This window comes from Bifidobacterium thermacidophilum subsp. thermacidophilum DSM 15837, assembly GCF_000426425.1.
Lineage (GTDB): Bacteria > Actinomycetota > Actinomycetes > Actinomycetales > Bifidobacteriaceae > Bifidobacterium > Bifidobacterium thermacidophilum.
The window spans coordinates 173,014-229,759 of record NZ_AUFI01000006.1; the positions used below are offsets into that span (position 1 = coordinate 173,014).

The 56,746-nt window shown below is 60.7% G+C and carries 58 protein-coding genes and 5 tRNA genes (1 of these 63 cut by a window edge); 57 read left to right on the plus strand and 6 right to left on the minus strand.

Going from position 1 to position 56,746, the window contains the following annotated elements:
* The 10 genes from K315_RS0101095 to dapC all read left to right on the plus strand — a co-directional run.
* Positions 1-1,641: the end of a transglutaminase TgpA family protein gene (locus K315_RS0101095; protein ID WP_029575815.1), read on the plus strand. The gene continues 1,773 nt to the left of window position 1, outside the view; the window shows 1,641 of its 3,414 coding nt (coding positions 1,774-3,414); the start codon falls outside the window, past its left edge; its stop codon occupies positions 1,639-1,641.
* Between the two features lie 100 nt (positions 1,642-1,741).
* Positions 1,742-2,821, plus strand: coding sequence for a histidinol-phosphate transaminase (locus tag K315_RS0101100; protein WP_029575816.1), 1,080 nt, complete (start codon positions 1,742-1,744; stop codon positions 2,819-2,821).
* A gap of 249 nt (positions 2,822-3,070) precedes the next feature.
* Positions 3,071-3,152, plus strand: a tRNA-Tyr gene (locus K315_RS0101105).
* A gap of 1 nt (position 3,153) precedes the next feature.
* Positions 3,154-3,225 (plus strand) — tRNA-Thr (locus K315_RS0101110).
* A gap of 5 nt (positions 3,226-3,230) precedes the next feature.
* Positions 3,231-3,304 (plus strand) — tRNA-Met (locus tag K315_RS0101115).
* 51 nt (positions 3,305-3,355) lie between these two features.
* Positions 3,356-3,526, plus strand: a complete 171-nt coding sequence (gene rpmG / locus K315_RS0101120; RefSeq protein ID WP_003814458.1) for a 50S ribosomal protein L33 — start codon at positions 3,356-3,358, stop codon at positions 3,524-3,526.
* Between the two features lie 604 nt (positions 3,527-4,130).
* Complete coding sequence (locus tag K315_RS0101125; RefSeq protein WP_029575817.1) at positions 4,131-5,330, plus strand: UDP-N-acetylmuramate dehydrogenase; 1,200 nt, start codon at positions 4,131-4,133, stop codon at positions 5,328-5,330.
* A 231-nt stretch (positions 5,331-5,561) separates the two neighbouring features.
* The gene (locus tag K315_RS0101130; RefSeq protein WP_029575818.1) at positions 5,562-7,181 is read left to right on the plus strand and encodes an amino acid permease; all 1,620 of its coding nucleotides are present in this window, start codon (positions 5,562-5,564) and stop codon (positions 7,179-7,181) included.
* Between the two features lie 10 nt (positions 7,182-7,191).
* The gene (gene fdxA / locus K315_RS0101135) at positions 7,192-7,518 is read left to right on the plus strand and encodes a ferredoxin (protein ID WP_029575819.1); all 327 of its coding nucleotides are present in this window, start codon (positions 7,192-7,194) and stop codon (positions 7,516-7,518) included.
* Positions 7,519-7,676: 158 nt separating this feature from the next.
* Positions 7,677-8,855 (plus strand): succinyldiaminopimelate transaminase, encoded by a 1,179-nt coding sequence (gene dapC, locus K315_RS0101140; protein ID WP_029575820.1) that lies wholly within the window; start codon positions 7,677-7,679, stop codon positions 8,853-8,855.
* Positions 8,856-8,997: 142 nt separating this feature from the next.
* On the opposite strand, the gene dinB is transcribed toward dapC, so the two are convergent.
* Positions 8,998-10,350, minus strand: a complete 1,353-nt coding sequence (dinB, locus tag K315_RS0101145; protein ID WP_029575821.1) for a DNA polymerase IV — start codon at positions 10,348-10,350, stop codon at positions 8,998-9,000.
* A gap of 119 nt (positions 10,351-10,469) precedes the next feature.
* On the opposite strand from dinB, the gene K315_RS0101150 reads away from it, so the two are divergent.
* The 7 genes from K315_RS0101150 to rpsI all read left to right on the plus strand — a co-directional run bounded on the left by K315_RS0101150 (position 10,470) and on the right by rpsI (position 18,094).
* Positions 10,470-10,557 (plus strand) — tRNA-Ser (locus K315_RS0101150).
* A gap of 1,774 nt (positions 10,558-12,331) precedes the next feature.
* Positions 12,332-12,490, plus strand: a complete 159-nt coding sequence (locus K315_RS10325) for a hypothetical protein (protein WP_155804610.1) — start codon at positions 12,332-12,334, stop codon at positions 12,488-12,490.
* Between the two features lie 568 nt (positions 12,491-13,058).
* Positions 13,059-13,700 carry an IMPACT family protein gene (locus K315_RS0101160; RefSeq protein ID WP_029575822.1) on the plus strand — a complete coding sequence of 214 codons (642 nt, stop codon included), beginning with the start codon at positions 13,059-13,061 and terminating at the stop codon, positions 13,698-13,700.
* Between the two features lie 158 nt (positions 13,701-13,858).
* Entirely contained in the window at positions 13,859-14,638 is a 780-nt protein-coding gene (locus K315_RS0101165; protein WP_420796734.1) for an AbrB family transcriptional regulator, read from the plus strand.
* A gap of 73 nt (positions 14,639-14,711) precedes the next feature.
* On the plus strand, positions 14,712-16,877 hold the full coding sequence (gene malQ, locus K315_RS0101170) for a 4-alpha-glucanotransferase (protein ID WP_029575824.1): 2,166 nt from the start codon (positions 14,712-14,714) through the stop codon (positions 16,875-16,877).
* Between the two features lie 254 nt (positions 16,878-17,131).
* The gene (rplM, locus tag K315_RS0101175; RefSeq protein WP_029575825.1) at positions 17,132-17,581 is read left to right on the plus strand and encodes a 50S ribosomal protein L13; all 450 of its coding nucleotides are present in this window, start codon (positions 17,132-17,134) and stop codon (positions 17,579-17,581) included.
* 21 nt (positions 17,582-17,602) lie between these two features.
* On the plus strand, positions 17,603-18,094 hold the full coding sequence (rpsI, locus tag K315_RS0101180; RefSeq protein WP_015450977.1) for a 30S ribosomal protein S9: 492 nt from the start codon (positions 17,603-17,605) through the stop codon (positions 18,092-18,094).
* A 579-nt stretch (positions 18,095-18,673) separates the two neighbouring features.
* On the opposite strand, the gene glgX is transcribed toward rpsI, so the two are convergent.
* Positions 18,674-21,310: a glycogen debranching protein GlgX gene (gene glgX, locus K315_RS0101185; RefSeq protein ID WP_029575826.1), complete on the minus strand. Its 2,637-nt coding sequence runs from the start codon at positions 21,308-21,310 to the stop codon at positions 18,674-18,676.
* A 283-nt stretch (positions 21,311-21,593) separates the two neighbouring features.
* Here glgX and adhE point away from each other — a divergent pair, with 283 nt between their 5' ends.
* Together adhE and K315_RS09835 are read left to right on the plus strand one after the other, a co-directional pair.
* On the plus strand, positions 21,594-24,326 hold the full coding sequence (adhE, locus tag K315_RS0101190) for a bifunctional acetaldehyde-CoA/alcohol dehydrogenase (protein ID WP_029575827.1): 2,733 nt from the start codon (positions 21,594-21,596) through the stop codon (positions 24,324-24,326).
* 370 nt (positions 24,327-24,696) lie between these two features.
* Positions 24,697-25,242: a TetR/AcrR family transcriptional regulator gene (locus tag K315_RS09835; RefSeq protein ID WP_162142807.1), complete on the plus strand. Its 546-nt coding sequence runs from the start codon at positions 24,697-24,699 to the stop codon at positions 25,240-25,242.
* 15 nt (positions 25,243-25,257) lie between these two features.
* Here K315_RS09835 and K315_RS0101200 read toward each other — a convergent pair whose 3' ends face one another.
* Positions 25,258-26,316: an alpha/beta hydrolase gene (locus tag K315_RS0101200; RefSeq protein WP_029575829.1), complete on the minus strand. Its 1,059-nt coding sequence runs from the start codon at positions 26,314-26,316 to the stop codon at positions 25,258-25,260.
* A gap of 441 nt (positions 26,317-26,757) precedes the next feature.
* Here K315_RS0101200 and rpsJ point away from each other — a divergent pair, with 441 nt between their 5' ends.
* The 31 genes from rpsJ to K315_RS0101350 all read left to right on the plus strand — a co-directional run bounded on the left by rpsJ (position 26,758) and on the right by K315_RS0101350 (position 43,295).
* Complete coding sequence (gene rpsJ, locus K315_RS0101205) at positions 26,758-27,066, plus strand: 30S ribosomal protein S10 (protein WP_003827292.1); 309 nt, start codon at positions 26,758-26,760, stop codon at positions 27,064-27,066.
* Between the two features lie 17 nt (positions 27,067-27,083).
* A complete protein-coding gene (rplC, locus tag K315_RS0101210; protein ID WP_029575830.1) occupies positions 27,084-27,734 on the plus strand; it encodes a 50S ribosomal protein L3 in 651 nt (216 codons plus the stop codon).
* Between the two features lie 4 nt (positions 27,735-27,738).
* On the plus strand, positions 27,739-28,404 hold the full coding sequence (gene rplD, locus K315_RS0101215; RefSeq protein ID WP_029575831.1) for a 50S ribosomal protein L4: 666 nt from the start codon (positions 27,739-27,741) through the stop codon (positions 28,402-28,404).
* A gap of 5 nt (positions 28,405-28,409) precedes the next feature.
* Positions 28,410-28,706, plus strand: a complete 297-nt coding sequence (gene rplW / locus K315_RS0101220) for a 50S ribosomal protein L23 (protein ID WP_029575832.1) — start codon at positions 28,410-28,412, stop codon at positions 28,704-28,706.
* 35 nt (positions 28,707-28,741) lie between these two features.
* Entirely contained in the window at positions 28,742-29,572 is an 831-nt protein-coding gene (gene rplB, locus K315_RS0101225) for a 50S ribosomal protein L2 (protein WP_015450969.1), read from the plus strand.
* Positions 29,573-29,587: 15 nt separating this feature from the next.
* Complete coding sequence (gene rpsS, locus K315_RS0101230) at positions 29,588-29,866, plus strand: 30S ribosomal protein S19 (RefSeq protein ID WP_015450968.1); 279 nt, start codon at positions 29,588-29,590, stop codon at positions 29,864-29,866.
* A 16-nt stretch (positions 29,867-29,882) separates the two neighbouring features.
* Positions 29,883-30,242 (plus strand): 50S ribosomal protein L22, encoded by a 360-nt coding sequence (gene rplV, locus K315_RS0101235; protein WP_015450967.1) that lies wholly within the window; start codon positions 29,883-29,885, stop codon positions 30,240-30,242.
* Positions 30,243-30,244: 2 nt separating this feature from the next.
* A complete protein-coding gene (gene rpsC / locus K315_RS0101240) occupies positions 30,245-31,063 on the plus strand; it encodes a 30S ribosomal protein S3 (RefSeq protein ID WP_015450966.1) in 819 nt (272 codons plus the stop codon).
* Between the two features lie 6 nt (positions 31,064-31,069).
* Positions 31,070-31,489, plus strand: a complete 420-nt coding sequence (gene rplP, locus K315_RS0101245) for a 50S ribosomal protein L16 (protein ID WP_015450965.1) — start codon at positions 31,070-31,072, stop codon at positions 31,487-31,489.
* Positions 31,489-31,746 (plus strand): 50S ribosomal protein L29, encoded by a 258-nt coding sequence (gene rpmC, locus K315_RS0101250; protein WP_029575833.1) that lies wholly within the window; start codon positions 31,489-31,491, stop codon positions 31,744-31,746. The genes rplP and rpmC overlap by 1 nt, the downstream gene beginning before the upstream one ends.
* A gap of 2 nt (positions 31,747-31,748) precedes the next feature.
* On the plus strand, positions 31,749-32,015 hold the full coding sequence (gene rpsQ, locus K315_RS0101255) for a 30S ribosomal protein S17 (protein WP_015450963.1): 267 nt from the start codon (positions 31,749-31,751) through the stop codon (positions 32,013-32,015).
* A gap of 70 nt (positions 32,016-32,085) precedes the next feature.
* Positions 32,086-32,454, plus strand: a complete 369-nt coding sequence (rplN, locus tag K315_RS0101260; RefSeq protein WP_015450962.1) for a 50S ribosomal protein L14 — start codon at positions 32,086-32,088, stop codon at positions 32,452-32,454.
* Entirely contained in the window at positions 32,455-32,790 is a 336-nt protein-coding gene (rplX, locus tag K315_RS0101265) for a 50S ribosomal protein L24 (RefSeq protein ID WP_015450961.1), read from the plus strand.
* The gene (rplE, locus tag K315_RS0101270) at positions 32,787-33,359 is read left to right on the plus strand and encodes a 50S ribosomal protein L5 (RefSeq protein WP_015450960.1); all 573 of its coding nucleotides are present in this window, start codon (positions 32,787-32,789) and stop codon (positions 33,357-33,359) included. Before rplX ends, rplE begins: the two co-directional genes overlap by 4 nt.
* Before the next feature lies 1 nt (position 33,360).
* Entirely contained in the window at positions 33,361-33,546 is a 186-nt protein-coding gene (locus K315_RS0101275; RefSeq protein WP_003808046.1) for a type Z 30S ribosomal protein S14, read from the plus strand.
* A gap of 88 nt (positions 33,547-33,634) precedes the next feature.
* The gene (gene rpsH / locus K315_RS0101280) at positions 33,635-34,033 is read left to right on the plus strand and encodes a 30S ribosomal protein S8 (RefSeq protein ID WP_015450959.1); all 399 of its coding nucleotides are present in this window, start codon (positions 33,635-33,637) and stop codon (positions 34,031-34,033) included.
* Positions 34,034-34,050: 17 nt separating this feature from the next.
* Complete coding sequence (rplF, locus tag K315_RS0101285) at positions 34,051-34,590, plus strand: 50S ribosomal protein L6 (protein WP_029575834.1); 540 nt, start codon at positions 34,051-34,053, stop codon at positions 34,588-34,590.
* A 1-nt stretch (position 34,591) separates the two neighbouring features.
* A complete protein-coding gene (gene rplR / locus K315_RS0101290; RefSeq protein ID WP_029575835.1) occupies positions 34,592-34,963 on the plus strand; it encodes a 50S ribosomal protein L18 in 372 nt (123 codons plus the stop codon).
* Positions 34,960-35,688, plus strand: a complete 729-nt coding sequence (rpsE, locus tag K315_RS0101295; RefSeq protein WP_044085688.1) for a 30S ribosomal protein S5 — start codon at positions 34,960-34,962, stop codon at positions 35,686-35,688. The genes rplR and rpsE overlap by 4 nt, the downstream gene beginning before the upstream one ends.
* Entirely contained in the window at positions 35,688-35,870 is a 183-nt protein-coding gene (gene rpmD, locus K315_RS0101300; protein ID WP_015450955.1) for a 50S ribosomal protein L30, read from the plus strand. Before rpsE ends, rpmD begins: the two co-directional genes overlap by 1 nt.
* Before the next feature lie 2 nt (positions 35,871-35,872).
* Positions 35,873-36,331, plus strand: a complete 459-nt coding sequence (gene rplO, locus K315_RS0101305; protein WP_015450954.1) for a 50S ribosomal protein L15 — start codon at positions 35,873-35,875, stop codon at positions 36,329-36,331.
* Positions 36,332-36,560: 229 nt separating this feature from the next.
* A complete protein-coding gene (gene secY / locus K315_RS0101310) occupies positions 36,561-37,898 on the plus strand; it encodes a preprotein translocase subunit SecY (RefSeq protein WP_029575838.1) in 1,338 nt (445 codons plus the stop codon).
* Between the two features lie 200 nt (positions 37,899-38,098).
* The gene (locus tag K315_RS0101315; RefSeq protein WP_029575839.1) at positions 38,099-38,659 is read left to right on the plus strand and encodes an adenylate kinase; all 561 of its coding nucleotides are present in this window, start codon (positions 38,099-38,101) and stop codon (positions 38,657-38,659) included.
* A 156-nt stretch (positions 38,660-38,815) separates the two neighbouring features.
* Positions 38,816-39,034 carry a translation initiation factor IF-1 gene (gene infA, locus K315_RS0101320; RefSeq protein ID WP_015450951.1) on the plus strand — a complete coding sequence of 73 codons (219 nt, stop codon included), beginning with the start codon at positions 38,816-38,818 and terminating at the stop codon, positions 39,032-39,034.
* 20 nt (positions 39,035-39,054) lie between these two features.
* Positions 39,055-39,168 carry a 50S ribosomal protein L36 gene (rpmJ, locus tag K315_RS10105; protein WP_003814578.1) on the plus strand — a complete coding sequence of 38 codons (114 nt, stop codon included), beginning with the start codon at positions 39,055-39,057 and terminating at the stop codon, positions 39,166-39,168.
* A gap of 125 nt (positions 39,169-39,293) precedes the next feature.
* Positions 39,294-39,671 (plus strand): 30S ribosomal protein S13, encoded by a 378-nt coding sequence (rpsM, locus tag K315_RS0101325; protein WP_015450950.1) that lies wholly within the window; start codon positions 39,294-39,296, stop codon positions 39,669-39,671.
* Between the two features lie 77 nt (positions 39,672-39,748).
* Positions 39,749-40,147, plus strand: coding sequence for a 30S ribosomal protein S11 (rpsK, locus tag K315_RS0101330; protein ID WP_015450949.1), 399 nt, complete (start codon positions 39,749-39,751; stop codon positions 40,145-40,147).
* 79 nt (positions 40,148-40,226) lie between these two features.
* Positions 40,227-41,225, plus strand: coding sequence for a DNA-directed RNA polymerase subunit alpha (locus tag K315_RS0101335; RefSeq protein ID WP_015450948.1), 999 nt, complete (start codon positions 40,227-40,229; stop codon positions 41,223-41,225).
* A 77-nt stretch (positions 41,226-41,302) separates the two neighbouring features.
* Complete coding sequence (rplQ, locus tag K315_RS0101340) at positions 41,303-41,950, plus strand: 50S ribosomal protein L17 (RefSeq protein WP_015450947.1); 648 nt, start codon at positions 41,303-41,305, stop codon at positions 41,948-41,950.
* A gap of 195 nt (positions 41,951-42,145) precedes the next feature.
* On the plus strand, positions 42,146-43,045 hold the full coding sequence (gene truA, locus K315_RS0101345; RefSeq protein ID WP_029575840.1) for a tRNA pseudouridine(38-40) synthase TruA: 900 nt from the start codon (positions 42,146-42,148) through the stop codon (positions 43,043-43,045).
* 164 nt (positions 43,046-43,209) lie between these two features.
* Positions 43,210-43,295 (plus strand) — tRNA-Ser (locus K315_RS0101350).
* 956 nt (positions 43,296-44,251) lie between these two features.
* Here the strand turns inward: K315_RS0101350 and K315_RS0101355 are convergent.
* The gene (locus K315_RS0101355) at positions 44,252-45,067 is read right to left on the minus strand and encodes a hypothetical protein (protein WP_152571381.1); all 816 of its coding nucleotides are present in this window, start codon (positions 45,065-45,067) and stop codon (positions 44,252-44,254) included.
* Positions 45,068-45,226: 159 nt separating this feature from the next.
* On the opposite strand from K315_RS0101355, the gene nusA reads away from it, so the two are divergent.
* The 5 genes from nusA (at position 45,227) to K315_RS0101380 (ending at position 52,515) form a co-directional block, all read left to right on the plus strand.
* Positions 45,227-46,291, plus strand: a complete 1,065-nt coding sequence (gene nusA / locus K315_RS0101360; protein ID WP_029575842.1) for a transcription termination factor NusA — start codon at positions 45,227-45,229, stop codon at positions 46,289-46,291.
* Positions 46,292-46,484: 193 nt separating this feature from the next.
* A complete protein-coding gene (infB, locus tag K315_RS0101365) occupies positions 46,485-49,283 on the plus strand; it encodes a translation initiation factor IF-2 (RefSeq protein ID WP_029575843.1) in 2,799 nt (932 codons plus the stop codon).
* A gap of 236 nt (positions 49,284-49,519) precedes the next feature.
* Positions 49,520-50,095, plus strand: a complete 576-nt coding sequence (rbfA, locus tag K315_RS0101370) for a 30S ribosome-binding factor RbfA (RefSeq protein WP_029575844.1) — start codon at positions 49,520-49,522, stop codon at positions 50,093-50,095.
* Positions 50,088-51,092, plus strand: a complete 1,005-nt coding sequence (gene truB, locus K315_RS0101375; protein ID WP_029575845.1) for a tRNA pseudouridine(55) synthase TruB — start codon at positions 50,088-50,090, stop codon at positions 51,090-51,092. The genes rbfA and truB overlap by 8 nt, the downstream gene beginning before the upstream one ends.
* A 109-nt stretch (positions 51,093-51,201) precedes the next feature.
* Complete coding sequence (locus K315_RS0101380) at positions 51,202-52,515, plus strand: riboflavin kinase (RefSeq protein WP_029575846.1); 1,314 nt, start codon at positions 51,202-51,204, stop codon at positions 52,513-52,515.
* Positions 52,516-52,612: 97 nt separating this feature from the next.
* Here the strand turns inward: K315_RS0101380 and radA are convergent, their stop codons facing one another.
* A complete protein-coding gene (gene radA, locus K315_RS0101385; protein WP_029575847.1) occupies positions 52,613-54,037 on the minus strand; it encodes a DNA repair protein RadA in 1,425 nt (474 codons plus the stop codon).
* A gap of 102 nt (positions 54,038-54,139) precedes the next feature.
* Here radA and K315_RS0101390 point away from each other — a divergent pair, with 102 nt between their 5' ends.
* The gene (locus tag K315_RS0101390; RefSeq protein WP_029575848.1) at positions 54,140-54,778 is read left to right on the plus strand and encodes a hypothetical protein; all 639 of its coding nucleotides are present in this window, start codon (positions 54,140-54,142) and stop codon (positions 54,776-54,778) included.
* 114 nt (positions 54,779-54,892) lie between these two features.
* A complete protein-coding gene (locus tag K315_RS10110; RefSeq protein ID WP_004268639.1) occupies positions 54,893-54,982 on the plus strand; it encodes a 30S ribosomal protein bS22 in 90 nt (29 codons plus the stop codon).
* Between the two features lie 372 nt (positions 54,983-55,354).
* Here the strand turns inward: K315_RS10110 and K315_RS0101400 are convergent, their stop codons facing one another.
* Complete coding sequence (locus K315_RS0101400) at positions 55,355-56,668, minus strand: O-acetylhomoserine aminocarboxypropyltransferase/cysteine synthase family protein (RefSeq protein WP_029575849.1); 1,314 nt, start codon at positions 56,666-56,668, stop codon at positions 55,355-55,357.
* Positions 56,669-56,746 lie beyond the last annotated feature (78 nt).

The following is a 56,746-nucleotide window of genomic DNA, read 5'->3' on the forward strand; positions in this document are numbered from 1 at the left end:
CCGATCACCTCGTCCTTGGGCTTCCAACAAATCGACACCATTGAGAAAGCCGTGTTGACCTTGCGTGACACCGGGCATCTGACCGTGCCGGATGCCGCCACGGCCAATGCGGAACGCGCACGATGGGTGTCCTCGGGGGCCGCGCAACGCGCCGGTGATCTGCTGCTCATTCCCGTCGCGAGCAGCGACGGCATCCTGACCGTCGCGAATTCCGACACTTTCGACGGAGCGCTCGCCTACGAATGGTCGAAAAACGGGTACAGCGGCGATGCGAATTCCAACGACCCGGGAAGTGCCAGTATGTACACGCTGAGCACGTCGTTCGCCAATGCCATAGGTTTCAATCCGAACAAAGACAGTGCCGTGCTCGTGCGTGATTCGTGCAGCGGGACCTGGATGCTTGCGCTCCCCGCCACCGTGGGTGCAGCTGATTTCTCGGACGCCGATGCTGTCACGTCACTGTTCGCCAAGGCGGGGATGACCGTGTCGTCAGTGATATCGGTAGCGTTGGAAAGCGGGCTGGTCGACGGATCTGACCCGTTCGCTCGCATCGATGCTCTCGACAAAGCCGTGCTCGCCCGCTACCGGTCACTTCCGGCGAAGCTGCCGTCCGGCGTCAAGGCGGTGATCCCCCAAGCGAAGGCCGATGGCATACCATCCGAGGGATCCACCTTCAACGAGCAGGAACAGGCGTTGCAATATCTGGTCAGGTATTTCTCCTCGAACGGCTTCACCTATTCCCTGGACGTGCCGGGCGATGAAACCGGCGACGACAGCAATATCGCGATGGTCGGCAGCTTCCTCAAGCGCAAAAGCGGCTACTGTGCGCATTATGCGAGCGCATTCGCCATCCTCGGGCGAGCGCTCGGGGTACCCACACGCATGGTGCTCGGCTACAGCACGAGCGGGGTGGTGGATGAGAACGGGTCGTACAGCGTCAGCGCGAAACAGCTGCACGCTTGGGATGAAGCCTACCCGTCGGGGGTTGGCTGGGTCCCGTTCGATGTGACCCCAGCGGCATCCGAGGAATCGTCCGATGCCGGCCAAAGCCCCTCTTCGGCTGCGTCGTCGTCGAGCCCGTCGGAGTCGTCCTCGCCTTCAGCTTCACAGTCCGCTTCGCCGTCGGCTTCCGCCTCGGCGTCGTCATCGGGCTCCATTGGCGGGCCCAGCTCCCGGACGCAGGGTCGCGATGGCGCTTCTCAGACGGGCTTACCGGTCCGCCAGTGGATGGTGTTCCTAGTGGCTGTCGCGGGGTTGGGGGCGCTGCGCTGCGTCCCGATGGGCATACGTTCGCGCAGGAGACGTCGCTGGTTACGGGCGTTCGATCGTGCGGCGTGTGGGGGAGCGGACGACGACACGCCGGTCCGGTCCGCGTGGATTGGCGCGTGGCGCGAGCTTCAGGACACCGCTTGGGATTGTGGGGCGCGATGGCCTGCAACGGCCACGGATCGGGATATCGCCGATGTCGTAGGGGCCGCGCTCGCCTGCGAGGCGGCCGGAAAGGTCGCCGGTCGGGCAGCAGCGTGCGTATTTGGGCACGGTGATGTTCCAGCGCCGTCGCTCAAGGATGCCGCCGATGTGCGCGCAGCTGTGGAAGGCCGCCGCCGGTTCATGCCCATGTCGCTGTTCCGTCGGCGGTGAAGACGTCTGAAGCGACACGCCGCGGGGCTGATGTCCGCATGGTGACCTTCCGGCGGGTATGTTACGGGGAGATTGACGCCGCCGCGTATAGGATTGAGTCATGGCATACCTACATCGTGCAATCATTGATACCATTCCCAGCTACAAGCAAGGCAAGCCCGCACCGAAGACGCCGGGTCTGACCGCGTACAAGATCTCCAGCAACGAGAATCCGTACGAGCCGCTTGCCAGCGTTAAGCAGGCCATCGTCGACAAGGCCGTCGGCCGCATGAACCGTTACCCGGACATGCGCGGGACAGCGGTTGTGGAGCGTTTGGCCGACCAGTTCGGCGTCAAACCGGAGAATGTCGTCCTGGGCTGCGGATCCACCGAAGTCATCACCCAGCTGGTCAACCTGGTCGCCGGCCCTGGAGACGAAGTCGTCTACCCGTGGCGCAGTTTCGAAGCCTACCCGATCATCGTGGCGAACGCGGGTGCGACCAGCGTGAAAGTGCCGAACCGTCCCGACGGCAGCCATGACATCGATGCGATGATCGCCGCCATCAACGAGCGCACGCGCCTGATTATCGTCAACAATCCGAACAACCCGACCTCCACATCCTTGTCCGATGCGGACGCGCGCAAGCTCATGGCCGCCGCGCCCAAGGACGTGCTGGTTCTGTTTGACGAGGCGTATATCCAGTTCAACACCGCCGCCGACACGAATGTCGCGATGGATCTGTTCCGCGAATACCCAAATATCGTGGTCGCACAGACCTTCTCCAAGGCGTACGGGCTTGCGGGTCTGCGCATCGGCTATGGCATCGCCCCGGCCGATGTGATCGACGGCATGCGCAAGGTGGCCATTCCTTTCGGTGTCACGGAGATCGCCCAGACCGCGGCGCTCGCGTCCATGGACGCCTATGACGAGCTGGACGAGCGTGTCAAGGCGCTGGTCGCGGAACGTGCGCGCGTGGTCGCGGCCTTGCGCGCTCAGGGATGGGAGTTCCCTGAACCGTACGCAAACTTCTTCTGGCTGCCGATCGGTGAGCGTACCGACGAGGCGGCGGAACACTTCGTCAAGGCGGCGTTGTCCGTGCGCGTGTTCAGCGGCGAGGGCATCCGTATCTCGATCGGTGAGCGTGAGGCGAACGACCGGGTGATTAGCGTCTGCGCCGACCTCAAGCGGCTTGGATTCTGATTGGCGGACGCGCTGCGGCGGTGTTCCGGATGTGCCGTGGTTGCGCTTGGACTGCTGGCGGCTGTGTCGTGGTCGTGCAGGTCTGATGCGCGGGCTGTACGGGCCTGGTGTGCGGCCACGGCGTGTCGCCTGAAATACCGCCGATTTGGCGGGGCGATTTCCGGCTTGCGACACGCCTGATTTGCATTTGTCCCGCAAAAATGCCATTATAGCCAAGTTGCCGTTTGCGGCTAGGTCGCTTGCGGCAAGGGCTGGTTTCCCAAGCGGTCAAAGGGACCTGACTGTAAATCAGGCGCTTCGTGCTTCAATGGTTCGAATCCATTACCAGCCACGCCTCGATAGCTCAGTGGTAGAGCACTTCCTTGGTAAGGAAGAGGTCGTGAGTCCAATTCTCACTCGAGGCTCTCATGGCGGGGTAGCTCAGCTGGCTAGAGCGTACGACTCATAATCGTAAGGTCAAGAGTTCGAGTCTCTTCCTCGCTACAAAGGCCGGCGACACCGCCGGTAAGCAATCGACCACAGAGGTGAACCAACATGGCAAGCAAGAGCGCCGACATCCGTCCGGGTATCACGCTGGCATGCACGGAGTGCAAGGAGCGTAACTACATCACGACCAAGAATCGTCGTAACACTCCTGACCGTCTTGAGCTGAAGAAGTTCTGCCCGCGTTGCGGCAAGCAGACGGTTCATCGCGAAACCCGCTGAATCTGTTCGAGCGTGGTATCACGCTTGCGAGAAAGCCTGACTTCGGTCAGGCTTTTTTGTTATCCGGAGAGTCGTCGGCGCTTTTGAAGCCTCATCCTCGCATCCCTCATCTCCCTCACAAACTGTCTACGCTGATCGCGCCATTTGCATCGCCGGTATTCTCCCGATTTGGGCTTCGGGAGTGATTTCTTCCGAATCCCGGATTTTCAACGTTTCTGTTGGCAGATTATCCGTAGAACGGCAGATTTCCAATAATCTCCCGCGCACGATGAGGGAGATCATGCGCGCATCGGGCGAATCCGCCAGTTCTCCCAATGCAATCCCGTCAGTCGGATTGCGGTCGCAGCTGACAAGCCGCGCGCTCCGGAAGGGCCCCGCCTGGCATCGGCATCCACGACGTCCCAGTCTCGGGTCCCGACGTCCCAGCGCCAACATGGTCTGCACGTTCCTGCGCGCGGTGCACGCGACCAACTCCCGGCGCGCGAGACCCCCAACCCCAACCCAGACACCCGACAAGCCCGCAGTCGCAACGCATATCGGGGCCGCAAGCAATGCCTTCGGTGTGCCCACGCCTCTCGGCAAGCCTGCGGCTAGTATGGCGGGTATGACCACAGAGCACAGCACCACGACGTTCGCCGACCTGACCACCATCGGTGTGGGCGGGCCGATCCGCACCTTCCTGACTCCCGACACCCGTGACGGTGTCATCGACGCTGTGCGGCAGGCCGATGCCGCAGGGTCTCCGCTTAGCGTCATCGGTGGGGGTTCGAATCTTCTTGCCGCCGACGCCCCCTTCGACGGTGTTGTCGTGCGGGACGCGCGCCAAGACATCCGTTTCGGCTCGCCGCAGGCGGATGATACGGTCGCCGTCAGCGCGGACGCCGGCTGCAACTGGGATGATTTCGTCGCCGAGAGCGTCGCCCATGGGCTTGAAGGCGTCGAGGGGCTCTCGGGGATTCCCGGTACGGTCGGTGCGTCGGTCGTGCAGAACATCGGCGCGTACGGCCAGGAGGTCGCCTCCAGTGTTGCCCAAGTCGAGGCTTGGGATCGCGAGGAATCACGCACGGTGACCCTTGACCCGCAGCATTTGCGTTTCGGATACCGCATGTCTGCGCTGAAAGCCAGCATGTATGACGCTCCTGCGCAGCCGTCCGACAGGTTTTTCCCGACTCCGCGCTTCGTGGTCCTGTCGGTGACGCTCCGGTTGCATCGCGGGGCGGAAGGCACCGTCGGCTATGGACAGCTCGCCAAGGCGCTCGGCGTTGAGGTCGGCGACCGTATGCCGGTTGCGGCGATCCGCGACGCCGTGCTCAAGGTGCGCGCCGCCAAAGGCATGCTGGAAGACGCTCACCGCTATGACATCCCGCTCATGGCTGGCGCCAAACGTGCCGACACCGTACAGGCGGCATTGCAAGCCCAGCGTGAGGCGACCGGCTCGGACGGCCCGGATTTCAACCGGCACAGCTGCGGCAGTTTCTTCATGAACCCGATTCTCGACGACACACAGGCGGCCAGGCTGCCTCAGGATGCTCCGCGCTTCCCCGCCGTGTTGCCGTCAGGCGAGTCCGGCACCAAGACTTCTGCGGCATGGCTCATTGACCATGCCGGATTCCACAGGGGGTACGCCGTCGCAGCTGGCGCCCCGGCGAGCCTGTCCACGCTGCACACGCTCGCATTGACCAATCGCGGTTCGGCGCGCGCTGCGGATATCGCGGAACTCGCCCGGACAGTCCGTGACGGCGTCGAACAGGCGTTCGGCGTGCGGCTGGTACCCGAACCCGTGCTCGTCGGTGTCACGTTTTGACCTCCTGGGGTCACAGCGACCGTGGCAGACCGGATCCACCGGAACAGACCGGATCGACCGGATCCGGCACCAGCCAATCCGGGCTCATCAGGTGACAATCAATCGGAAATCGCCGGATTGCGGCCATGACCTGCGCCCGCCGTTCAGACGGCAGTAGAATCAGACGCCGTGCGAACTGCCACCATCCGTGGCATACCACACAGCGCATTGAGGAGAGGATCTGAGGGCTGTATGCATCTTTTCAGAACGAAATCAGTTGAGCAGACGCTCGCGGAAACAGGCGACAGCGAGCGCAAGCTGGTGCGCACGCTCGGTGTGTGGGATCTGGCGATGATGGGCGTCGCGGTCGCCGTTGGTGCGGGCATATTCTCCGTGGGCGCCCAGGCGATCGCCTATCATGCGGGTCCTGCGGCGATTCTGAGCTTCCTAATTGCCGGTATCGTGTGTGGTGCAGCCGTCATGTGCTATGCGGAGTTCGCATCAATGATTCCGGTCGCCGGGTCCGCATACACCTTCACCTACACGACGATGGGGGAGCTGGTCGCCTGGGTTATCGGCTGGGATCTGATCCTCGAGATGCTCATGGCCGGTTCGGTCATCGCGAAATACTGGGGCGTCTATTTGAATGACTTCCTGCATCTGATCGGCTGGAACACCACCACGCAAGTGCATGTTGGCGGATTGACCATCGACCTCGCCCCCTTGGTGATTGTGGCGTTCTTCACCGTGCTGCTGGTGCTTGGCACCCGGTTGTCCACGCGCGTTGACGGCGCGTTGACGGTGCTGAAGATTGGCATCGTACTGTTCGTTGTCATTGTCGGTTTCTTCTATGTCAAAGCAAGCAATTTCACGCCGTTCATCCCGCCTGAACAGCCGGCTTCGAGTGTTCGCGGCGCGTCGGCGAGCGGGGCGATGATGCAGCCGCTGTGGCAGTGGATGACCGGTATGAAGCCCACTGTCTACGGCGTGCCGGGGATTTTGTCGGGAGCTGCGCTGGTGTTCTTCGCCTTCCTCGGCTTCGATGTGGTCGCCACCGCTTCCGAGGAGACGAAAAACCCCGGTCGCAACGTGCCGCTTGGCATTGGCTTGGGCATGACGCTGGTCACTGTGCTGTACATGCTGGTCGCCGTCGTCACGACCGGCATGGTGTCATACAAGCAGCTCGCGAAGGCCGACAGTCCGTCATTGGCGACCGGGTTCGAACTGGCGGGGGCGACTTGGGCAGCCAAGATCATTTCGCTGGGTATCGTTATCGGCTTGACCACTGTTGTCATGGTGCTGCTGCTCGGCCTGACGCGTGTCGTGTTCGCGATGAGCCGCGACGGTCTGCTGCCGCGAGGCCTGTCGAAAGTCGGCGAACACGGCACTCCGGCGCGTTTGCAAATCGCGGTCGGTCTGATTGTCGCGCTGGTCGCGTCCTGCTTCGATATCGATATTCTGGCGGATATGGTCAATATCGGCACGTTGTCGGCGTTCACTCTGGTGGCGCTCGGCATTCCGATCATGCGGCGCAAGCGGCCCGACCTGCCGCGCGCCTTCCGCATGCCCGGCAATCCGTGGGTGCCGGTGCTGATCGCGCTCGCGAACTTCTGGCTCATGCTCAATCTCAGCGTGTTGACTTGGCTGCGGTTCCTGGTGTGGCTCGCCATCGGCTTCATGATCTACTTCGGCTACTCGTACCGGCATTCGCGGCTCGGCAACGGCGAGTTGGTCGATTATCTGCCCGGCGGAGCGGACGTGCGGGCGTACGCACCCACGTCGTCAGTGTCTGCGGCGTCTTCACCTGACTCGTCAGTTCCAGTGTCCCCTGCGTCCACGTCCCCGACCGTGGGTAGTGTGGATGGCGAATGAGGAGGTAGCCATGGCCTATGTCATAGCCCAGCCGTGCGTCGACGTCAAGGACAAAGCCTGTGTCGACGAATGCCCGGTGGATTGCATCTACGAGGGTTCACGTTCGCTGTACATCAATCCCAACGAATGCGTGGATTGCGGTGCCTGCGAGCCGGTGTGCCCGACCGAAGCCATCTTCTACGAGGACGATCTTCCCGAGGAGTGGGCCTGGTATAAGGACGCCGCGGTGAGTTTCTTCGACGAAGTCGGCGATCTGGGCGGAGCGTCAGCGGCCGGTCCGATCGGCAAGGACCCCGAGCAGGTGGCCGCTCTGCCACCGCAGAACCAGGAGTCCTGAGAACATTCAGGCGTGTTGGACGGCCGCCGCACCTTTCGTGTGACGGCCGTCCTCGTATATCTCGTCATCACCCGTCGCATCGGGCCGGGCTGAGCGCCGGCGGGTGCGCGGCGGAACCCCGGACGCAATCCCGCGCTGGGGCGGAGAGGAGTAACATCATGGGATTCGCGGCATTCGATAACACCTACGATTGGTCGAAACTCGCCACATACCGGCAAACAGCCATGAACACGCCGAACGGGCAGATTGACTTGTCCGTCGGTTCCCCGGTCGATCCGGTCCCGCAATCCGTGCAGCGTGCGCTCGCCGCAGCCGCCAACGAACACAACGCCTTCGGATACCCCAAGACCATTGGTACCGATGATTTGCGCGGGGCGATCGCCCACTGGATGCGCGTGTGCCGCGGTGTCGACATGGACGCGGTCGGCGCCGGTGCTGTTCCCACGGTCGGATCCAAGGAGGCGGTGGCGCTTATGGCTTCACTGCTCGGCCTCGGCCAAGGGGATGTCGTCATCCAGCCAAAGGTGTCCTATCCGACGTACGAAATCGGCACGCAAATCGCGGGAGCCTCAGTACACAAGGTCGACGATGTCGCCGACACGGATTCCTGGCGGACCATCCCGGGAGTCAAAGCCATCTGGATCAACTCCCCGTCCAACCCGACCGGGGCGGTGCTGTCCGCCGACCAGCTTGCCGGCATCGTCGCAGCGGCGCGCGAAATCGGCGCTGTCGTGCTGTCCGACGAATGCTACGCGATGATGGACTGGCGCACTGCTTCCACTCATGATGACTCCAACGAGGCGCAGGCTGCAAATTCCTTCTCGCTGTCCTCCACGCCGTGCGTGCTGTCGTCCGCGGTATGTGAGGGCAGCGCCAAGGGCATTCTCATGCTGTATTCGCTGAGCAAACAGTCGAATATGGCCGGGTATCGCACCGCGTTCACCGCCGGTGATGCGGACATCATCAAGCACATGTCCGCATATCGCAAACAGCTCGGCTTGATTATTCCGGGACCCGTGCAGGCGGCGATGGCTGCCGGACTGCGCGATGTCGCATCCGTGCACAATCAGTGGAAGCGCTACCGGTATCGCCTTGAATCGCTTGTCAGCGCGCTGCGTGATTACGGCTATGACGCGCACATGCCACAGGGGGGGCTCTACGTGTGGGTCAAGGCGCTGAGCGGCGGCTGCTGGAACGATATGGTGGCGCTCGCTGATTTGGGTATCGTCCCCAGCCCCGGCGAGTTCTACGGCGCGCCGGATTCGTTGCGCTTCTCGTCCACCGCGGATGACGAGACCATCGAACTGGCGTGCTCGGCCTTGCGACACGCCGCCTGATTGATGGTTGATCGGGATTGCAAGCGAAAGACAAGCTAACGGCAGTGAAGTGGGCCCGGCGGATCTCCTGACTGGTCGGAACGTTCGCCGGGGAGGCGCTGCTTGTCGGCTGTGGGTTGTGCGGCTGTGGGTTGTGCGGTGGCTAATCGTGGTTCGATCGATGCGAGTCCGGGGCGGTGCGCGAGTTGGACACCGCGCGATGCCGTGTATCCTGTCCCTCGCCAACGCCAAGGCTAACCGCGCCGAGCCCGTAGCGTTGTCTCACGGCATCCATCGCCTGTTCGGCGCCGCGTAGCCGATTCGACCGCGATTCTCCGCTTGCGGATTCGTGCTCCTCAAGCATGTCCTCCAGTGTCGGTTGGATGACCGCACCGCGTGCCTGAATCAGGCCGCTTGCGCTGATGCCCGCCAGTCGGATTTCCTCGGGGAGCGGGGTGGTGTCCGGCGTGTCGGGGGCGAGCCCCAGCGTGGTATTGAGCAGTTCCACCGCCTGGGGGTAGAGGGTGCTTGCCGCGTCCGCCGGATGATCCATGGTTTTTGCCCGTGTCGTGTATGACAAGTCGGCATAGCGCAGTTTCACGGTCAGGGTACGGGCCATCAGTCCACGTGTGCGTAGGGAGCGTGCGACCTCATCGCAGCAGCGTCGCAGCAGGCCGCGCACTTGGCGAGCGTCATGCGTGTCCTCATCGAAGGTGCTTTCTGAACCGATGGATTTCTCAGGCGTATGTGGGGTGACCGCGCGTTCGTCGAGCCCCCAAGACGCCATGTGCAGATTGTGTGCGGCAATGGCCGAGCCGGTGGCTTGCGCGAGTGCGGTTTCGCTGGTGGTGGCGAGGTCGGCGACGCTGGTGATACCCCAGCTGTTGAGTTTGCGTTCCAAAGACGGCCCGATGCCTGGAATGCCGCGCAGAGGCATCATCTGCACGAACTGTGCCTGACGGTTGACCGGGATGAGCAGCATGCCGTTGGGTTTCGCGTTGGTGGACGCCATTTTCGCGACCAGTTTGTTCGAAGCGATGCCCACCGAGCAGGTGATGTGATAGCGCTGTGCGACTTGGGCGCGGATCCAGGCGCCGATGCGGCTCGGCTTGCCCCACTGGCGCAAGGCGCCGGATACGTCCATGTAGCCTTCATCAACGGATACCTGTTCGATCTGGTCGGTGATTTGGCTGAACACTTCGTCGAAGATGCGCCGCGACATCATGCGGTAATAGCTCATATCGACGGGCAGGAACACGCCGTTAGGACATAACTGGCGGGCGCGTGCGGTCGCCATCGCGGAATTTACGCCGTACGCGCGGGCCTCGTAACTTGCTGCGGATACGACGGAGCGTGTTCCGGTGCCGATGATCACCGGTTTGCCTTTGAGACGGGGATTGCGGGCGATCTCCAGTGAGGCGTAGAAGGCGTCCATATCGATATGCAGCACCGTGCAGCCGGTTTCGTCATGTCCCCAGTCTCGTTTGGCGGCTTGAAGTCGTGGTGCGGTGCTCATGCATCCATCCTAAGCCGGAGAGGGGTTTTCGGCTGCAGGCGGCGATAGGCGTGGCGTGATGTGCACTCGTCGGCGAAAGGTGGTATGGTAATGTGATGTTGCGCTCAGCGACGCAACATGGAGTCATGCCTGAGTGGCCGATAGGGGCACCCTGCTAAGGTGTTAGTCGCATTTAGCGGCTCGAGGGTTCGAATCCCTCTGACTCCGCCCATGGGCTTCCGGATAATCCCGGAAGCCCTTTTTTCATCCCCGCAAAATCCTTGTAGAACCTTGGAATACTAACGATTTTCTGTTGATTGCCGGGGCTGGGGTCGCCAACTGTCACAAACCCCACATGGTCTGCGGACACCCCTGATTCCCGGGGACATGTTTGGTGCGTTGTTTGGTGCCATTCGAGGGTGCATAGGCCAACACGCGTACCGGCCCGGGTCTCCCGTAGCTCGCAAGCCGTGTGTCGTTTCTACCGACGCTGAGGGACATCTCAGGGACATCTCAGTGTCGGCAGAGGCGGAACAAGAATCTTCTGCCGGTGCTGAGTGTGCAGTGAGTGGCGGTAGACTCAGGCCGACGACCGGGGTTATCGGCGAAATGCGTGTCCGGCGGTGGAGCGCGTGGGAGTCTTGATTATTGTTCCGGTCTCCGCGCGTCCTGTATGCCGTGGCATGCGCGGCTGAGCAGATATTGACGGAAAGTCGCCGTGACTGGCCATGTTCTGCTGCTATCGCATGCCGAGACATTGTGCTTTGCAGGTTGACTTGTTCGGTGCCATCAATGTTGCCGGTCGGTATCGGTCCATTTGGATGATTTGAACGGCAGAGTGGAAGAGGGTTGACCGTGGGCAGGTTGGAAGCTAGGCGGGTAATCGAACATTCCTGCACTGAATCGGAGAACGCTGGGCGGAATCAGAACCGGTCCGTGTCGGCATTGGACCGGACCTGCCCGCCAATCATGGCAGCACAATATACCCGCGGGATTCCAATGATTCGCCGATGACTTTGGGGTCGGCCGTTGTCTCGACAGCCAAGCATCAGCCTAGGCTGATGGACTCAATTGCGAATCGCGCGCTGGAATCGGAACCGGTCCCTACCGGCGTCACAACGGACATGACTCCCAGCCATGGCATCAACGTAAACAGGCGGAATTCCAGTGATTTGTATGCACTGCGATAATCAACCATTGCGCGGCGAGTCACTTGAGTCGCCCGGATCGCGGACCGAATCGGAGAATAATAGTCGAAAATCAATCCAGTCCGCAAAGGTGCCGATCATTACACCTCCCACTGGTCACGCCCACGACGAAAACTGCAGAATACCAATACTCTTCCGGTAGGCCTGGTTCCAACCAAGTGACCCTTACCCACCCTAAGGGCCAAGTCCGCGGACTGGGTCGAAAATTGCGCGTCGGAATCGGAACCAGTCCACACCGGCGCCGGTCCGTCGACGACGGCAACACCGCAAATCCGCGGAATCCCAGCGCTCAGAACGCATTATCACAATCATCCGTCGCAAGTGTGGCTGCACGGATCGCCCGGATTTCCCAGATCGCGGACCGAATCGGAGAATGCGGACTGAAAACCGATTCAGTCCGTGCTGGCATTGGACTGGGCCTGTCCGTCGATCATGGCATCACTGTAAAACCCCGGGATTTCAATGATTCGTGGATGCCTTGGGGGGCCTGGTCGTCGGTGCGACGGCAAGGCATCCGGCCGAGCCTGCGGACTGAATCGGAGAACGCGTATCGGAATCGGAACCGGTTCACACCGGCGCCGACCGGTATCAGACGACCGCCTGCGGCGACACCGTAAACCCGCAACGTGGAGCCAAAACTTGATACGCGCAACAACAGATTCGACCTCTGATCTGCTCCGGGCAATGCAGATGCTCTATACCCAATGGCCCCGCTTTTCAGCGTCGAGCAGCCCTGCACGCGTGCATGTCCACGCCATCCCATCCACGGTCCCAACCACGGTTGTGGTGGTCGTATGCCCGAAGAAGTACCGGAGGCAGAATCCGATATCTCGCGTTTCCGCAACGATTTCGCGAGATTTGGGATTATTTTGCGCGCGACCGATGCCATTACCCTCCGGTTCGCGTGGGAGATAGGATGCCGAGAGCGTGACATCGATTATCTGGCCAAGTGATACGTGGTCGGGGTTCGTTAGCCCTGTTGAGACGTGCGAGTCGCGAAATTGTCCGGGAATGGAGCAAGCCTCCATCACCTGATTGTTCCGCTCATTCGTCGGTGGACATGTGCCCGTGTATCCGGTTCATGCCTTTGAACGATAAACGATTGATGTGGCGGGCATCGTCGTCCGCCGGAACGTAGGGCGGAGCCGGAGGTACGCCTTTGTCCGCCGTCTCCGTACTTTCATTGTATCTACACAATGGCGGAATTTCAGCATTTTTTGATGGTCCGTTGCTCGGTACAGCGGGAAAACTGTGTTCGTTGTCATCCCGATTTCCCGCGTAAATATTCTGGTTTTGCGTTAACATTTTTCCGTTAATGAATATGTTCACATTCCGGTACTTCGTGTGTCGTGTCTCGGCGTGTCTCGGCGTGTCTCGGTGTGTCGGGCGGTACCGCACCCCGTCGTCGCCCGACATCCGCCATGTCGCCCTGCTGGAATGCATTCGGTCCAGTGCATCAGGCCAAATCGAAAAACCAGTCGTGCGTGCGTCATCATCCCATGCGCTATCGTGGAAGCTGTTATGGCTGAATCATTCACAGTGCTCAACCCTGCATCCGCTCCCGCACAAGGGGCGCTGACGGACAAGAAGTCCGAGTTCATCGCCGACATCTGCCATGTCGACGAGCTTGCGCAAGCGGTGTCTTTTGTGGAGACGATTCGCGAACGCCACCCGAAGGCGCGTCATGTGGCCTATGCCGCGATATGCGGCGATCAAGGGCGGCTCGCAGAGCGGATGAGCGATGACGGCGAGCCCTCGGGCACTGCCGGCAAGCCGATTCTCGATGTGCTTCGCGCCAATCATCTTACGGATTGCGTGGTGACGGTTACCCGGTATTTCGGCGGTATTCTGCTGGGGTCCGGCGGCTTGACGCGGGCGTATTCTTCGGCGGCGTCATTGGCAGTCAAGGCGGCGGATGCCGCGAGAATCGCCACCTGTGTGCGGTTGCGGATGACGGTCGGTTATCCGCAGCTTGACACGCTCACCCATCTCATTGCGCAATCCGACGGGGTGCGTGACAACGAACAGTACACCGATGTCGTTCGCCTTGACGCGCTGATTGAGCAATCGAAGGCACAGGCGTTCAGCGCGCGTGTCGTCGAGGCCTTCAGCGGATCGGTGCACGCCGAGCGGATTGGTGTCGAACACCGGGCGATACAGTGAGGGGTATGAGTGACGGCATGAACGAGACGACAGCATCGCAACACGAAGAGGCGACTGCGGCCTCACAGGAGGGGCAGTTGCAGGAGGAGCAGCCCCAAGACGGGCAGTTTCAACATCAGCAACCCGAAGGTGGCTTGGTTGCTGAGGCGCCTAACACTGTGGCATCCGATACCGACGCGCCTGATACCGACGCGCCTGACGTCAACGTATCCGAGACAGACACAGACACATCCGACGCCGGTACGCCGGCTTCCGACGCGTCTGATACCGGTACGCCGGATTCTGCCACACCCGGTGAGTCCGCCACGTCTGACACCGCAGCCGCGTCCTTCGAACCGCTGACCGTCACCTACGAACGCCTGCGCCATACCGATGACGTCGCCGAACTGCACGAATACGCGCGTCGCCCATTGCCGGACCGTTCGTTGCAAGCAGCCTTCTCCCGCGCCACCGCACTGCTTGAGGCGGTCGCGGGCAATCAGCATACGCCGCTTGAAGACCGGGTGTTTTTGGCTACCGAGATGCCGTTCCCGAATATCCTGGTCAAACTCTCGGAAGATCCCGAACCTCAGGTGCGTCGTGGGGTCGCCGCGAATCAGGACGACAAGAACTGGCTGGTGGGGCGCCTGACCAAGGACCCCGATCCCTCGGTGCGTGACGCCGCTCTGCGCAACCCCCGTACATCTTGGAAGATGCGTCTTGAAGGGGCGCAGAACCCTGAAGTCGACGCGGACACTTTGGACTTCCTGTCCACGCTTGGCGTGTCGTGCGAACCCGGCGCCCCGGTCGTCCTCGCGGGCATGGTGCGACGCGCGGTAGCCCTCAATCCTCAAGCCTCGCAAGAGACCTTGCAACGTCTGAGCGCTGACACCTCCCCGTCCGTGGCGCGGTGCGCACAACGCAGGTTGGAAGCAGCGCAGACGGGCGAATCGAATTAAAATCCCAGAAAACTGTCGATGAATCCGGGATTTCGTCTTCTTCTGGTCGCTTTTTGGGCTTACACTTGAACGTATGACAGAGAAGACCGAAAACGATGAGCGCCTCGCTCGTCCTCTGATTCGTCTTGCCAAGCTCGTCGGCATTGGCACCAGCTATGTCGGCCAAAGCAACGACTACCACGAAATCGAGGACGACGTCCTCGTGGCGGTACTCGCGGCGCTTGGCGTGGATGCGTCGAACGATGAGGCCATTGAACGTTCCATCCGCACCATTCTCGACGAACGCCACGCGCGCCTGGTTCCTCCGACCGTCCTGCATACGGTCGGCAAGGAGGACTCCGTTCTGGTCAATACCGGCATCCTGGAGATTCCGTCGGCGACCATCACCTTGGAAGACGGCCGGCAGTATGACGGCGAGCTCGTCGCCGGGGCAGGCGACGGCTCTCAGGCGTATTCGTTGGACGGCAAGTTCGTCGCGACCGCCTCGCTGGCCCTGCCGAAGGATCTTCCGATCGGCTACCACACGCTGCATGTGCGTGTTGGTGACCGCGAGCAGGACGCCACACTGATCAGCGCTCCGGAGAAGATCGAGCTGATCGACCCGATGAAGAACAACCAGCTGTGGGGCTGGATGGCTCAGCTGTATTCGATTCGTTCCAACGGTTCATGGGGTGTCGGTGATTTCGAGGATCTCAAGACCCTCCTCGTGGAAGCCAAGCGCAAGACCGGCGCCGATTTCATGCTCATCAACCCGGTGCACGGCAGTGAGCCGGTGGCTCCGCTGACCCCGTCCCCGTATCTGCCGATCAGCCGTCGTTTCGTGAACTTCACGTACATTCGTCCGGAGTCCATTCCGGAATACAAGCAGCTTGATGACGCCGCTCGCAAGCAGATCGAGGAGCTGCACTCCCAGGTCGAACCGCTCAACGGCGACGCGCAGCTCATCGACCGCGACACCATGTGGCGTATGAAGATGCGTGCGCTGTGGCTGGTGTTCAAGGCGGGACGCTCTGCCGGCCGCCAGGCTGAGTTCGACGTGTACAAGAAGGAGCAGGGCGCCGAGCTCGAATCCTATGCCACGTGGTGCCTGTGCTACGACAAGTGGGGCAAGCCCGAAGACACGCCGGACAACTGGGAGCGCAAGTACGCCAAGGATTCCGCGCAGGTCGCGGCGCTGCGCAACCAGTTCCCCGACACGCTCGAGTTCTATCGTTGGCTCGAATGGATTGCCGGCGAGCAGCTCGAATCCGCCCAGCGTGCGGCGAAGGACGCCGGCATGAAGATCGGTCTGATGGCCGATATGGCCGTTGGTGTCCATCCTGCCGGATCCGACGTGTGGTGGAATCCTGAGCGTTTCGCCAAGGGCGCCACGGTCGGCGCGCCGCCGGATTACTTCAACCAGCAGGGTCAGGACTGGAGCCAGCCTCCGCTCAACCCAATCCAGCTGGAAAACACCGGATATCAGGTGTACCGCGAGATGGTGCACGGCATGTTCGCCCGCGCGGGTGCCATCCGCATCGACCATATCCTGGGCCTGTTCCGCCTGTGGTGGATCCCGCAGGGCAAGGGCGCCAAGCACGGCGCCTACGTGTACTACGATTCCGAGGTCATGCTCGGCATTCTCGCCATTGAAGCGGCGCGCGCCAACGGCGTGGTCGTCGGCGAAGATCTCGGCGTGGTCCCCGATTTCGTGACGAAGTCGCTCGGACGTCACGGCGTGCTCGGTTGCGCTGTTGAATGGTTCGAACAGATGGACGGCAAGTTCAAGGCCCCGAAGACTTGGCGCGAGTATGCACTTGCTTCGGTTAACACCCACGATATGCCGCCGTCTTACGGCTACCTCGAGTATGAGCAGGTGAAAATCCGCGAGAAGCTCAACTTGCTGGACTGCCCGGTCGAGGAATTCCAGGCATCCGCAACCAAGGAGCACAACGCGATGTTCAAGATGCTCGTCGACAACGGCTATCTTGACGCGGAACTGCTCAAGGACGAGAAGGCCAATGAGCAGCAGATCGTCGAGGCGCTGTACCGCGGTCTCAAGGATGCGCCGAGCAAGCTCATCGCGGCATCCATCACCGACGCCGTCGGCGAGAAGCGCGCGCAGAACCAGCCGGGCACCAACAACGAGTACCCGAACTGGCGTATCCCGCTCGCGGATTATGACGGCAACGTTGTTCCGCTTGAGGAGCTCTTCGACAATGAGCGCCTGAAGTCGCTGACGAAGATCATGAATTCCTGACGTATTGTCGGGCGAATCGCGGTGGCCTGTCGGTTGTATTCCGGCAGGCCACCGTTGTATATACGGCGTGGTGGCGTGTTGCGTTTGGGCAGGGGAGGCGATATACTTATCGACTGTTGTGTTCCCAAGGGGTCCTTCAAAGCGCTGTCCCACTCGCCATCGAGGACTTTCAGGGAGCCCACGATAAGAAAACCGGGCCGTTTCGCGCTTGCGGGCGGTTAGGTTTGGAACACAATATGAGAAAAGGTACAATCGTGAAGACTTTCACACCGAAGCCAGATGATCTGACTCATGAGTGGTACGTCGTCGACGCCACCGACGTGGTGCTCGGCCGTCTCGCGACGCAGGTCGCTATCCTGCTGCGCGGCAAGAACAAGCCGACGTACGCGCCGCATGCCGATTCCGGCAATCATGTCATCGTCATCAACGCAGCGAAGGTGGCGCTGACTGGCAACAAGCTCGACAAGGTGCTGTACTCGCACTCCGGCCGTCCTGGTGGCCTGCGTCGCGACAAGTACGTCGACCTGCTCGAGCGCAAGCCGGAGCGTATCATCACTGCCGCCGTCCGTGGCATGCTGCCGAAGAACCGTCTTGCGAAGGTGCAGCTCAACCGTCTGCACGTCTTCGCCGGCGAAGAGCATCCGCACACCCCGCAGAAGCCGCAGGTCTTCGAGATCGCGCAGGTTTCTCAGCAGGCCAAGTGAACCGAAGGGAGATAAAGAAACATGGCTGAAAACACCAACGACTCCGCGGTTCTCGAGACCGAAGAGGAGCTCACCTCGTATACCACCGAAACCAACGCCGGCGCTGGTACCGGTACGTCCCAGATTGCACCTTGCTACGGCACTGGCCGCCGCAAGGAAGCCGTCGCCCGTGTCCGTCTGGTTCCGGGTACCGGCAAGTGGACGATCAACGGCCACACGCTCGAGGAGTATTTCCCGTCGAAGCTGCTGCAGCGTGAGGTGAATTCCCCGATCGTGCTGCTCAAGCTTGAGGGCAAGTTCGACGCCATCGTCCTCGTGGACGGCGGCGGCACCACCGGCCAGGCCGGTGCTATCCGCCTCGGTGTCGCCCGCGCCCTGAACGCGGTCGATCGTGACGCGAACCGTATCGCGCTGAAGAAGGCCGGCTTCCTGACTCGCGACTCCCGTGTCGTCGAGCGCAAGAAGGCTGGTCTGCACAAGGCACGTCGCGCTCCGCAGTTCTCCAAGCGTTAAGTTTGCTTGTTCGCGCTATTGCGCGTTGCAGATGCCGGTATCCCGAAAGGGTGCCGGCATTTGTCGTATCACCGCTGTGCTGGTGTGGATGGTGAGGGAATTGCGCAGCCTAGTGGCGCCTCGCCTGCCTGTGCGACTGTTAGTAATCGCTCCCTGCAACGCATGACGGGTGCATGACCACATGAATCTCAATATCTCGAGCAGATGGCCTGATTGCGCGAGAAATTGCGAAATACATCCAAATATCTCCTGATGTTGGCGCGATTGCGCGAGACATTTGGATTCCGCAATCCATCTGCCCCGATGCGTGACCCGAGAAAATCGCAGAGTATCAACGATGTGCCGTAAATCAACGTGACCCTCACCGACGGCAATATCTCAATGTCTCGTGTCTGTCAGCGATTTGAGGGAGATATTGAGACATTTTCCTGAATATCTCGGCAATTTTGCCAATATCCAGAGAAATTGAGAATTCCTTGACACAAGGGATTGTTTCGGAGGGGTGTTGCTCCGGAAGGGGGTGCTCCGGCGGCGCAGAAGCCATCTATACTGCGCCGCCATCACCCCTATCCGGTTCAATCAGTTTGCCTGATTTTTCGGCTTGATCTGCTGCATGAGCGTGATGCTGTACTCTGGCACCATCCACGACTCCTGCTCTGGCTTAGCGTCGTCATGATTGTCATGATGCTGCGTCGCCGACTTGGCGGTATTGCGTGAGCTTGTGCCCGGTGCCGTATTCTCGGTTGCATCGGCACTGGTTCCAGCCATTGCGCCTGTCTGTGCTCTTGCGTCGGCAGAAACGCCTTGATGCGGGGCACGGAGCTGTTCGGCTGCGTCGGCTTGCGCGATGACGCTTGGAACTGGCGGCGTCATCGCCGACGTCGAGTCATGCGGCGTGTTTTGGGCTTGGGCGATGACGTCGCTCAGCGGGTGCCGCGTCAGGCGCATCGCCATCCAATTCATGTCAGGCGAGTGCTGGGCCACACTGACTTTGGTGCCCGGGGCGGGCTCGATGCCTTCGGCTTGGGCCGAACTCCACACAGTCTGCCATGAGCTGTCGGCTGGCAGGCGGAAGCTGCGGTCACCGGCATCACCGTTGATGATGATGAGCAGATCGGCAGAATTTCGTGCGATCAGACGCATGGCGAACCGGCGTGTCGTAGGATTCGACCAGTCCCTGTCCACCGGCGCGTTGCCGTCTGGCATGAACCATTGCACGCGGCTGGACTGCTTGAACAGCCCGATTTGTGTCAGACGCGTGTAGAAATCTTCGGTATGGAACAGCGAGAGGGATTTGCGTGCGGAAATCAGCCGCGACACAGATTCGAAAATCCGCAGCTGACTGTTCTTGCCGGTCGAGTCCATCCAATCCCATTGCAGCCATGTGATGTCGTTGTCTTGGCAGTAGGCGTTGTTGTTGCCTTGCTGGCTGTTGCCGAACTCGTCACCGGCTTGGAGCATCGGCGTGCCCAGCGACAGCAGCAACGTGCCGAGAAGATTGAGCGTGGCCTGTTCGCGGTGCTGGTTGATGGCGGGGTCGTCGGACGGTCCTTCGTGCCCGAAGTTGACTGAATAGTTCACATTCGACCCGTCGTTGTTGTCTTCGCCGTTGTCCTCGTTGTGTTTGCGGGCGTAGGCGGTCAGGTCGGCGGTGGTGAAGCCGTCATGACAGGAAATGAAGTTGATCGACGACGGAGCGCCGCGTCCTGGCTCGGTGGCGAAGAGGTCTGCGGAACCGCACAACCGGGTGGCCATCTCTTGCATGCCGGTTTCCCCGTTGCCCGGCCGGTCGACCGGATCGGTCAACCAGAATTGCCTGACCGAGTTGCGGAAGGCGTCGTTCCACTCGCCGAAGGGCATACCGAACTGGCCGGTGCGCCACCCTTGATAGCCGACATCCCAAGGCTCCATGATGAGTTTCAGGTTGCCCAGCAGCATGTCGCTGCGCAAGGCGTACAGGAAGGGGTGATGCTTGGTGAAGTTGCCGTCGAGACGTGCAAGCGAGGCGGCCAGGTCGAAGCGGAAGCCGTCGACGCCGATCCGTTTGGCCCAGTACCGCAGGCTGTCGATGGCGAAGGTCACGACATGCGTGTTGGAAAAGTCAAGCGTATTGCCGCAGCCGGTGGTGTCTTCCAACCGGCCGGGATTGTTGCGCTGGTGCCGGTAGTAGGACAGCTCGTCCAGCCCTCGCCAGCATACGGTCGGCCCGTCGGTACCGCCTTCGCATGTGTGGTTGTAGACCACGTCCATGATGACTTCGAATCCGGCCTCGTGCAGGGCTCGGACCATGTCGATGACTTCCTGGCGAACCGCGCGCGGGCCTGAACGTTGTGCGGCCTGCGTGGCGTAGGACGGCTCCGGCGCGAAGTATCCGAGCGTCGAATACCCCCAATAGTTGTGCCGGCCGCGTTGCTGGAGAAACAGCTCATCCTGTTTGGCTTGGATTGGCAGCAGCTCAATCGAGGTGACGCCGAGCGTCTGCAAGTAGGACAGGGTAGCGGGGTGGGCGAGCCCTGCATATGTCCCGCGCAATTCCGGAGGCAGCCACGGCGCGTTCGCTGTGAAGCCTTTGACATGCAGCTCGTAGATAACGGTTTTGCTCCACGGCACGTGGGGGTGGGAGGGCTCGCCTTCGTGCTTGGTGGTGTCTCGGTCGTCGATGGCGACGGACACCGGCATACTGCCGAGGGAGTCAAGTGTGCTCATGTTGCCGTCGGGGGATCCGTGGACGACCCCGTTGTCGATGGTGCACTCGTAGGAGAATGCGGGGGCGTCGAGTTTCATGGTCCCATCGATGCCCTTGCCGTAAGGGTCGAGCAGGATTTTGTGCGGGTTGAAACGCACGTCATGTTTGGGATCCCATTGCCCGTCCACGCGATAGGCGTAGCGCATGCCGTCCCAGGCCTTGGGCAGGTGGACATACCACAGGCCGTAGTTCGGACCGCTCATTGCGAACAGGGTTTCGCGCACGTACATGGATTCGATGATGCGCGAGCAGATGGGGAAGAGCCGCACTTCTTGCGTCCATGGGATGGGGGACCCCTTGAACAGGCGAACCGCTTCGTTGTAGAAGGCGGAAGGGCGATCGAGTGGCTCGTAGACGCACAACCAGATGCGGTCGGCTGTTTCTGATCTGACGACGGCATCCGCCCCGCCATCGTCAGTGAAGTAGAGACCTGGCCGTGTGGCGTAACGGTGCAATGGCGGATTTTTCATGGTGCCATTGTAAGGTCTGCGTAGGCTGTTTGCGCAAACATTGCACACGATATGGTCACATGTTGGGGTATTTGCCGCATTGTCGAGCGAAACTCACAGAATCGAACAAAAACCGTTCAGTTAATACCATGAGATGCTCGCCGATTCTCATGAAACGCTCAACACCACGCAAGTATGAGAACGTACCGGTTATCCGCTACATTGTGATGAAGGTCACAGATTCCGGTGACGAGCCGCCGACAGGCGGCGACCCCTTTTGCAGTACAGGCTCGAGGAGGACCAATTGGCAGAAGCAAAGAAAACAGAGGCTACCAAGCCAAGCCCCGAAGAGAAGCTGATCGCGGCTCAGACCGAGGTCGACGAGCTGGTCAAGAAGGCCCAGGTTGCCCTGAAGGAGTTTGAGAAGCTTGATCAGAAGCAGGTCGATCACATCGTCGCGAAGGCTTCCGTCGCAGCGCTGAACAAGCATCTGCAGCTGGCGAAGATGGCTGTGGACGAGACCGGCCGTGGTCTTGTGGAAGACAAGGCGACCAAGAATATCTTCGCGTGCGAGCACGTTACCCACTATTTGGCGGGGCAGAAGACCGTCGGCATCATCCGTTCCGACGATGTCCTCGGTATTGATGAAATCGCCGAGCCGGTCGGTGTGGTCGCGGGTGTAACCCCGGTCACCAACCCGACTTCGACCGCGATCTTCAAGTCCTTGATTGCGCTTAAGACCCGGTGCCCGATCGTATTCGGCTTCCATCCGTTCGCGCAGAAGTGCTCGGTCGCGGCCGCCAAGATCGTGCGCGACGCGGCCATCGCCGCAGGTGCACCTGAGAACTGTATCCAGTGGATTGAGCATCCGTCCATCGAGGCGACCGGTGCCCTTATGCGCCACGACGGCGTCGCCACGATTCTCGCGACCGGCGGCCCGGGCATGGTCAAGGCCGCGTACACCTCCGGCAAGCCGGCACTCGGCGTCGGCCCGGGCAATGCTCCGGCGTACGTCGATGCCGATGTCGATGTCGAGCGTGCAGCCAACGACCTCATCCTCTCCAAGCATTTCGATTACGGCATGATCTGCGCCACTGAGCAGGCGATCATTGCCCATAAGGACGTCTACGACCCGCTGGTCAAGGAACTCAAGCGTCGTAAGGCCTACTTCGTGAACCCCGACGAGAAGGCCAAGCTTGAGCAGTACATGTTCGGCTGCACCGCCTACTCGGGCGGCTCCCCGAAGCTCAACTCCGTCGTGCCGGGCAAGTCCCCGCAGTACATCGCACATGAGGCTGGCTTCGAAGTGCCCGCCGACGTGACCATCCTTGCCGCCGAATGCAAGGAAGTCGGCGAGATGGATCCGCTTACCCTCGAAAAGCTCTGCCCGGTGCAGGCCGTGCTCAAGGCCGACAACAAGGAGCAGGCTTTCGAGATGTGCGAAGAGATGCTCAAGCATGGCGCCGGCCACACCGCCGCCATCCACACCAACAACCAGGATCTGGCCCGTGAATTCGGCCTGCGCATGCACGCCTGCCGTATCATCTGGAACTCCCCGAGCTCGCTCGGCGGTATCGGCGATATCTACAACTCCATCGCCCCGTCCCTGACCCTGGGCTGCGGCTCCTACGGCGGCAACTCGGTGTCCGGCAACGTCCAGGCCGTCAACCTCATCAACATCAAGCGCATCGCACGGAGGAACAACAACATGCAGTGGTTCAAGGTGCCGCCGAAGACCTATTTCGAGCCGAACGCGATCCGGTATCTGCGCGACATGTACAACCTCAACCGCGCGGTCATCGTGTGCGACAAGGTCATGGAGCAGCTCGGCGTGGTCGACAAGATCATCGACCAGCTGCGTGCCCGCCAGAACCGCGTCACCTTCCGCATCATCGACTACGTCGAGCCGGAACCGTCGGTCGAGACCGTCGAGCGCGGCGCCTCCATGATGCGTGACGAGTTCAAGCCCGACACCATTATCGCCGTTGGCGGTGGCTCCGCGATGGACGCCGCGAAGGTCATGTGGCTCATGTACGAGCACCCGGAGATCGCCTTCTCCGATGTGCGCGAGAAGTTCTTCGATATCCGTAAGCGCGCGTTCAAGATCCCGCCGCTCGGCGAGAAGGCCAAGCTCGTGTGCATCCCGACCTCTTCCGGCACCGGTTCGGAGGTCACTCCGTACGCCGTCATCACCGACCACAAGACCGGCTACAAGTACCCGATCACCGATTACGCGCTGACCCCGTCCGTGGCTATCGTCGACCCGGTGCTCGCCCGCACCCAGCCGCGTCGCCTGGCCTGCGATTCCGGCATGGACGCCCTGACCCACGCAATCGAGGCCTACGTGTCTGTGTACTCTAACGACTTCACCGACGCCATGGCGCTGCACGCCATCAAGATCATCTGGGACAACCTGTCCGAGTCCGTCAACGGTGAAGCCGGCCTTGAGAAGACCGCTGCGCAGGAGCATATGCACAACGCCGCCACCATGGCCGGCATGGCCTTCGGCTCCGGCTTCCTCGGCATGTGCCACAGCATGGCGCACACCATCGGTGCGCTGTGCCACGTGGTCCACGGCCACACGAACGCCATCCTGCTGCCGTATGTCATCCGCTACAACGGCCAGGTCCCGTCCGAACCGACCAGCTGGCCGAAGTACAACAAGTACGTGGCCCCGCAGCGCTACCAGGAAATCGCACGTCTGATTGGCATCGATCCGGGCAAGACCCCTGAGGAAGGTGTGGAGAACCTCGCCCGCGCTATCCAGGATTACCGCGACAACAAGCTCGGTATGGACGCCAGCTTCAAGGCCTGCGGTGTTGACGAGGATACGTACTGGTCGCTTATCGACCGCATCGGCATGCGCGCCTATGAGGACCAGTGCACGCCGGCGAACCCGCGTATCCCGCTCATCGAGGATATGGAAGACATCGCCATCGCCGCATACTACGGCGTCTCCCAGGCTGAGGGCCACAAGATGCGCGTCGATCGTCTCGGTGTCGCAGCCACCGAAGAGGCTTCCGAGCGCGTGAAGTGATGTCCCGCGGGGCAGATTCCCGCCCGGCATTGATTGTCTGAATCCAACCATTGCGCCGTCGTACCCAATCGGGTATGGCGGCGCAACTCATTTCGGGGGCCATGGCTGGCTGCGGCCGGCCGGCATCAGCATCTGCTGGCATCAGCTTCTGTCGGAATCTGTCGGAGATGATATGGGTGACACGGCATCGCTTGTCGTACCATCACCCTTGCGTAATCGCGTGTTATCATACCTGCTTGTGACAGCCATTGAACAACCGACAGCTTCCCGTCGCCGTACGAAACGTGGCAATTATGCCCCCAGCCGCGCCAGACGTGAACAGATAGCCTCAGCCGTACTGCAGATTGTCGACCAATCCGGGTATGGCGACGTGACTGTCATCCGGATTTCCACGGAAACCGGGATACCGCAGTCGAGCGTCCTCTATCATTTCCCCACGAAAGACCACCTGCTGGTCGGCGCGATGGAATACGCCGATTCGCTTGACGGCAAAGAGTACAACCTGGAAAGCGCATGGCCCGAGCTGAGCGAGGACATGCTCGACAAGCTCATCAGGATGAGGCTTTCGCGACGCAACCGGCTGTTGCTCATGGCCTACCTTCGCGGGTTGGCCACGCAGCCGGACAATCCGGCGAGCAAGTACCTGGCGGCCAAGGATATGCGCACCGTCGATCATTGGACGAAACTGTGCGCGCAGTTGCAGCATCAAGGCGTGATGCACCAAGCCTTGGACGCCAAACGCACCGCGATGCAGATTCTTGCGCTCTGGCAGGGTTTGGTGCAGGCGTATCTGCGTGACGATTCCTTTGATGCCGACACGATGCATGATCTGTTCATGGATGGCATGCGCCATCTGACGTGCAGGAACTGGCAGGAGTTCCTCACCTATCTTTCGCGTCCGGACGTCGGTATCTAGACTCGCCCCCGAACTTTATGACAGCAGCCGGTATGAGAAATCGTGGATCTGGCGGAACACCGCCTCGCTTTCTTCGAGCCACGACATGCAGACGCTGTAGACATGGCCGAGCGGTTTGCCGGGCCGTGCTTTCACGTCGTGGAGTTCGAACTCCTGGTGCGCACGTGATAGCTCCGTCGCAAGTGCCAGGCTTTCATACTCGATGAAATCGTCGCTGCTGGTCGCCAGATACATGGGCGGTATCACGCTGTTGCGGACCAAGTTGGTGCTGAAGCGGTAGTCGGGGTCGACCTGCGACAGCCGCTTGAAGAAGTGGGGACCGATAACCGACACGACGTCGTCGGGGCGTTCGTTGCGCGATTGTGCGTCCGTGGCTCCCGGCGTGAACGGCGAAAGATCGAAGACTCCCGAAACCGCAGCGACACCACGGATGTGCAGACCCGATGGGGTGACGCCGTATGCTGCGGCCGTTGCGGGGTCGCTTTGCAAGGCAGCCTGATAGAAGGCGAGTGCACCGCCGGCGGAATCGCCGGTGAGGAACACGTGATTAAGGTCGATTGGGTAGGCATCTCCATGCCTGGCAATCCAGGCGAGGCCTGCGGTGATATCGCGCAACTGCCCGAGGAAATCGGTCTGCGGCGCGGGGCGGTAGTTGAGCGAAAACACCGCGAAACCGTGTTGTGCGAGCGTTACGTTGAAATTGCGGTTGAGTTCCTTATACCCGTATACGAATCCGCCGCCGTGGATATCGACGTAGACAGGCAGCGTGCGGCCTTGGCGGATAACGGCGTCATGGGGTAGATACAAATCGAGCAGATGCCCGCGGATCCCGTCGTCGAGATAGGGGATGTCGGTAATCATATCGATGTCATCGGGCACTGACCAGTACCGTGAGCGTGGCAGATCGCTTCTTGCAAACGCGAGGCGGGTGTCGCGGATGGCCTGCACAGCGTGCTCGTCGTATCCGCAATCGGCGAGGTCGGCGTCGAATTCGGTCCAGCTCGCGGAACGCGGATTGCCGAAATCAAACTGTGGGGTGGCGCCGAGCGCCGACTCATATCTCAGATGTGCCATATCTTCCTCGATTCTCCAACGCCGTCGTCGTTGTGCGGTGGTGCGTAGCCGTATGGCCCAGTCTAGTCTTTTGTTAGGCGGACAGGCGGATTGCGCGTTGCGCCACACCGTGGTGGCGGGCGGCAGCTTGCTGTCCTATACTCGGGTGGGCTCTTGTGACGGATGAGATGAGTGGTGTCAGCGCCCGGGGCGGAGTCCCGGAAGTGCGACACGCCGCAGAAATCTTATACATGGCACGTGCTTTAATAATCAAGTTGCCTGTTTTAGGCTCGCATATTGGAATCAAAAAAGCGAGCGCGGCGTCGGCGGCTCCGAGTGGGTCGCTGTCTGGCTGCGCACTGATGTGGTTACGACCGGGGTGTTATGCCTTGGGTCAAGCTCGCCGGTGCCCTGCGACAGGCTGGTAAACAGTAAACGAATCGCTAGAAAGGGCGGACGGCAATGGCGGGACAGAAAATCCGCATCAGGCTTAAGTCCTATGACCATGAGGTCATCGACCAATCGGCGAAGAAAATCGTCGAGACGGTGACGAACGCGGGTGCCACTGTGGTGGGCCCGGTTCCTCTGCCGACCGAGAAGAACGTATTCTGTGTTATCCGTTCTCCTCACAAGTACAAGGATTCTCGCGAGCATTTCGAGATGCGTACTCATAAGCGTCTCATCGACATCGTGGATCCGACCCCGAAGGCCGTGGACTCCCTGATGCACATTGATTTGCCTGCGGATGTCAACATCGAGATCAAGCTGTAAGGGAGGAGGGAACCGCTATGTCACAGAACAAGAATCGCACTGCACTGCTCGGCCGCAAGCTCGGCATGTCGCAGGTCTGGGATGAGAACGGCTTCTTCGTTCCCGTCACCCTGGTCGACGTGTCCACCAACGTGGTCACCGCAGTCAAGACCAAGGAAGCCGACGGCTACAAGGCTGTCCAGCTCGGTTACGGCCAGATCGATCCGACGAAGGTGACCAAGCCGCTCGCTGGTCATTTCGCCAAGGCCGGTGTCACCCCGCGTCGTCACCTCGCTGAGGTGCGCACGGAGAACGCCGAGGAGTACAAGCCCGGTCAGGAACTGACCGCCGAGCTGTTCTCCGAAGGTACGCTGGTGGACGTCACCGGCACCACCAAGGGCAAGGGCTTCGCCGGTACCATCAAGCGCTGGGGCTTCAAGTCCTATCGTCGTACTCACGGCTCTCATAAGAACGAGCGTCGCCCCGGTTCAGTCGGTGCATGCGCTACTCCGAGCCGTATTTTCAAGGGCAAGCGCATGGCCGGCCGTATGGGTCATGAGACCAACACCGTGCTGAGCCTTACCATCGTCTCCTCCGATGTCGAGAACGGCATCCTCGCCATTAAGGGCGCCATCCCGGGGCCCAAGGGCGGCATCGTTCTCGTCCGTTCGGCAGTGAAGGGAGCCTGAAACCATGGCAAACGTTACTCTGAACGTCACTGACGTCAAGGGACAGGCCGCTGGCACCGTCGAGGCGCCGGCTGAAATCTTCGGCATTTCGGCTGAAGACGTCCACGCCCACATCCCGCTGATCCACCAGGTGGTCATCGCACAGCTCGCCGCTGCCCGTCAGGGCACCCATGCGGTGAAGAACCGTGCGAAGGTCTCCGGCGGCGGCAAGAAGCCGTGGAAGCAGAAGGGCACCGGCCGTGCACGCCAGGGCTCCATCCGCGCTCCGCAGTGGTACCACGGTGGCGTTGCCCACGGGCCGGTTCCGCGTGACTACAGCCAGCGCACCCCGAAGAAGATGAAGGCTGCAGCTCTGCGCTACATCCTCTCCGATCGCGCCAACGCCGGTCACATCGGTGTCATCGATTTCGGTGGCATTGAGACCCCGTCCACGAAGACCGCTGTTACCGCGCTGAACGCCGTGAGCTCCAACGAGTTCACCACCGTGGTGTTCTCCCGCGACAACATCAACGAGTGGCTGTCGGTGCGCAACATCCCGACCGTGCACCCGATCTTCGCGGATCAGCTCAACACGTACGACGTGGTCACCGCCAAGTATGTCGTCTTCTCGAAGGAAGGCTTCGACGCCTTCGTTGCAGCGAAGACGAAGTCGGCCACGAAGGAGGCCTGATCCACATGGTCGCTATTCACAAGCCAGCACACGACGTCATCCTTAAGCCTGTTGTCTCTGAGAAGAGCTACGCCGAGTCCGATCGCGGCCGCTACACCTTCGTTGTGGCGCCGAACGCGAACAAGGTGCAGATCAAGCAGGCCATCGAAGAGATCTTCAATGTCAAGGTGACGAATGTCAACACCCTCAACCGCGCGGGCAAGCGCAAGCGCACCCGTACCGGTTTCGGTCAGCGTGTCAATCAGAAGCGCGCGATCGTGACCGTGGCCGAGGGCCAGACGATCGACATCTTCGGTAACTGAAGGCTAGCCGAGAAAGTCAAAGGAAGAACTACATTATGGCTATCCGCGTTTATAAGCCGACGACTGCAGGCCGTCGCAACGCGTCTGTGTCGGATTTCTCCGACGTCACGCGCTCCACGCCTGAAAAGTCGCTGGTTCGCAAGCTCACCAAGACCGGCGGTCGTAACTCTTATGGCCGTATGACCTCCCGCCATCGTGGCGGCGGTCACAAGCGTCAGTACCGTCTCATCGACTTCAAGCGTTGGGACAAGGACGGCGTGCCGGCGAAGGTCGCTCACATCGAGTACGACCCGAACCGTTCGGCCCGCATCGCACTGCTGCACTATGCAGATGGTGAGAAGCGCTACATCATCGCTCCGGAAGGCGTCAAGCAGGGCGACATCATTGAGACCGGCGAACAGGCCGATATCAAGCCCGGCAACAACCTGCCGCTGCGCAACATCCCGACCGGTACCATCGTGCACGCTATCGAGCTCCGCCCGCTGGGCGGCGCGAAGATTGCGCGTTCCGCTGGCGCTGCCGTTCAGCTCGTCGCTAAGGATGGCGCTTACGCCCAGCTGCGTATGCCGTCCGGCGAAATCCGCAACGTCGACGCTCGCTGCCGCGCGACCGTCGGTGAGGTCGGCAACGCCGATCACGCCAACGTCCAGCTCGGTAAGGCAGGTCGCGCCCGCTGGATGGGCAAGCGCCCGATCACTCGTGGTGAGTCCATGAACCCGGTCGACCACCCGCACGGCGGTCGTACTCGTGGTGGCAAGCCGCCAGTGTCTCCGTGGGGCAAGGGCGAAGTTCGTACTCGCCGTCCGAAGAAGGCTTCGAACAAGATGATTGTTCGTCGTCGTCCGAATGGTAAGAACCGCAAGTAAGGGAGTGTCGAGTAGATGACTCGTAGCATCAAGAAGGGCCCATTCGTCGACGCCCACTTGCAGAAGAAAGTCGACGAGCAGAACGAGAAGGGCACACACAACGTCATCAAGACGTGGTCGCGCCGTTCGATGATCACCCCGGACTTCATCGGCCACACCTTCGCCGTCCATGACGGCCGCAAGCATGTGCCGGTGTTCGTCACCGAGGCAATGGTTGGCCACAAGCTCGGCGAGTTCGCCCCGACCAAGACCTTCAAGGGTCATGTGAAGGACGACAAGAAGGCACGCCGCTAAAGAGGAGACAAGACACATGGAAGCTAAAGCAATCGCTCGTCACGTCCGCGTGACGCCGCGCAAGGCTCGCCGCATGGTCGACCTCATCCGAGGCAAGCGTGCGACCGACGCCATTACCATTCTCAAGTTCGCTCCTCAGTCCGCCGCACTGCCCGTGCGCAAGACTCTGGAGAGCGCTATCGCCAACGCTCGCGTGAAGGCCGACAAGGCCGGCGAGCCGTTCCGCGAGAACGACCTGTTCATCAAGGAGACCTATGTGGACGAAGGCGTGACGCTCAAGCGTTTCCGCGCTCGTGCCCAGGGCCGTGCCGCTCGCATCAACAAGCGAACCAGCCACATCACGGTCGTTGTCGCTAGCAAGGAAGGAGCCCGCTAAAGATGGGTCAGAAGATCAATCCCTTTGGCTATCGCCTGGGTATCACTGAGAACCATCGTTCCAAGTGGTTCTCCGATTCCAACAAGGTTGGCGAGCGTTACCGTGACTTCGTGCTGGAGGATGACAAGATCCGCAAGGCGCTGAGCAAGGATCTCGAGCGTGCGGGCGTGTCCCGTATCGTCATCGAGCGTACCCGTGACCGTGTGCGTGTGGACATCCACACCGCCCGCCCGGGCATCGTGATCGGCCGCCGTGGTGCTGAGGCTGAGCGCGTTCGCGCCAAGCTCGAGAAGCTCACCGGCAAGCAGGTCCAGCTCAACATCTTCGAAGTGAAGAACGCAGCTCTTGACGCTCAGCTCGTTGCCCAGAGCATCGCTGAGCAGCTGACCAACCGCGTCACTTTCCGTCGTGCCATGCGCAAGGCGGAGCAGGACGCGATGCGTGCCGGCGCCAAGGGTATTCGTATCAAGCTCTCCGGCCGTCTCGGCGGTGCGGAAATGAGCCGTTCCGAGTTCTATCGCGAGGGTCGCGTTCCGCTGCAGACTCTCCGCGCCCTCATCGATTACGGCTTCTTCGAAGCCCGCACCACTTACGGCCGTATCGGCGTGAAGGTGTGGATCTACAAGGGCGATATGACTGAGACTCAGTTCGAAGAGCAGCAGGCTCAGCAGAACAACAGCCGTCCAGGTCGTCGTGGCGATCGTCGCCCGCGCCGTGGCGGTCAGCGTTCCGCTCAGACCAAGCCTGCGACCGAAGCCGCTCAGGCGGCCCCGGCTGCAGCCGAAGCTGAGGCTCCTGCCGCAACGGAAACGAAGGAGTGAGCTGGAATGCTTATCCCAAAGAGAGTTAAATACCGCAAGCAGCATCGCCCGGACCGTCATGGTATGTCCAAGGGCGGCAACGAGATCGCTTTCGGCGATTATGGCATCCAGGCGCTTGCCCCGGCTTATGTGACGAACCGTCAGATCGAAGCCGCACGTATCGCCATGACCCGCTACATCAAGCGTGGTGGCCGCGTGTGGATCACGATCTTCCCGGATCGCCCGCTGACCAAGCACCCGCTCGGCGCCCGAATGGGTTCCGGTAAGGGCGCGCCTGAGTTCTGGATCGCCGATATCCACCCCGGTCGAGTCATGTTCGAGATCGGTGGTGTCTCGGAGGATGTCGCTCACGAGGCTCTGCGCCGCGCTATCGACAAGCTCCCCATGAAGTGCCGTATTATCGCGCGTGAAGGCGGTGACATCTGATGCCAGTCGGAACTGCAGACTATTCCATCAAGAATCTCAACGAGAAGACCAATGCGGAAATCGAGGGCTTCCTCAAGAAGTCCAAGGAAGAGCTGTTCAACCTGCGCTTCCAGCACGCAACCGGCCAGCTCGAAAACACCGCCCGTCTCAAGGCCGTCAAGCGCGACATCGCCCGGATGTACACCGTCCTGCGCGAGCGCGAACTCGGTATCACCGAGGAGCCTGAGGCTGTGGATACGAAAGCTGAGGAGAAGTAAGCATGGCTGAAAAGCAAGAGCGTAACTTCCGTAAGGTTCGTCGCGGTTACGTCGTGTCCGAAGCTATGGACAAGACGATTACCGTCGAGCTCGAGCAGCGTTCGACCCACCCGCTGTACGGCAAGGTCGTCCGCTCCACCCGCAAGGTCAAGGCCCATGATGAACACAACGAAGCCCACGTTGGCGACCTCGTGAGTATTATGGAGACTCGGCCTCTGAGCAAGACCAAGCGTTGGCGTCTCGATAGCATTATCGAGCGCGCCAAGTAACAAGTTCGGCAAGGCTCCGCGATCACCCGCAAGGGTGCTCGGGGAGAACCAGCTCGGCTAAGGAGAATCAATGATTCAGCAGGAAACGCGGCTTCATGTCGCCGACAACACGGGTGCCAAGGAGATCTTGGCCATCCGAGTGCTCGGCGGATCGAAGCGACGCTATGCCGGCATCGGCGACGTGATCGTCGCCACCGTCAAGGACGCCATTCCTGGCGGGTCGGTCAAGAAGGGCGACGTGGTGAAGGCCGTTGTCGTCCGCACCGTCAAGGAACACCGCCGCGCGGATGGTTCCTACATCAAGTTCGACGAGAACGCCGCTGTGCTCCTCGGCTCTGGCCAGGAACCCAAGGGCACTCGTATCTTCGGACCGGTCGGTCGTGAGCTGCGCGACAAGCGCTTCATGAAGATCGTGTCCCTCGCTCCGGAGGTGATCTGAATGGTAGCCAAGATCAAGAGCGGCGACCAGGTCAAGGTCATCCGCGGCAAGGATCGCGGCAAGGAAGGCAAGGTCTTGCGTGTGCTGCCCAACGATCGACTGATCGTTGAGGGTGTGCAGATCGTCAAGAAGCATGTCCGCGCCACCCAGCAGGGCCAGCAGTCCGGCATTGTTCCGGTCGAGGCCCCGATCCATCGCTCCAACGTGATGCTGATCGACCCGGAGACCAAGCAGCCGACCCGCGTTGGCGTGGTCGTTAAGCAGGAGGCTCGTGACGGCAAGGTGAAGACCGTGCGCGTGCGTGTCGCCAAGAAGTCCGGAAAGGAGCTGGCATGACCGATACCACAGTCGAAGCGCCGGCAACTCCGCGCTTGAAGCAGAAGTACTTCGACCAGATTGTGCCTGAGCTCGAGAAGGAATTCAAGTATTCCAACCCGATGCAGGTCGCTCGTCTGCAGAAGGTCGTCGTCTCCATGGGTGTCGGTGCCGCTGCCCGCGACTCCAAGCTCATCGAAGGTGCTGTGAAGGACCTGACGGCCATCACCGGTCAGAAGCCGAAGATCACTCACGCGAAGAAGTCCGTCGCGCAGTTCCATCTGCGTGAGGGCCAGGCCATCGGTGCTTACGTTACGCTCCGCGGCGACCGCATGTGGGAGTTCCTCGACCGCCTTCTGACGCTGGCTCTGCCGCGTATCCGCGATTTCCGCGGCATCGATGGCAACCAGTTCGACGGTCAGGGCAACTACAACTTCGGTCTCACTGAGCAGTCCATGTTCCACGAGATCGATCCTGATTCCATTGACCACGTCCGTGGTATGGACATCACCGTGGTGACGAACACCAAGGACGACAAGGAAGCCCGCGTGCTGCTCAAGCACCTCGGTTTCCCCTTCAAGGAGAACTGAAATGGCAAAAACCGCTCTGAAGAACAAGGCGGCCGCCAAGCCGAAGTTCAAGGTGCGCGCCTACACGCGTTGCCAGGTTTGTGGTCGTCCCCACTCCGTGTACCGCAAGTTCGGCCTGTGCCGCATCTGCCTTCGCGAGAAGGCTCACCGTGGCGAGCTGCCCGGAGTTACGAAGTCCAGTTGGTAAACATCGACGCTGAAGGTCCGCGGCCCGATCGGGTGCATAGCACCCGTGAGGGCGGCGGAAACCACGGCGAGAAAGGGCGTTAGCCCACATGACAATGACAGATCCGATCGCAGACATGCTCACGCGTCTGCGTAATGCGAGCGCGGCAAAGCACCAGACCGTGGATATGCCGTACTCCAAGTTCAAGGCGAACATCGCCGAGATCCTCAAGCGTGAAGGCTACATCGCCGATTTCACGGCGAAGGAAGCCAAGGTCGGCCAGACCCTCGAAATCACGCTGAAGTATGGTCCTCACGGCGAGCGTTCCATCCAGGGCATCAAGCGTATTTCGAAGCCGGGCATGCGTCGCTATGCGAAGTCCGACTCCTTGCCGATGCCGCTCGGCGGCCTCGGTGTCGCCATCATCTCGACGAGCTCGGGATTGCTGACCCAGAAGGAATGCCTCGACCGGGGCATCGGCGGCGAAATCGTCGCTTACGTTTGGTGAGAAAGGAGAGCTGAAACATGGCATCGCATATTGGTAAGCTCCCCGTCACCATCCCGGATGGCGTGGAAGTCAAGATTGAAGGTCAGACCTTCTCCACCAAGGGCCCGAAGGGCTCTGATTCCTTCGTGATTCCGGAAGGCATCACCGGCAAGGTCGAAGGCAACGAAATCATCCTGACCCCGGCCGACGATCTGCGTCCGACCCGTGCCAAGCACGGTCTGGCCCGTTCGATCATCGCGTCCATGGTCAAGGGCGTGCACGAGGGCTACACCAAGACTCTCGACATCGTCGGCACTGGTTACCGCGCGCAGCTCAAGGGCAAGAGCATCGAGTTCTCCCTTGGCTACTCGCACACCATCACCGTCGATCCGCCTGAAGGCATCGAGTTCGAACTGCCGAACGCCAACCAGGTGATCGTCAAGGGCTCCGACAAGCAGGCCGTTGGCCAGGCTGCCGCGAACATCCGCAAGCTTCGTGCTCCAGAACCCTACAAGGGCAAGGGCATCAAGTACAGCGACGAGCACATCCTGCGCAAGGCTGGAAAGGCTGGTAAGTGATATGAGCGTCAAGATTTTCGGCAAGGGCAAGAAGTTCTCCCGTCTTCGTCGTCACGCCCGCCTGCGCAAGCGCATTTTCGGTACCCCGGAGCGTCCGCGCCTGGTGGTCACCCGTTCCAACCGTCACATGGTCGCCCAGATTGTGGACGATACCAAGGGCATCACCTTGGCAAGCGCTTCCACTATGTCCCACGATTTCGATGGGTTCCAAGGCAACAAGACCGAAGCGGCCAAGAAGGTCGGTGAACTTGTCGCTCAGCGCGCCAAGGACGCCGGTATCACCAAGGTCGTGTTCGACCGCGGTGGCTACAAGTACCATGGTCGCGTCGCAGCTGTTGCTGATGGCGCCCGCGAGGGAGGTCTGGCACTGTGAGCGATAACGAGAAGGAAACCCAAGTGGCTGAAGAAACTCAGAACACTCAGGCTGCTGCAGAGAAAAACGACGAGCGCAAGTCCCGTCGTGGCCAGCGCGGTGAAGGCCGTCGCGGTGAGCGTCGCAACCGTCGTGAAGAGAATCACGGCGACGAGCTGCTCGATCGCGTGGTCACCATCAACCGCGTGTCCAAGACCCACAAGGGTGGTCGTACCTTCAGCTTCGCCGCCCTCGTGGTAGTCGGTGACGGCAAGGGCACTGTGGGTGTCGGCTATGGCAAGTCCCGTGAGGTCCCGGCGGCTATCGCCAAGGGCCAGCTGGACGCCAAGAAGCACATGTTCACCGTTCCGCGCGTCAAGGGCACCATCACCCACCCGGTGATTGGTCATGACGCCGCTGGCACCGTGATGCTTCGCCCGGCCGCCCCCGGTACCGGCGTTATCGCCGGCGGTGCTGTCCGCGCCGTCATGGAGTGCGCTGGCATCTCCGACATCCTCACCAAGTCCATGGGCTCCGCAACCGCGGTGAACGTGGTCCGTGCAACCGTGGCTGCTCTCAAGCAGCTCGAAGAGCCGGAAGAGATCGCGGCGCGCCGTGGCCTCTCGCTCGAAGAGGTTGCTCCGGATGCTCTGCTGCGCGCTCGCGCCGAGGGCATCGCTGAGGCCCGCAAGGCCCGTGAGGAAGCCCAGGCTAAGGCAGCCGCTGAAACGAAGGATGGTGAGTGATGGCTAATCTGAAGATCACCCTGATCCACGGTGTGGTGAACACCACCCCACGCCAGCGTGCTACGGTGCAGACCCTGGGTCTGCACAAGATCGGCCAGAGCGTCGTCCGTGAGGACACCGCCGCCAACCGTGGCCTGGTCAACGCTGTGCGCCACCTGGTCACCGTCGAGGAGGCTGACTGATTATGGCAAACGAAGAAGCAGACATCCTGCAAATGCATGATCTGCACCCGGCTCCGGGAGCCAAGAAGGACCGTATCCGCGTTGGTCGCGGTGAAGGTTCCAAGGGCAAGACCTCGGGCCGTGGCGCCAAGGGCACTAAGAAGCGCTATCAGGTTCGTCCTGGCTTCGAAGGCGGACAGCTGCCGCTGTACATGCGTCTTCCGAAGCTGCGTGGCTTCAAGAGCCCGTTCAAGCAGGTCTACCAGGTCGTCAACATCGCTACGCTGAACGAGCTGTTCCCTGAGGGCGGCGAAGTCACCGTGGCCGATCTGGTCAAGAAGCGCGCTGTGCGTGCTGGCAACCCGGTTAAGATTCTTGGCGATGGAGACACCAAGCTGGCGTTCACCATCAAGGGCGTGAAGGCTTCGGCCTCCGCCAAGGCCAAGATTGAGGCCGCAGGCGGCTCCATCTCCGAGAACTGAACTCGGTGATGCTTGCCTGCTAGACAAGCTGATGTGACCCTCTCCTGTACTAGGAGAGGGTCACATCGTATTCAGTACTGTACCCGCGGTTTCGACCACGCTGTCGGCGTTGCCTCGCGTGCATCGACGCGCGTCAGGTAGACGGCATAGGGTAGACTGTGGAACTTAGAGTGTGACATTGCACGTTCGCGTGGTTTCCTCGCGCAAGACATAAGGGAAGGAACCCCAGGTGAGGACGTTAATCCAGGCCTTCAAGACCAAGGAATTGAGGAACAAGATCCTCTTTGTACTTGGCATGATCATCATTTACCGTATCGGATCATTCATCCCGACACCGGGTGTCGATGTCAAAGTCGTCCAGCAGTGCGTCGGCAAGATGAGCACGGTATCCGAGAACTTCATCGGTCTGGTCAACCTCTTCTCCGGCGGCGCCATGCTCCAGCTGTCGATCTTCGCGCTGGGCGTCATGCCGTACATCACGGCATCCATCGTCATCCAGCTGCTGCGTGTGGTCATTCCTCGTTTCGAAATGCTGCACAAGGAAGGTCAGTCCGGCGAAGCGAAGCTCACCCAGTACACCCGTTATCTGACCATCGGCCTGGCGGTGCTCCAATCCACCACCATCCTAGTCACCGCGCGTTCCGGTGCGCTGTTCAACTACCAGTGCTCGCAGGTTATCCCGAACGATTCGGTATGGAATCTGGTCGTTATGGCCCTTATCATGACCGGAGGCACCGGCTTCATCATGTGGATGGCCGAGCTTATCACCGATAAGGGCATCGGCCAGGGCATGTCAATTCTTATCTTCATGTCAATCTGCTCCGGCTTCCTGCCGCAGCTGTGGGAAATCGGCTGGGGCGCCAATGGCAAGGACGGCAACTGGACCAAGTTCGGCATCGTCGTCGGCGTTCTGCTCGTCATCATGATTTTTGTCGTGTATGTCGAACTTGCTCAGCGCCGGATTCCGGTGCAGTACACACGCCGCATGATCGGCCGTAAGATGTACGGCGGTTCGTCCACCTACCTGCCGCTCAAGATCAACATGAGCGGCGTTATTCCGCCGATTTTCGCGTCCTCGATCCTGTCCATCCCGACACTGATTGCGCAGTTTGGCAACAGCGACCAGAGCTGGGTCAAGTGGATTAACACCAACCTTGCCAGCACCACCACCGTGTGGTACATCGTGCTGTATGCCATCCAGATTGTGTTCTTCACCTTCTTCTACACGTCCATCACCTTCGATCCGGACGAAGTTGCCGACAACATGAAGGATTACGGCGGGTTCATCCCGGGTATCCGTGCCGGTAGCGCGACCAGCCGTTATCTTGGCTATGTGATGAACCGTCTTGATACGGTGGGCGCCATCTACCTGCTGTTTGTGGCACTCATCCCGACTGTTCTCATCATGTCTATGCAGCTGAATAACCGTCTGCCCTTCGGTGGCACGACGATCCTGATCATCGCAGGAGTCGGCCTTGACACCCTGCGTCAGGCGAAGGCTCAGACCGAGCAGTTCCAGTACACCGGATTCCTGTTCGAGAACACCGAGCACGTCGAAGGCAAGTAATCACAACCACAACCGGGTACGGTCCTTGGGGCCGTACCCGAACTGTTATCCGCAGCTGCACAAAGTGAGCACAGATAACAGTTTCACCATCACCGTGTATGACATGTAAATTGTGCGTGGCCTCATCTGAGCCTTAGGCTCCGGACTCGAGGTCGCGGATCATTGGCTTATCAAGCCAGCAACCACAGGAAAGGAACACCATGCGTCTGCTGATTATGGGACCGCAGGGCGTCGGCAAGGGAACCCAGGCCGCTCTGCTGAGTAAGCATTACAACATCCCGGCGATTTCAACCGGAGATATCTTCCGCTACAACCTGACGAACCACACCGAGCTCGGCAAGCAGGCACAGACGTATATCGACAAGGGCGAACTCGTGCCGGACGAGCTGACGAACTCAATCGTCAAGGATCGTCTAGCCAAAGACGATACCCGCAACGGTTGGATTCTTGACGGGTATCCGCGTAACGCCGCCCAGGTCGCGGCGCTCGACAAGATGCTTGACGAACTGGGCACCCCTTTGGATTATGCTGTCGCCCTCGACGCGGCGCAGGATGTCCTGCTCGAACGCATGAAGAAGCGTGCAGCCGAGGAAGGTCGTTCCGACGACACCCCGGAAGCGATTGCGAAGCGTCTTGAGACCTATGCGAAGGAGACCGCACCGCTGCTTGACATCTACCGCAACCGTGGCAAGCTCGTCAGCGTCAATGGCGTCGGCGAAATCGAAGCCATCAACAAGGAGATCATCGCCAAGCTCGGCTGACGATCAAAGCCGGTCCGTTACCCGACGAACCGCGTGATCATCGAAGCTGGTGGTGCAACACGCCGTGTGTTGCACCACCAGCTTTTCGTGTATTATTGCAATTTGGTGTGTCTTCGGATACCCATAGTAATTCGTCTGAGGAACGGAACGAGGCTCATGGCAAAAGACGGTGTGATTGAAGTCGAAGGCAAGGTGGTGGAAGCACTGCCGAACGCGATGTTTCGCGTGGAACTTGAGAACAAGCACATCGTGCTGGCAACGATCTCCGGAAAGATGCGCAAGAACTACATCCGTATTCTTCCGCAGGACCGGGTTGTGCTGGAGATGAGCCCCTACGATCTGAACCGCGGTCGTATTACGTACCGTTACAAGTAAGGTACAAGCAAAGGAAAACCATGAAGGTCAGCCCTAGTGTGAAGAGGATCTGCGAAAACTGCCGCGTGATCCGTCGTCACGGCCGCGTCATGGTGATCTGCACGAACCCGCGCCACAAGCAGCGTCAGGGCTGAGCAGATTTCCAGCGGCATATGAACAGACACTGAATCACAGCGCAAGCTGAACCCCGGGTACGCAGGCCCGGGCCGGGAAACCGGGCGATTCGGTGTGAGACCTGCGCAAAACAAAAGGAATCGCAATGGCACGTCTTGCCGGAGTCGACATCCCAAATGAGAAGCGTATCGAGATTGCGCTCACCTACATCTTTGGTGTGGGCCGCACTCGTGCGAAGGAAACGCTTGCCGCGACCGGAATCAATCCGGATACCCGCGTCAAGGATCTTACGGATGAGCAGCTCATCACGCTGCGCGACTATCTTGAAGCCAACTACAAGATCGAAGGCGATCTGCGTCGTGAAATCGATGCGGACATCCGTCGTAAGATCCAGATCAACTGCTACCAAGGCCAGCGTCACCGTAGGGGACTTCCTGTGCGCGGTCAGCGCACCAAGACCAACGCCCGCACCCGGAAGGGCCCGAAGCGTACGGTCGCCGGAAAGAAGAAGGCCACCAAGTAAGGTGGCGTGCCCCGGGCCACGAGACGGACTAGCTCATCGCCCGGGCATTCAAGTTCGTTACTAGGAAACGAGGGTCAATGGCAGCCAACAAGCAAGCTGCGCGCAAGCCGCGTCGCCGGGACCGCAAGTCGGTGCCGGTCGGGCAGGCGCACATCAAGTCCACTTTCAATAACACCATCATCTCGATTACGGACCCGTCCGGAGCGGTTGTCTCCTGGGCGTCCGGTGGCGATGTCGGTTTCAAGGGCTCCCGCAAGTCCACGCCGTACGCCGCTGGCATGGCCGCCGAATCCGCTGCCCGCAAGGCGATGGAACACGGCGTCAAGAAGGTCGACGTATTCGTGAAGGGCCCGGGTTCCGGTCGTGAAACCGCCATCCGTTCCCTGCAGTCCGCCGGACTCGAGGTCGGTTCCATCACCGACGTCACCCCACAAGCGCATAACGGCGTTCGTCCTCCGAAGCGTCGTCGCGTCTGAGCACTTTTACAATCCACCCATCCAACCCGCTTATGGCCGGTGAGTGCACCACCGATCAGAAGCTGAAAGGATAACCACAGTGCTTATCGCACAGCGTCCGACACTTACCGAGGAATCTCTCAATCCACAGCGCTCACGTTTCGTGATCGAGCCGCTCGAGCCTGGCTTCGGCTATACGCTCGGCAACTCCCTGCGCCGCACGCTGCTCAGCTCCATTCCTGGAGCGGCAGTCACTTCGGTCCGCATCTCCGGCGCCCTGCATGAGTTCACTACTCTGCCTGGCGTGGTCGAGGATGTCACCGAGATCCTGCTCAACATCAAGGGCATCGTGCTGACCAGCGAATACGACGAGCCAGTGGTCATGTATCTGCGCAAAAGCGGTAAGGGCGAGGCTACGGCGGGAGATATCACGCCGCCTGCCGGCGTCACCATCGCTAATCCGGATCTGCACATCGCCACGCTCGAAGACGATGGCGAACTCGAGATTGAGTTCACCGTCGAACGCGGCCGCGGTTATGTGCCTGCTCAGATGAACAAGCAGGATAACGATGAGATCGGCCGCATCCCGGTCGATTCGATCTACTCCCCGGTTCTCAAGGTGAGCTACAAGGTCGAGGCCACTCGCGTGGAACAGCGCACCGACTTCGACAAGCTCATTCTGGACGTGGAGACCAAGCCCGCCATTTCGCCGCGTGATGCGGTGGCTTCGGCCGGCTCGACCCTGGTTGAGCTTTTCGGCTTGTGCCGTGAGCTCAATGCTCAGGCCGAGGGCGTCGAGGTTGGTCCGGCACCGGTTGCCGAAGAGACCAACCCTGAGATGTCCATCCCGATCGAGGATCTCAATCTCACGCAGCGCAGCTACAACTGCCTCAAGCGCGAGGGGATTCACACCATTGGCGAGCTGGTGTCCCACACCGAGCAGGATCTGCTCGATATCCGCAATTTCGGTATGAAGTCCATCGACGAAGTCAAGGAGAAGCTGCAAGGTTTCGGCCTGTCGCTCAAGCCTTCGCCACTCGGCGGATTTGATACCAACAACCTCGAAGGTGGCACGTTCTTCTCGCCGGAAGATGAGTGAACCGCCCCTTTGACCAACCGTTCCTTATCGGATGTTCGGGCATCTGCCCACCTGAGCGGGAACAATAAGGAGTAAACATGCCAAAACCGAAGAAAGGCCCGCGTCTGGCGTCGAGCCCGGCACATGAGCGCCTGATGCTCGCGAACATGGCGACCAGCCTGTTCCGTAACGGCAGCATCAAGACCACCCTGCCGAAGGCAAAGCGTCTGCGTCCGCTGGCCGAGCGCCTGATCACCTTCGCCAAGCGTGGTGATCTGCACTCACGCCGTCGCGTGATGCGCGTCATTCGTGACAAGTCCATCGTCCACAAGCTCTTCACTGAGATCGCCGAGCAGATGGAACAGCGCGAGGGCGGCTACACCCGCATCGTCAAGATTGCTCCGCGTCGTGGTGATTCCGCTCCGCAGGCCATCATCGAGCTCGTCACCGAGCCGGTTGCCAAGAAGGCCGTCGTGAAGGAAGCTGAAGCCGCTGCCAAGACCGCCGCGAAGGAAGACAGCGAGGCTGTTGCCGCTGCCGCCGATGCCGCGATCGCTGATGGCGCTGCTGATGATGCCGTTGAGCAGGCTGTGGCCGCCAACGAGTCCGGCAACGACGTCGCCGCTGCTGACGCCGCCGCTGTTGACCTCGACAAGACCGCGGATGCCGCGGATGCCGAGGCTGCTGAGCAGGCTGAGGAAGCTGACGTGGCTGATGACGCCGAGAAGGCTGCCGACGAGAAGTGAGTGAACCGTCACCTTCCATGACTGTTGCACAACACTGATGACTGGGGTCGGATCCATACGGGTCCGACCCCAGTTGTCGTATATGATCGCATACCGGAGGCATTGTCACGAGACGTATCCCGCATGTGTCTGTTTACTGTCGCGTGCCACTTGATTAACGGCACACATTTATGCCAAGGTCGTATACTTGTGCCGATGAGATTGAGAATTGACCTTTCCTACGATGGCGGCGGATACCATGGCTGGGCGCGACAGCCAGAGCTGCGCACAGTACAAGGCGAACTGGAACACGCGTTGGCGACCATCCTTCGACTTGCTGACGAGCGGGAGGTTCGTGTCACTGTCGCCGGCCGAACCGATACCGGCGTGCACGCATTGGGGCAGGTGTGCCACGTCGATATATCGCCCGAGGTTCTCGACTCATGCATCGGACATATGCAGGCGAATGGTGTCGAGGCGTTGGAGCGTCGCCTCAAGCATGTGTTGCCCGATGATATCGTTATCCGCTCCATCAGTCGCGCGCCTGAGGGTTTTGACGCACGATTCTCCGCGCTGGAGCGGACTTACGTCTATCGGATTTGTGATGCAGGTCGGCCGGTGGACCCCAGGATGCGTGGATTTGTGGCGGCAATCCCGGATCGACTTGATTTAGGCCTAATGAACGAGGCAGCCCGGATGACCGTAGGCCTGCACGATTTCGGCTCGTTCGCGACCCCCAATCCCGGGGGAACAACCATCAGGGAGGTCATGCGCGCCCACTGGGACAGAATCCCGGATGCACCGCTGGTGTCGGGGGATTCCGATCCGGCAGGGTATCGGGTGTCTGTTCTCGAGTCAGGGCTGGTCTGTTTCACAATCGTCGCCGATGCGTTCGCCCACAATATGGTGCGTTCGTTGGTTAATGCTTGCGTGCAGGTAGGCAGAGGTAGGAAAAGCTTGGACTGGTTCGCGCACAAAATGGCCGAGCCGGTACGTGAGGGTTCAACCGGGCCTATCGATGCGCGCGGATTGACGCTGGAGCACGTGTCCTACCCTCCGGATGACGAACTGGCTGCGCGTGCTGAGGCAATCAGGGCGAAGCGCACCTTGGAATAGCTGTTCGGTTGCACGTTAGTTGCACATGCTTGAGTCGGCATGTGAGAACAGCTTGGTGGGGGATATTCTCGCATCATCGCGACACGCGGGACGGATGCGCGTGAAATTGTCCTATAATAATCAGGTTGCATGTTTTCTGCGGTCATCGCAGTGACGAGCGACTTGGATGAGTGTCCGAGCGGTCGAAGGAGCACGCCTCGAAAGCGTGTGAGGGCGAAACCCTCCGCGAGTTCGAATCTCGCCTCATCCGCAGTACCCCGTGGGTTCCACCCGCGGGGTTTCTTGTTATCAAGCCGAAAACCGCATGGTTCCAACGGTTTCGCGGCGTGTCGCCCCACCAGGCAGGGTTGCGTCGAGTGGCATACATATACATGTTACGGCGCATATTGGGGGACACATTAGGGGCATGGTGGGCGCGTGCCGCAGCGCCGGTGAGGATGATAGGCAATGACTTTGGTCCCTATATGCCGTGGCGAGATGTATGGGAGACTGGAACATTGTTCCGGTCTGCGTGCGCATCCTGTATGCCGCGGCATGCGAAACTGAACAATATCGTCGGAAAGCGGTAGCTCCGGGCTGTGCCCTGCGGTCTGCGCATTCCCGGACATACGCAACTCGCCATATTGCTCACGGATTGGGCATGGCGTCTCCCGTCTGCCATGCGGCGTATGACGGGGCATACGTAAACCGACATTATGGCTCCTGGGCGGGCCTGAAAGCTTTTCGACCGGACGTGGACGTGCTTCTCCCGCACACGGGAGTCGGGGGCCACAGTCCAGTCTGAGCGATCTGCGGATATGCGAATCTCAATATCCCGCGTTTTCGTGTGGAATTCGAGAGATATTGAGAAGAAAGTCCGAATATCTCTCGTCGGTGGCAGTTTTGGGGAGATATTGAGCATTCAGCACGATGCTGCCATGTCGGCAGGATTATCAGAAGCTTGAAATTTCAACGATTCTAACTTATCGTGCCTTCGTCGCGCCATCGGGCGGTCCTGAAAAGTCGCGGGGTTCGCATCCTCGGAGAGATATTGAGAGATTATTCGAAAAATCTCTCTCGCACAGGATTTTCGGCGAGATTTTCGGACTTTCTGATACACAGGCATACAGAGACGAGAAGACCGATGGGCCGGACCTATGTATCTGACCACCCAAAGTTCGTCGAGTCGTGGGTATCACGGGATCGCGAACTATGCCGGGTGTGGCGTCATTGCTTGCTGCTGCTTGCGAAAACCGCAAAATCGGCGCTCGGGTAGCCTTGCGCGAACGCCTCGTAGCAATGCCCCGTAATCAGACGCACCAACACGAGCATCTGATTGGTGCGGGTGCTGGCTGCTGTAGCCCCGGTGTTCGAGACGGTGTTGTCGGGGGATGCGAGGGCGGCCAACTCCTCCAACGCGCAGTCGATTTCGATGATGGACACCGTGGACGCCTGCAATCCTGTTGATTGGTCGGTCGCAGTGCTCGGATTGGCGAGCAGATTGGATATGTCGTATTCTTTCTGCCGCAAATCGCCGGTATTGCCCGCGATAGACATCAACTGCGACCCGGCGGCATGATGGTTGTCGCTTGCGGTGAGGGTCGCGCCGACCACCCCTTTGGCGGCGAGCACTTGCAATGCGGAGCCTGCACGGTCTTCGGCAAGCGCGAGTTTGCGAAGAATTGCTTTGCTTAACGGCAGTGCTGTCAGCCCATCGAGACGCTGTCTGCGCAGGGCGTTGCCGTCGTGGGCGCTCGCCGTGTAGGTCTGTGAGATGCTTTGCGCGAGATTGTTGGCCAGCCATTGGGCTTGCGCGCTGCGGATGACCCCTTCTGTGATGCGTTGCGGACATGCTGCCGCGACGGTCTGCCAGTCTTGCGCCGACTGCGATGACGCCAAGTATCTGACGATGATCGGCCCGTGCTGTGCGCGGGAGTCGTTGTCGGTGGCGGAGCGGTAGGAGCGCTCGCAGTCGGTTTCCTGATATTCCGATTCGGCTCGTCCTGCGATTCTGGGGGATGAGCATGCAGTCGTGGCAGTCATCACCGCGATTGCGGCAACGCATATGGCGGCGTATCTGAACATAGTGCGCGCACGGCGAAGGAGAGGACTGCGTGTCTGCATACTCATCTAAAGTAGTACGTAATTGTGACTAATTGGGCAAAGCGCTCGGTAATAACTTCACATAGGAGGTCTTGCAGGATGGAACTGGACCTGGCAGGTATTCACCAGCTGGCAGCTGGTCAGGGAATTGACGCCGAGACGCTGGATGATGCACTTTCCGAGGCATTGCGACTGGCTTATCTCAAAACACCGCACGCGGCGAAGCACGCCCGCGTCGAGCTTGACGAGCGTGCAGGCACGTTCACGATCTGGGCTCAGGACGAGATTCCGGTCGAGCCGACCGAGGATGACCCTCATCCGGCGCCGAAGTTGGGGGAGGAGTATGACGACACCCCGCATGATTTCGGTCGTCTCGCCGCCGCGACGGCGCGTCAGGTCATCAGCCAGCTGTTCCGCAAGGCTGAGGATGACCGTGTGCTTGGCGCCTTCGCAGGGCAGAAAGGCAAGCTGATCACCGGTATCGTCCAGCAGGACGCTAAGGATCCGAGCAATGTACATATCGCCGTTGGCGATGTCGAGGCGTTGCTTCCCCGTCGCGAGCAGGTGCCGGGCGAGCGGTACCGTCACGGCGAACGTCTGCGCGTGTATGTGGTCAATGTCTCCCGCGGCCTGCGCGGACCGGAGATTGTCGTGTCCCGTTCCCACCCTGAACTCGTCCGTTGTCTGTTCGAGCGTGAGGTGCCTGAGCTGGTTTCCGGCGCTGTGTCCATCATGGCGATTGCACGTGAAGCGGGCGCCCGCACCAAGATCGCGGTCAAGGCGAACACCGACGGCGTCAATCCGAAGGGCGCGCTGATCGGCCCCGCGGGTTCCAGGGTGCGTGCCGTCATGGAGAATCTCGGCCACGAGAAGATCGATATCGTCGATTGGTCCGCAGATCCGGCGAAGTTTGTGGCGTCGGCGCTGTCACCTGCGGTTGCGACGGATGTGCAGGTCATCAGTGAGAAGAACCAGACCGCCATCGCGTTCATCCATGACGACCAGCTGTCGCTCGCCATCGGCAAGGAAGGGCAGAACGCCCGTCTCGCCGCGAAGCTTACCGGTTGGAAGATCGGCATCGAGTCTGCCGAGCAGCATAAGGCGAAGCTCGCCGCCGAACGGGCAGCCGAGGCAGGCGCGTCACAATCGGCTGAAAACAAGTAGACACGGCTCGCGCCGCAATCCACAGTCTCCGGTATGCTGGATTGCGGCAATCCGGGCCCGGCAGTCCATACTTCCGGGCCGTGACACGGAGACGAGGTAACAGATCATGGTCGCACGATGAGACAAGGTAAGCTCGCCATCATCGAAGTGTGACTGCGCATATGCGCGCAGTCATGGAATAGGAGAAAACTGAGTGGCAAAACAGCGCGTATATGAACTGGCCAAGGAGCTTGGCGTTGACAGCAAAACCGTCCTTGAGAAGCTCAAGGACATGGGGGAGTTCGTCAAGTCCGCGTCTTCTACCGTGGAGGCGCCGGTCGTTCGTCGTCTGAAGGCATCCTTCCCGAAGCAGGAAGCATCCAATAAGCCAAACGATAAGAAGCAAGGTGCAAAGGCTGCACCGCGTCCGCAACACTCCGAGCATCATCAGGAGCAGTCGCAGGCATCAAGCGAGAGCAATGCCGCGAAGCCGGGGCCGGCACATCTGCATGTGCCGAAGCCGGGTGCACCGCATCCGGGGCCTCATGCCGGCCAGCGTTCCCAGCAGGGTGGTCGTCCTGACCGTCCCCAGCGCCGTGACGACCGTCGTGACAACCGCGAGGGACGCAATTCCCGTAACGGTGAGCAAGGCCGTCCGGGTCACAATCCGCGTCGTAATGGCCCTCGCCCAGGGGCCAGCGGTCCACACGCGTCGCGCGGAGCCCAAGGCGCCGCGTCGCAACAGCGTTCCGGTACGCCGCATGCCGCGACTCCGGGGCCGCGTCCGGGCAACAATCCGTTCAGCCGCAAGCAGGGCATGCACGTGCCCACTCCGGGTGACATCCCGCGTCCGCACCCCATGGCGCGCCCGACTGTCGAAGGTGGTCGTGGAGGCCGTGGCCGTGGCGGCCGCAATGGTTTCAGCAACGGCCGCGGTGCTCGTCCGGGGCAGTGGGGCCAGCATCGTCCTGGCCAAGGTGCCGGCGCAAACCGCGGTGGAAGCGGCGATCATTTCGGCGGCGGCTTCCAGAACAGTGGCGGCAATGCTGGTCCATCTCGCGGCGGCGGCCGTGGTCGTGGCGGTGCCGCAGGTGCATTCGGTCGTCAGGGCGGCAAGTCCTCGAAGGCACGCAAGAACCGTCTCGCGAAGCGTCATGAATATCAGGAGATGAAGGCCCCGGTCATCGCCGGTGTGCGTATCCCCGCAGGCAACGGCCAGACTGTGCGTCTGCGTCAGGGCGCGTCCCTTGCTGATCTTGCTGAGAAAATCAACGTCAATCCGGCGGCGCTCGTCACCGTCCTGTTCCATCTCGGTGAGATGGCCACGGCGACCCAGTCCCTCGACGAGGCGACTTTCCAGATTCTTGGTGAGGAAATCGGCTGGAACATCGAGATCGTCTCCGCTGAAGAGGAAGACAAGGAGCTGCTGCAGCAGTTCGACATCGACCTTGATGAGGAAGAGCTGCAGGACGACGAGAACCTCAAGCCGCGTCCGCCTGTGGTCACGGTCATGGGCCATGTCGATCACGGTAAGACCCGCTTGCTGGACACCATCCGCAAGACCAACGTGGTCGCTCGTGAGGCCGGCGGCATTACCCAGCGCATCGGCGCATACCAGGTGACGGTCAAGCTTGATGGTGAATCGCGCAAGATTACCTTCCTCGATACCCCTGGCCACGAAGCCTTCACCGCTATGCGTGCCCGTGGCGCCGAACTCACCGATATCGCGATCCTCGTGGTCGCCGCGGATGACGGCGTCATGCCCCAGACCGTTGAGGCGATCAACCACGCGCAGGCGGCGAACGTCCCGATTGTGGTCGCGGTTAACAAGATCGATAAGCCGGGCGCCAACCCGGAGCGTGTACGCGGACAGCTTACCGAATTTGGCCTCGTGCCAGAGGAGTACGGCGGCAACACCATGTTCGTCGATATCTCCGCCAAGCAGGGCACGAATGTCGATAAGCTGCTCGAAGCGGTGCTGCTCACCGCCGACGCAGAGCTTGATTTGCGGGCCAACCCCGATATGGATGCCCGAGGTGCCACCGTTGAAGCCCGACTCGACAAGGGTCGCGGTGCTGTGGCGACCGTGCTCGTGCAGTCCGGCACCCTCCATGTGGGTGACGCTATCGTGGCCGGTACTTCGTACGGCCGCGTGCGTGCCATGCTCGACGAGAACGGCAATCATATGAAGGCCGCAGCCCCGTCCACGCCTGTCCAGGTGCTCGGCCTGACTTCCGTGCCGACCGCAGGCGACCTGTTCCTGGTCGCCCCTGACGACCGTGCGGCACGCCAGATCGCCGAGAAGCGTCAGGCCACCGAACGCGCGGCCCAGCTGGCCAAGCGCCGCAAGGTGGTTTCGCTCGAAAGCCTCAAGGAGCAGTTCGCCAAGTCCGAAGTGGATATGCTCAATATCGTCATCAAGGGCGATTCCTCTGGCTCTGTCGAGGCCCTTGAGGATTCGCTCATGAAGATCGATGTGTCCGAGGAAGTCGGCATCCAGGTCATCCACCGCGGTGTCGGTGCCATCACGCAGAACGATGTCAACCTGGCGAGCGTCGACAAGGCCGTCATCATCGGCTTCAACGTGCGCCCGAACCGTCAGGTCGCCGATCTGGCGGAACGCGAAGGCGTGGAGATCAAGTACTACTCGATCATCTACAAGGCCATCGAGGATGTCGAAGCCTCCTTGAAGGGCATGCTCAAGCCCGAATACGAGGAAGTCGTCACCTCGCACTCCGAGATCCGCGAAATCTTCCGCTCCTCCAAGTTCGGCAACATCGCCGGCGTCATGGTTCAGGACGGCGAGGTCAAGCGTGGTACGAAGTGTCGCATCCTGCGCAACGGGGTCGCCACGGTCAACGACCTGGAGATTTCCTCGCTGCGCCGTTTCAAGGACGACGTCCAGTCGGTCAAGGAAGGCTACGAAGCCGGTATCAACCTCGGCACCTTCAACGACATCGAGATCGGCGACATCATCGAGACCTTCGAGATGCGCGAAATCGAACGCAAGTAGCCGTTTTGGACGGCCCAGGCCGCCCACAACGGTTCGGAACACCAGGTAACAGGCCAGTGCACTCCATCGGCGCACTGGCCTGTTGCGCAACTGAAGACATGAAGACTGCCCGCGGACGGTTACGCCCTCAGCCTGAAATAGACACACGTGACTGGGCTGTGGGAATATCAAACCAACGAACGTATCAGACCGGCCTCGAACAGACCGGCTCCTAGAACTCTTAGAAAGGAACACCATTGGCAGGGACGAATCCACGGGCGGCGCGCATCGCGGCGCTCATCCAGCGTGTGGTCGCATCCGCGTTGGAACGCCAGCTGCACGACGAACGGCTCCACAGCGTGACCATCACCGACGTGCGGGTCACCAACGATTTGCAGATCGCCACCATCTACTGGACCCAGCTCGGCCACGACGGCAAGGAGCAGGGTGAACGCAAGCGCGCCCAGCAGTCGCTCAATCAGGCGAAAGGCCGTCTGCGCACGCTGGTCGGTCGCAAGGTGGGGCTGCGACTTACCCCGGAACTCAAGTTCAAGTTCGACGAGGTGCCGGGAGAGGCGACCGAAATCGAAGATATTCTGGTCACCGCCCGTCGTCGTGACGAGGAACTCGCGAAAAGCCGCGAACACGCCCAGTACGCCGGCGAAGCCGATCCGTACAAGCATCCCGAGGAGCGGGAGAACCGATGGGCCGAGGATGATGATTACGATGCTTATGACGACGACAACTACGGTGAGGAATCCGACGACGCCGTCGATACCGGCGACGAACATGACGATACCGACAGCGGGCTGACAGGCGGGCAGGATGCCTGACGGCCTCATCGTCATTGACAAGCCGCAAGGGGTCACGAGCCATGACGTCGTTGCCGCGGTACGGTCGGTGCTTCACGTGAAACGCGTCGGCCACGCAGGCACGCTCGACCCGATGGCCACCGGCGTGTTGGTCATCGGGTTCGGCTACGTCACCCGGCTGCTCAACTACATCGTCGACCATCACAAGACCTATGAAGCGACTATCCGGCTCGGGCTGCGCACCACCACCGAGGATGCCGAAGGCGAAATCATCGAGTGGCCTGCCGAGGAACGCGAACACGTGCGCGCGCAAATCGCCGCGCTTTCCCGGGAAGCGATTGAACAGGCGGTTAACACCCACCTGATGGGGGAGATTAGCCAGGTCCCGAGCTCCTACTCCGCAGTGAAAATCAACGGCAAACACGCCTACGATCTCGCCCGCGAAGGCAAGGAGGTGGCCCTCGAGCCTCGCCAAGTGACCATCGACAGCTTCGACGTGCTCGCCGTCCATGAACCGGATGCGGCGCAGGGCACGCGCGATATCGACGTGCGTGTCGCATGCTCTGCGGGCACGTATATTCGGGCGCTCGCCCGCGATCTGGGCCATATCCTCGGGGTCGGCGGATACCTCACCCGGTTGCGGCGCACCCATGTCGGCGCGTTCAGCCTCGAAGGACCGCATGTCTTGCCCGCCCGCAGCGAGGAACATAGCTTCACCACGCGCGACGGACGGCACGAAACCCGCATGAGGGCCCGGCTTGATACTACGAAGGAGCAGCTCCTGGACGCCGCCCTGACCATGGGGCAGGCCGCACGGATGACCATGCCCGTCGTGGATGTCAGTGACAAGCAGGCGCAGGATCTGCGGTACGGGCGCAGTATTGGCGTCACCGTGGCGGGTGCCACAGCCGCCATCGCGCATCCGGCAAATACCGGGGAAGACGTGGTCGCCATCATTGTCCCCGACAGCGGGACGCCGGCGCAATCGCGCCCGACGGTGGTCTTTCCTGCCGCCTGACCTTTTGCTAGAGTGGACGCGGCAATCCAAGAATCCAAAACATCGAAGACAACCAAGACATCACAACCAAGACATCCAAGAGTTTCGGGACAACGACAAGAGGAACAGCATGAACATCACCAATCTGGTTCCCGACGTCAGCGGGCTGGTCAACTGGCCGACCTTGAGCGTCAACCGTAAATCCGTCGTCACGGTCGGATCCTTCGACGGCATGCATCAGGGGCACCGTGCGGTGATTGGAAGAACCGTTGAATTGGCCAAGCGCAACAACGCCTTCTCGGTGGTCATCCTGTTTGACCCGCGGCCGAGTGTCGTCCATCAGTACGCAAAAACCCATCAGGGGCAGCAGCCGCCGGCGGATATTGCCGATCCCGAGCGGCTCATGGGTGTCGACCAGCGGCTGCGCGTCATGGACGAACTGGGCGTGGACCACGTGCTGCTCGTGCAATACACGCTCGCGTTCGCGGCGAAATCGTTCCGTTTCTTCCTCGGCCAGCTGGTCGGCAAACTCGGCATGCGCACCCTCGTGCTGGGGCAGGACGCGCATATGGGGGCGGGCCGCACCGGCGATGTGAAAGCCATCGAGAATCTTGCGCTTGCCACCGGTGTGTTCGAACTGGACATCGTTGACGACCGCGGGCCCGGATACACGCGTATCCCGCAGAATATCGCATATGTTGCGCCTGAGGGACTTGGCGAGCCGAAAGACCCGACCGCCGGCATGACCAAGGCCCAGATGCGCGCGTGGAGTAAGAAGCATCAAGCCCAGCAGGCTAGAGTGTGGAGTTCCTCGAATGTACGGTATCTGCTGTCCCAAGGGCGGATTAAGGATGCGAACGCCATTCTGGGCGCGCTTCATGCCATCGAAGGCACGGTTGTTCACGGCGAGCAGCGTGGTCGTGGCATCGGCTTCCCGACGGCGAATCTGGACGCGCAGATTGATGGATTCCTACCGGTCGATGGCGTGTATGCGGGGTGGCTGGTTGACTTGGGTGGGCCTAAGAACGGCGATGACGCGCAGGATTCCACGACGTCGGCGGACGTGGTGAATCAGACGACACAAGACGCGGCTTGTCCCGATGCTGCAAATGCGGACCGCACCGCGCCCGCAGCGAGCATCCCGCAGCCGCTGGACCTTGCTTCCATTCGATCGCGGCTTGCTCCGCACTCGCCGTATCGCTGGCCCGCGGCCATCTCCATCGGCACCAAACCCACATTCGAAGCCGAAGCCGGCGAGCTGGAACGTGTCGTCGAAGCCTATGCGGTGACCGATGACTGGCTTGACCTGTACGGGCATCGCGTTCGCATTGAATTCACTGGATTCCTGCGTCCGCAAATCAAGTTCGATTCCGTAGACGCGCTGAAAGCTGAGCTTGCGGTCAACGCCAAGCAGGCTGCGGACGCCGCCCGGGACGCACGGTAGATACCAAGAACTAACAAGAACCGGTAGTCACGCCCTCTGCCGATGGGCCGGCCGAGGGCGTGATTACCGGTTCTGCGTGATTACCGGTACTGCATGATTACCGGCTCTTGCACAGCCCCAGCGCATCCAATGCGTCACGCAACGACGTCACCTCAACGAGTTCAATCCCTTTCGGCACGGCACCTCCATGCCGCTTGCCCGAACGGGTTGCCGGTACAACAGCCCGCGTGAATCCCAACCGAGCCGCCTCACTCAACCGGTGGGCGATCTGGGGGACAGGGCGCACCTGGCCGGTCAGCGATATCTCCCCGATTGCGCAGGTCGACCGTGCGATTGGTGTACCGGTCGCCGCGCTCGCCAACGCCGCCACAATCGCCAAATCGCACGCCGGTTCTTTGGCCGATGCCCCCGCGATGGTCGAGACATAGACGTCATTGGCGAGCAGATTCACCTTGCCATGACGGTACAGGACCGCGGTGAGCATCGCCAGACGGTTCCCGTCCACACCGTTAACCGCACGACGTGGGGTGGGCAATACGGATTTCGTGACGAGCGCCTGCAACTCGATTGGCAGGCTGCGATGCCCGTCCAGGGTGAAGGTCACGCATGTGCCGTCTACTGTCTCCTGCGAAGCGGACAGGAACAGCCCGGAAGGGTCGGCCACCTCTTCTATGCCCTCGCCACTCATATCGAAGCAGCCAACCTCGTCGGTGGGGCCGAACCGGTTTTTCACCGCGTGCAGCATACGCAGCGCGGTTTGGGCGTCGCCTTCGAATTGGCAGACCACATCGACCAGATGCTCCAGCGTGCGCGGCCCGGCGATCGAACCGTCTTTGGTGACGTGACCGACCAGGACAATAGGGATGTCAAGGGTTTTTGCGGTGTCGATAAGCGCGCTCGCGACCTCTCGCACTTGGGTGGAACCGCCCGAGATGCCATCGACATCTTGGGAGACGATAGTCTGCGCGGAATCCACGATGGCGAGTCGCGGATGCTCCTGGGCGATCAGCCCCAAAACGGTGGCCAGATCAGTGGTGGAGGCGAGCAGGAGATTGTCCTGCACCGCATCGATGCGTGAGGCGCGCATGCGCACCTGCGCCTGCGATTCCTCGCCCGACAGGTACAGTACGGTGCCATCCGGGTTCGTGCGCGCCACATTCCCCGCAGTTTCGAGCAACAGCGTTGATTTGCCGATACCCGGTTCGCCGGCGACCAGAACGACAGAACCAGGGACTATGCCGCCGCCCAGCACACGGTCGAATTCGCCGAATCCGGTGGGAATGCGGGCAACGCTTTCCGTGCCGACTTCGCTGATTGGCTTGACCGTACCCTCGCCCACCACGGTCTGCGCCTGCGTGCGCGAGGTGCGGCCGGGAGCGGCGGTGCGCGATTTTGCGGCGGGACGCGCCTCATGGAACTCCTCGACCGTGCCCCATTGGCCGCATTCAGGGCAGCGCCCGTACCATTTAGGGCCGTTCCAGCCGCATTCTGTGCACACGTACTGCGTCGTAGTCTTTGCCATAGTGCTGAAGCTAGCGAACTTTCGCGACATTGCGCGGCGGGCTCAACGTGCGTTCCTGATGATGCCGGGCAAGCGTCATGCCGCTGTGCGAGAATAAACCGTATGGCGAACACTCAACAATCCTCATCCCATGGCAAGCTCACTGCGGTAATCGCAGTGGCAGCGGTGGTTATCGTGCTGGCACTGCTGTCGGCATTCATCTGGCCCGGCTGGGCGCTCAACAAGACGACGACACCGGCGAGTGCGCCGACCACCAGCTCGACGGCGAGCGGCAAGAAGTCAGCGAGCGCGAAAGCCCCATCGACTCCGACCATTTCGGCGAAAGCTCTGCCCACTGACGCGACCAGTCTGCTGAAAGCCATGCCGGACAGTGTGGCCAATTATGCGCGTACCGACGCCAACCCGAGCGCGAACTGGACATCCACGTCACCGCTGGAAGAGTACACGATGACGTATTCCACTGGGGATGACACAAAGAACATCTCACTGATTACCGCACAATGGTCCAGTGCAGATGATGCGAAAAAGCAGTATGAGACGTTGACCGCCTCGCTGACTGGCGACGAGATCGCATCCGGCAATGTCAAGGTCAGCGGCAAGACTACCGGCAGCTATGTGATTCGCAAGGACGCCTCCGACAACAAGAAGGCGATTGCTGTCTGGCTCAACGATACCGCGGTATTCCAGGCGAACGGTCCGAGCGATGCGGTGACGACATTCTGCCAGAAATTCCCGCTGTGACGAAGGTGCAGTGCGCTTTCGCGTGTGCCGTCGGAATGTCGTTATCCAAAGTCGCCGAATGCGTGTAGTATTAGGCGAGTTGCAATCTTTCGGTAATAAGAATGGAGGCTTCAGATGGGTTCCGTCATCAAGAAGCGCCGCAAGCGGATGAGCAAGAAGAAGCACCGCAAACTGCTGCGTAAGACTCGTCACCAGCGCAAGTAGTTGCACCGGTGAAGCCTCGCGCAAGTACTGCGAGTAGCTCACAGCTCAGGCCCCTCTTCGGAGGGGCTTTTTCTTTGCCTTACCGGAGCGGCTGCCTTGAACTGGTGACATCCGGACGCGGCTTCGGCGTAACCGGGTTGGCAAGAGAACGCATAGGCATGTTGTGTATGTCTGGGCATGCGGGGGCCGCGAAAACACCGTGGAAGAAGGTGGTGTCCGGTGGTATCCATTAGGTTGCGAATGTTCGGGCATACGCAACCTGACATGGTGGCCGCACGCCGGGAAAGAAAACCGCGAACGGGCGGGATTACCATCCGTTCGCGGTTCGGCTATTCACGTTATTACTGCACACAGGCCCGTGCGCATGGGCGATTAAAGCACAGCGTCCAAGGCCTGCTTCAAGTCGGCGATGATATCGTCGGCGTTTTCTAGGCCGCAGCTCAGACGCACGAGGTCGATGCCGACGCCCGCCTCCTTGAGCTGCTGCTCGGTGAGCTGACGGTGCGTGGTGCCGGCCGGGTAGAGTATGCACGAGCGCGAATCGGCTACATGCGTGGCGATGGACACGAGCTTCAAATGGTCGAGGAACGCGGAGACCTTGTCGCGGCCTCCGGGCACTCCGAAGGCGATGACGCCGCACGTGCCGTTCGGCATGTACTTGCGCGCGAGCTCATAGTATTTGTCGGTTTCGAGGCCGGGGTGGTTGACCCACGAGATGCGTGGATCCTCGTTGAGGAACTTCGCCACCTTGTGGCCGTTCTCGCAGTGCCGCTTCATGCGCAGTCCCAGATCCTCAAGGTTCTGGCCGAGGATCCATGAGTTGAACGGCGAGGGGATCGAGCCGAAGTCGCGCATGAGCTGCGCCACGCATTTGGTGATGAACGCGCCGCCGTTGCCGAACTCCTTGGCGTAGGTCACGCCGTGGTACGAATCGTCGGGTGTGGTCAGGCCAGGGAACTTGTCGGCGTGGGCCATCCAGTCGAAGTTGCCGGAATCCACGATGGCGCCGCCGACGCACGAGCCGTGGCCGTCCATGTACTTGGTGGTCGAATGCGTCACGATGTCGACGCCGTACTCGAACGGACGGCAGTTGACAGGCGTCGGGAAGGTGTTGTCGACGATTAGCGGCACGCCATGCTTGTGTGCGGCGGCGGCGAACTTGTCGAAGTCAAGCACCATGAGCGAGGGATTGGCGATGGATTCGCCGAACACGGCCTTCGTGTTGGGCTGGAACGCGGCGTCGAGCTCTTCGGGCGTGCAGTCCGGGTGCACGAAGGTGCAGTCGATGCCCATGCGGCGCATGGTCACGTTGATGAGGTTGTATGTGCCGCCGTAGATGGCGTTCGAGGCGACGATATGGTCGCCGGCGGAGCACAGGTTGAACAGCGCGAAGAAGTTCGCCGCCTGACCGGAGCTCGTGAGGATGGCCGCGGTGCCGCCCTCGAGTTCGCAGATCTTCTTGGCAACGACATCGTTCGTCGGGTTGGACAGACGGGTATAGAAATACCCGGATTCGGACAGGTCGAACAGTCGGGACATCTGCTCGCTGCTCGTGTATTTGAATGTGGTGGACTGGACGATCGGGGGCGTGCGTGGCTCGCCGTTCTTCGGCTGCCAGCCGCCCTGGACACAGATGGTGTCGATGGAATGCGATTCGTCTGCCGTGTCGGCCGTCATATCGGTCATGGGGTTTGCCTTTCTGTGATAGGGCATCGTATCGGATGTACGTCAACGCACCCTATTCAGTGTATCCCCAGCCATTCC

Coding starts and splice junctions, on each gene's coding strand:
- rpsI (WP_015450977.1), top strand. CDS start 17,603: ATGGCTGAAAACACCAACGACTCCGCGGTTCTCGAGACCGAAGAGGAG.
- infA (WP_015450951.1), top strand. CDS start 38,816: ATGGCAAAAGACGGTGTGATTGAAGTCGAAGGCAAGGTGGTGGAAGCA.
- rpmC (WP_029575833.1), top strand. CDS start 31,489: ATGCCAGTCGGAACTGCAGACTATTCCATCAAGAATCTCAACGAGAAG.
- nusA (WP_029575842.1), top strand. CDS start 45,227: ATGGAACTGGACCTGGCAGGTATTCACCAGCTGGCAGCTGGTCAGGGA.
- rplF (WP_029575834.1), top strand. CDS start 34,051: ATGGCATCGCATATTGGTAAGCTCCCCGTCACCATCCCGGATGGCGTG.
- rpsJ (WP_003827292.1), top strand. CDS start 26,758: ATGGCGGGACAGAAAATCCGCATCAGGCTTAAGTCCTATGACCATGAG.
- rplD (WP_029575831.1), top strand. CDS start 27,739: ATGGCAAACGTTACTCTGAACGTCACTGACGTCAAGGGACAGGCCGCT.
- K315_RS10110 (WP_004268639.1), top strand. CDS start 54,893: ATGGGTTCCGTCATCAAGAAGCGCCGCAAGCGGATGAGCAAGAAGAAG.
- rpsC (WP_015450966.1), top strand. CDS start 30,245: ATGGGTCAGAAGATCAATCCCTTTGGCTATCGCCTGGGTATCACTGAG.
- rpmD (WP_015450955.1), top strand. CDS start 35,688: ATGGCTAATCTGAAGATCACCCTGATCCACGGTGTGGTGAACACCACC.
- rpsS (WP_015450968.1), top strand. CDS start 29,588: ATGACTCGTAGCATCAAGAAGGGCCCATTCGTCGACGCCCACTTGCAG.
- rplX (WP_015450961.1), top strand. CDS start 32,455: ATGGTAGCCAAGATCAAGAGCGGCGACCAGGTCAAGGTCATCCGCGGC.
- rplN (WP_015450962.1), top strand. CDS start 32,086: ATGATTCAGCAGGAAACGCGGCTTCATGTCGCCGACAACACGGGTGCC.
- truB (WP_029575845.1), top strand. CDS start 50,088: ATGCCTGACGGCCTCATCGTCATTGACAAGCCGCAAGGGGTCACGAGC.
- rplB (WP_015450969.1), top strand. CDS start 28,742: ATGGCTATCCGCGTTTATAAGCCGACGACTGCAGGCCGTCGCAACGCG.
- K315_RS10325 (WP_155804610.1), top strand. CDS start 12,332: ATGCCCGAAGAAGTACCGGAGGCAGAATCCGATATCTCGCGTTTCCGC.
- rplR (WP_029575835.1), top strand. CDS start 34,592: ATGAGCGTCAAGATTTTCGGCAAGGGCAAGAAGTTCTCCCGTCTTCGT.
- K315_RS0101125 (WP_029575817.1), top strand. CDS start 4,131: ATGACCACAGAGCACAGCACCACGACGTTCGCCGACCTGACCACCATC.
- dinB (WP_029575821.1), bottom strand. CDS start 10,350: ATGAGCACCGCACCACGACTTCAAGCCGCCAAACGAGACTGGGGACAT.
- K315_RS0101355 (WP_152571381.1), bottom strand. CDS start 45,067: ATGACTGCCACGACTGCATGCTCATCCCCCAGAATCGCAGGACGAGCC.
- K315_RS0101130 (WP_029575818.1), top strand. CDS start 5,562: ATGCATCTTTTCAGAACGAAATCAGTTGAGCAGACGCTCGCGGAAACA.
- malQ (WP_029575824.1), top strand. CDS start 14,712: ATGACAGAGAAGACCGAAAACGATGAGCGCCTCGCTCGTCCTCTGATT.
- rplO (WP_015450954.1), top strand. CDS start 35,873: ATGGCAAACGAAGAAGCAGACATCCTGCAAATGCATGATCTGCACCCG.
- rplP (WP_015450965.1), top strand. CDS start 31,070: ATGCTTATCCCAAAGAGAGTTAAATACCGCAAGCAGCATCGCCCGGAC.
- rplE (WP_015450960.1), top strand. CDS start 32,787: ATGACCGATACCACAGTCGAAGCGCCGGCAACTCCGCGCTTGAAGCAG.
- rpsM (WP_015450950.1), top strand. CDS start 39,294: ATGGCACGTCTTGCCGGAGTCGACATCCCAAATGAGAAGCGTATCGAG.
- rpsK (WP_015450949.1), top strand. CDS start 39,749: ATGGCAGCCAACAAGCAAGCTGCGCGCAAGCCGCGTCGCCGGGACCGC.
- K315_RS0101100 (WP_029575816.1), top strand. CDS start 1,742: ATGGCATACCTACATCGTGCAATCATTGATACCATTCCCAGCTACAAG.
- K315_RS0101275 (WP_003808046.1), top strand. CDS start 33,361: ATGGCAAAAACCGCTCTGAAGAACAAGGCGGCCGCCAAGCCGAAGTTC.
- K315_RS0101380 (WP_029575846.1), top strand. CDS start 51,202: ATGAACATCACCAATCTGGTTCCCGACGTCAGCGGGCTGGTCAACTGG.
- rplQ (WP_015450947.1), top strand. CDS start 41,303: ATGCCAAAACCGAAGAAAGGCCCGCGTCTGGCGTCGAGCCCGGCACAT.
- K315_RS0101400 (WP_029575849.1), bottom strand. CDS start 56,668: ATGACCGATATGACGGCCGACACGGCAGACGAATCGCATTCCATCGAC.
- radA (WP_029575847.1), bottom strand. CDS start 54,037: ATGGCAAAGACTACGACGCAGTACGTGTGCACAGAATGCGGCTGGAAC.
- K315_RS0101315 (WP_029575839.1), top strand. CDS start 38,099: ATGCGTCTGCTGATTATGGGACCGCAGGGCGTCGGCAAGGGAACCCAG.
- truA (WP_029575840.1), top strand. CDS start 42,146: ATGAGATTGAGAATTGACCTTTCCTACGATGGCGGCGGATACCATGGC.
- glgX (WP_029575826.1), bottom strand. CDS start 21,310: ATGAAAAATCCGCCATTGCACCGTTACGCCACACGGCCAGGTCTCTAC.
- rpsQ (WP_015450963.1), top strand. CDS start 31,749: ATGGCTGAAAAGCAAGAGCGTAACTTCCGTAAGGTTCGTCGCGGTTAC.
- rpmJ (WP_003814578.1), top strand. CDS start 39,055: ATGAAGGTCAGCCCTAGTGTGAAGAGGATCTGCGAAAACTGCCGCGTG.
- dapC (WP_029575820.1), top strand. CDS start 7,677: ATGGGATTCGCGGCATTCGATAACACCTACGATTGGTCGAAACTCGCC.
- rpsH (WP_015450959.1), top strand. CDS start 33,635: ATGACAATGACAGATCCGATCGCAGACATGCTCACGCGTCTGCGTAAT.
- rplC (WP_029575830.1), top strand. CDS start 27,084: ATGTCACAGAACAAGAATCGCACTGCACTGCTCGGCCGCAAGCTCGGC.
- rplW (WP_029575832.1), top strand. CDS start 28,410: ATGGTCGCTATTCACAAGCCAGCACACGACGTCATCCTTAAGCCTGTT.
- K315_RS0101390 (WP_029575848.1), top strand. CDS start 54,140: ATGGCGAACACTCAACAATCCTCATCCCATGGCAAGCTCACTGCGGTA.
- fdxA (WP_029575819.1), top strand. CDS start 7,192: ATGGCCTATGTCATAGCCCAGCCGTGCGTCGACGTCAAGGACAAAGCC.
- rplV (WP_015450967.1), top strand. CDS start 29,883: ATGGAAGCTAAAGCAATCGCTCGTCACGTCCGCGTGACGCCGCGCAAG.
- K315_RS0101200 (WP_029575829.1), bottom strand. CDS start 26,316: ATGGCACATCTGAGATATGAGTCGGCGCTCGGCGCCACCCCACAGTTT.
- K315_RS0101160 (WP_029575822.1), top strand. CDS start 13,059: ATGGCTGAATCATTCACAGTGCTCAACCCTGCATCCGCTCCCGCACAA.
- rpmG (WP_003814458.1), top strand. CDS start 3,356: ATGGCAAGCAAGAGCGCCGACATCCGTCCGGGTATCACGCTGGCATGC.